Origin of the sequence: Streptomyces sp. NPDC002476, assembly GCF_042889785.1 — a bacterium.
Taxonomy (GTDB): Bacteria; Actinomycetota; Actinomycetes; order Streptomycetales; family Streptomycetaceae; genus Streptomyces.
In genome coordinates this window covers 115,344-173,014 of record NZ_JBIARH010000005.1, presented here as the reverse complement: position 1 = coordinate 173,014, position 57,671 = coordinate 115,344, and the positions used below count along the sequence as shown (strand labels likewise).

Sequence of the window (57,671 nt, the reverse complement as noted above, 5' to 3'; positions counted from 1 at the left end):
CACCCTGCAGGCATCCGCCCTGCACACCGCGCCCCGCCAGTCCGACGAAGCCCTCGCCCGCTGGGACGCGGCCATGGACACCGTCTCCGACGCCGCCCACGACGCCTACCGCAGGCTCGTCGAGGACTCCGACCTCCCCGCCTACTTCTTCGCCTCCACCCCCGTCGACCAGCTCGCCGAACTCCACCTCGGCTCACGCCCCTCCCGACGCCCCGACTCGGGCGCCGGACTCGACGGACTCCGCGCCATCCCCTGGGTCTTCGGCTGGACCCAGTCCCGCCAGATCGTCCCCGGCTGGTACGGCGTCGGCTCCGGCCTCAAGGCCCTGCGCGAAGCCGGACTCGACACCGTCCTCGACGAGATGCACGAGAACTGGCACTTCTTCCGCAACTTCATCTCCAACGTCGAGATGACCCTCGCCAAGACCGACCTGCGCATCGCCCGCCACTACGTCGACACCCTCGTCCCCGACGAGCTCAAGCACGTCTTCACCGCCATCGAGGCCGAACACGCCCTCACCGTCCAGGAGGTCCTCAAGGTCACCGGCGCCACCGAACTCCTCGGCACCAGCCCGGTCCTCCAGCAGACCTTCGCCATCCGCGACGCCTACCTCGACCCCATCTCCTACCTCCAGGTCTCCCTCCTGGCCCGCCAGCGCGAAGCGGCCGCACGCGGCGAGAACCCCGACCCGCTGCTCGCCCGCGCCCTGCTCCTCACCGTCAACGGAGTCGCCGCCGGCCTGCGCAACACCGGCTGACCCACACCCCGCACCCCGGCCCACGGGGGCGGTTCCGCCACGGCAACGTGACCGCGCGCCACGCCTTCGACATCGCGGCATGGAACTACAACGCGAAGAACACCGCCACCAGCAGAACCGCCCCCGCGACCCCCGTACCCCACGCGATCCGGGACAGCCGCATACCGCCCCCGATCACCAACGCGGCCAGCACCAGCGCACCCCCCAACGGCACCCACGCGTGCAGAAAACCCGCCATCCCCGCACGCACCACATCATCCGTACCCGGCCGCACCACCACCGGGAAACGATCACCACGCCGCGCCCCGACCGACTTCTCGACCGTCACCCGGGACCGCGCGACCGCCTGCCCCGACGGCGTGAACGGCCCCGTGCACACATCCGCACCACAGCCCGTCACCGTCATCGCCCCGTGCTCACGGCCCTTGCCCAGAACGATGTGGTGCGCCGAATCCCACGAGGACCGCACCCCCGCGACGAGCAGCAACAGAACGACACAGCCCATGGCGGCGGTACGGGCATGGACCAAGGCGCGGTGGGAGGAGCTCCGCTTCATGGGCAGCGATCCTTGGTCAGAGCGGCACGCCCGGTCAACTCGCGCCCGAAAAACACGGCTTACCTTCAGGAATGTCAGCAGTTGTGCACTGCCGCGGCCGGGACCGTCAGGAGTTGTACGCGCTCTGCGCCCGTTCCAGCCCCTCCTCCAGCAGGCACTCCACCGCGTCCGCCGCCCGGTCCACGAAATACGCCAGCTCCTTGCGCTCCGCCGACGAGAAGTCCTTCAGCACGAAGTCCGCGACCTGCATCCGCCCCGGCGGCCGTCCGATCCCGAACCGCACCCGGTGATAACCCGCGCCCATCGACTTCGTCATCGACTTCAGCCCGTTGTGCCCGTTGTCACCGCCCCCCAGCTTCAGCCGCAGCGTCCCGTAGTCGATGTCCAGCTCGTCGTGAACCGCCACGACACGGTCCACCGGCACCTTGTAGAAGTCGCACAGCGCCGAGACCGGGCCACCGGACAGATTCATGTACGACATCGGCTTCGCCAGCACCACCCGCCGGCTCGACGGCCCCGGCGGACCCATGCGACCCTCGACCACCTGCGCCTGCGCCTTCTGCGCCCGCTTGAACTTCCCGCCGATCCGCTCGGCGAGCAGGTCGACGACCATGAAACCCACGTTGTGCCGGTTCGCCGCGTATTCGGGACCGGGATTGCCCAGGCCCACGATGAGCCAGGGGGCGGTGGCGTCGGACATCTGCGCTCGGTCTCCTCGCATGGGACGGCCCCGGGCCCCGGAAGCCCCGGACGGCCCGATCGACAGGATCTCAACAGGGAAACGGGGCGGCGGGTCCCGGACACGGGAACCGCCGCCCCGTCAGTGAAGGTCGGCGAAGCTCGCGGACGAGGCTCAGGCCTGTCAGGCCTCGGCGCCCTCTTCCTCGGCGGCCGGCTCCGCGGCCTTCGCGGCGACGACCTGGAGCACGATGGCCTCCGGGTCGTCCACCAGCGCGGAGCCCTCGGGCAGCGCGATGTCCTTGGCGAACACCGACGCACCGGCGTCCAGACCCTGGACCGAGACCGTGACGGACTCGGGGATGTGGGTGGCCTCGGCCTGGATGCGCAGGGTGTTCATCACGTACTCCAGCAGGTTGCTGCCCGGAGCCAGGTCGCCCTCGACGTGCACCGCGACCTCGACGTCGACCTTCTCGCCGCGCTTGACCGTCAGCAGGTCGACGTGCTCCAGGAAGCCCTTCAGCGGGTCGCGCTGCACGGCCTTCGGGATGACCAGGGTGCTCTTGCCCTCGATGTCCAGACCGATCAGGACGTTGGCCGTCTTGAGCGCCATCATCAGGGCGTGGCCCGGCAGCGCGACGTGGACCGGCTCGGCACCGTGGCCGTAGACGACACCGGGAACCAGGCCCTCGCGGCGGGCGCGACGGGCGGCACCCTTGCCGAACTCGGAACGAACCTGGGCGGCGAGCTTGACCTCAGCCATGACTGCACTCCTCGTGAGGTGACGGAAAACGTACGGTCACCCGGCCCACGACAGGCCTGCTACGAAGAGCGCGTCGATAACGGACCGCCGTACACATGAGTACGGCCTCCCTCGCCGAGCAACTCGCTGAGTCTACCCGGCGCGGAGGCCGCACCCCAAAATGGATCTTCCGGACCGTATGCCGACCGGTGGTTACCGTATGCCGGACGGTGGTTACTGCTCCTCGAAGAGGCTGGTGACCGAACCGTCCTCGAACACCTCGCGCACCGCGCGCGCGATCGTCGGCGCGATCGACAGCACCGTGATCTTGTCCATCTCCAGCTCGCCCGGCGTCGGCAGCGTGTCCGTGAAGACGAACTCGCTGACCTTCGAGTTCTTCAGCCGGTCCGCGGCCGGACCCGACAGCACCCCGTGCGTCGCGGTCACTATCACGTCCTCGGCACCGTGCGCGAAGAGCGCGTCGGCGGCGGCGCAGATCGTGCCACCGGTGTCGATCATGTCGTCCACCAGGACACAGACCCGGCCCTTGACATTGCCGACCACCTCGTGGACCGTCACCTGGTTGGCGACGTCCTTGTCACGGCGCTTGTGCACGATGGCGAGCGGTGCGTCCAGCCGGTCGCACCAGCGGTCCGCGACCCGCACCCGGCCCGCGTCCGGCGAGACCACCGTCAGCTTCGTACGGTCCACCTTCGCCCCGACGTAGTCCGCCAGGATCGGCAGCGCGAACAGGTGGTCCACCGGACCGTCGAAGAAGCCCTGGATCTGGTCCGTGTGCAGATCCACCGTGAGGATCCGGTCCGCACCCGCCGTCTTCATCAGATCGGCCACCAGGCGCGCCGAGATCGGCTCACGACCGCGGTGCTTCTTGTCCTGCCGGGCGTAACCGTAGAACGGCACGATCACCGTGATGGACCGGGCCGACGCGCGCTTCAGCGCGTCCAGCATGATCAGCTGCTCCATGATCCACTTGTTGATCGGAGCGGTGTGGCTCTGGATCAGGAAGCAGTCGGCGCCGCGTGCGGACTCCTGGAAGCGGACGTAGATCTCGCCGTTGGCGAAATCGAATGCCTTCGTCGGCACGAGACCGACACCCAGTTGGTGCGCGACCTCCTCGGCCAGCTCGGGGTGGGCGCGGCCGGAGAAGAGCATCAGTTTCTTCTCGCCGGTCGTCTTGATCCCGGTCACAGCACAGTCTCCTCAGACATGTTCCTGGCGCCGCGCACGCGTCCCAATGTGCGACGAGCCAGCCGAAATGGGGTGAGCACCTATCACGGTACGCCGTGCACGGCGTACCTGTTTCCGGTCAGCTTTCGCTGTCGTGCTCCGAGGCGGCAGCCTGAGCCGCCTGCGCGGCGGCGCTCCCCGGACGCTTGCGGGCCACCCAACCCTCGATATTCCTTTGCTGGCCACGGGCGACGGCCAGCGAACCGGGCGGTACGTCCTTGGTGATGACCGAGCCGGCTGCGGTGTAGACGCCGTCCCCCACCGTGACGGGAGCCACAAACATATTGTCCGAACCGGTACGGCAGTGGGAGCCGATCGTGGTGTGGTGCTTGGCCACCCCGTCGTAGTTCACGAAGACGCTGGCGGCACCGATGTTGGTGTGGTCGCCGATCGTCGCGTCACCGACATAGCTCAGGTGCGGGACCTTGGTGCCCTCGCCGATCGTCGCGTTCTTCATCTCCACGTACGTGCCGGCCTTGGACCGCGTCCCGAGCCGGGTGCCCGGCCGCAGGTAGGCGTACGGGCCCACGGTCGCGCTCTCGCCGACCTCGGCGCCGTCACAGACCGTGTTGTCCACGCGCGCGCCCGTGCCCACGCGGGTGTCCTTGAGCCGGGAGTTCGGCCCGACCTCGGCGTCCTCGGCGAGGTGCGTGGTGCCGAGCAGCTGGGTGCCCGGGTGCACGATCACGTCCCGCTCGTACGTGACGGTGACGTCGATCAGCGTGGACGCGGGGTCGACGACGGTCACACCGGCCGTCATCGCCCGCTCCAGCAGCCGCTGGTTCAGCAGCCGCCGGGCCTCGGCCAGCTGCCCCCGGTTGTTGATGCCGAGGATCTCGCGGTGGTCGCCGGCGACGCAGGCGCCGACCCGGTGACCGGCCTCGCGCAGGATGGACAGCACGTCGGTGAGGTACTCCTCGCCCTGGCTGTTGTCCGTGCGGACCTTGCCGAGCGCGTCCGCGAGCAGCCGGCCGTCGAACGCGAAGACTCCGGAGTTGATTTCCCGGATCGCCCGCTGGGCCTCGCTCGCGTCCTTGTGCTCGACGATCTCGGTGACCGCGCCGGTGGCCGGGTCGCGGACGATGCGCCCGTAACCGGTGGAGTCGGGGACCTCGGCGGTCAGCACGGTGACGGCGTTGGCGTCGGCCGTGTGCGTGGCCGAGAGCGCGGCGAGCGTCTCGCCGGACAGCAGCGGCGTGTCGCCGCAGACGACGATCACGGTGCCCTCGACGGTCCCGCCGAGCTCGTCGAGCCCGACGCGCACGGCGTTGCCGGTGCCCCGCTGCTCGGCCTGGTGGGCGGTGCGCAGTCGGTCGTCGACGGCGGTGAGGTGTGCGGTGACCCGCTCGCTCTCGTGGCCGACGACCACGATGAGGTGGGCCGGGTCCAGTTCGCGGGCGGCGGCGACGACGTGTCCGACGAGCGAACGCCCGGCGATCTCGTGCAGGACCTTGGGTGTCTTCGACTTCATGCGGGTGCCCTCACCCGCTGCGAGGACGACGACGGCTGCCGGGCGTTCGGAGCTCACGGAAATGCCCTTCGGCTTCGGGTGGTGGACATCCGAAGGATACCGGGGGGCCTGTGGGGGGTCGGTGGGTGGACGGGTGGGGGGTCTGTGCGCGGACATGTGTGTGGGCCCCGACCTGATGGTCGGGGCCCACACCGTGGCTCCCGGGGAAGGAATCGAACCCTCATTCAATGGACCAAAACCATTTGTCCTGCCATTAGACGACCCGGGATAGTTCGTCAACTATGTCCGAATTTCATGATCGGACATCGAGGCAGCTCCTACTATGCCGTACCACCAACCCTCAATGCGACGGTACAGGTCGGCGCTTTTCAGAACTCGCACGACCAGGCAGCCCCGGTAGGCCGGACCCGTGTTCTTCCGGTTGGTCCTGGGGGAGTGCTTCTTGACGGATGTTTTACCGAACGCCGAGGCATCGGCGGCCGTCGGGGCCCGCCAGTACTGCTCCGCCGCCAGGGCATCGGCCGTCTCGTGGATGTGCACGTGGAACCGGAGGTCGGCCGGCCGCACGCCCAGCAGGCGAAGCCAGGCGAGGAACACTTCGATCATGTGGGGGTCACTGTTGACGAAGGTGACCCGCTCCTCCGGACGGTGTGGCTTGGACTTGGAACCCTCTGCCCAGTAGAGCCCCACGCCGAGCAGGAAGAGTTCGCGTGGGCTCAGTGCCCCGACCTCCGCCGCCGCTGCCTGTTTGGTTCGTTGCCGTTCCGCCTCGCGCCGCTTGAGGGTCGCTTCCCAACCGTGCCTGGCGATGGCCGACGCCTCTTCCCGCGTCCGCTTCCGCTCCGGCTTCGGCAGGTCCCGTACCCACAGTGAGATCGAGCTCTTCGAGCAGCCCAGCTCCACCTGGATCTGGTCGTATGTCATGCCCCGCAGCCGCAGCTCGCGGGCCTTTTCGCGCAGGTCGTCCTTGGCGTTCGGGCGCTTGGTCCACTCCGGGGCGGGCTCGCCCTCCAGGAGGCGGTTCAGGATGTCGTTGTTGTCCACGCAGAGCTGGTCGCGGATCTGGCGGCGGCTCAGACCCTGGCGGCGGAGGGCGACGGCCTGGGCGCGCAGACCTTCGAAGTCGGCGTACTTGCTCGTGTTTGCCCTCGTGATTTCCGTCATGCGCCGAGCGTCGTCCGGAATGCGGACGTCCGGCACGAAAGCCTGCTCGATTCGCTATTTCAGGCGATAAGTGACTGTTCCGTCTTCGTTCGAGGGACGCGCGGGCTGTCCAGGTCGCCCGTAAATGAGATGCGTGCGCCCGTAGTCTGGACGGCATGACCGCAACGGGGGAACACCGGGAAGCCGTGGGTGCGACTGCCCGCGGCTATGCGTGGTGGGGACGGCGGCGGAGTGTCGCACTGGACGTGGGGCTCGCGCTCCTGTCGGCGCTGGAGTGCGGGTGGGAAGGGGTGGACTTCGCCCGTGACGCCGCCCTGCCGGTGCCGGTCGGCGTGGGGTTCGGGCTGGTCGCGGGGGCCGTGCTGGTGGTGCGGCGGCGTTGGCCGATCGCCGTGGTGCTGGTGGCGATCGCGGCGACCCCCGCCGACATGGGCTTCCTGATGGGGCTGGTCGGCCTCTACACGCTGGCCGCCTCCGAGGTGCCGCGCAGGATCACGGTCGTGCTCGCGGGGATGTCCTTCGCGGGATCGTTCATCGTCACGTACGTACGGATGCGGCAGAGCGTCGCCGATCAGGCCGACTTCGGGCCGGCCGACGGATACATCCCGCTGATCTCCCTCTTCATGTCGTTGGGGCTCACCGCGCCGCCCGTGCTGTTCGGCCTGTACATAGGGGCCCGGCGGCGGCTGATGGAGAGCCTGCGGGAGCGGGCGGACTCGCTGGAGCAGGAGCTCTCGCTGCTCGCCGACCGGGCCGAGGAGCGGGCCGAGTGGGCGCGGACGGAGGAGCGTCACCGGATCGCCCGTGAGATGCACGACGTGGTGGCCCACCGGGTGAGCCTGATGGTGGTGCATGCCGCCGCGCTCCAGGCCGTGGCGCTGAAGGACCCGGCGAAGGCGGTACGGAACGCGGCGCTGGTCGGTGACATGGGGCGGCAGGCGCTCACGGAGCTGCGGGAGATGCTCGGGGTGCTGCGGGCGGGGGAGTCGGTGGTGCCCGGGTCCGCGCGGGCGCAGGTGCCGCTGGCCTCGGTCGGCCGGGCGGCGGCCGCGGCGGCCGAGGCGGCGGCGGTGGAGGACGGTCCCCGGCTGGCCGAGGTGGAGAAGCTGGTCGGGGAGTCCCGGGCGGCCGGTATGACGGTGGAGCTTTCGGTGGACGGCGAGGTCCGCCCGTACGCGCCGGAGGTCGAGCAGACCGCGTACCGGGTGGTGCAGGAGGCGCTGACGAACGTGCACAAGCACGCGGCGGGCGCGAGGACGTGGGTAAGGCTGGCGCACCGCGGCTCGGAGGTCGCGATGCAGGTGGAGAACGGTCCGTCGGACGCCGCGACGGCGGATGCCGGGCTGCCGAGCGGGGGCAACGGGCTCGTCGGCATGCGGGAGCGCGTGCTGGGGCTCGGGGGTGTGTTCGTCTCGGGCCCGACGGACGCGGGGGGTTTCCGGGTGTCGGCGGTGCTGCCGGACCAGGGGGCCGCGTCGGCCTGATCGAGCCGTTGCCGGGGCCGACGGCCCGATCGGAGCGTTTTCGGGTGCTCTGCCGCCGCGTCCGGGGAATGGGCTCGGCCGATGCGAGGTCGCCGGGCTGCGGGCGCCGGACGGCGGACCGCTGCCGCCGGAGCCGGGGTCGGGGTCAGCCCGCGGTGAGGCGTTCCGGCTGGATGCCCGTGACGAGGCTGGTCAGGGCCTGGTCGATGTCCGGGCCGAGGTACCAGTCGCCGGTGTGGTCGATGCTGTAGACGCGGCCCTCGGCGTCGATCGCGAGGATCGCCTGTCCTTCGCCCTCCTCGCCCAGGGGGCTGATCTCGGTCTCCAGGGCCCGGCCGAGGTCGCCGAGGGTGCGGGCGAGGTGCAGGCCGCTCATCGGGTCGATGCGTACCGGCGCGGGTGCGATCTGGCGGCCGGGTGCGGTGGCCTTGATGCGGAGTCCGCCGAACTCCGCCCATGCCTCCACGGCCGCCGGGAAGACGGCGTGCTGGTGGCCGGCGGGTGAGCGGTGGGCGCGCAGGGCGTCGGCCCATTCCTCGGCCCGGCGGATGTCCCAGCGGCCGGGCTGCCAGCCCGCGGAGCGCAGGGCGGTGTCGACGGGGGCGGGGAAGCGGGCCGGGGCGTGGCGGTCGGGGTGCGCGGGGGCCGTCTGGCCGGGCAGGTCGGTTCGGTCGTGCATCGGCGCGTGGTCAGCCCTTCTCGGCGGTGGTCGCCGCCCCGTCCGTCGCGAGGTCGACGGGACGTACTCCGAAGTGGGCGAGCATCGCCGTGCAGGAGCGGCACGGCGGGGCGTAGCTGCCGTGCAGGGGGTCGCCGTCCTCGCGGATGTGCCGTGCGGTGAGGCGGGAGTGCTTGAGGGCGCGGCGGGCCTCGCCGTTGGTCAGGGGCTTGCGCCGGGCGCGCTTGGAGCGGGCGGTTTCGGCCGCGGCGAGGTGCCGGGACAGCAGCATGGCCTCGGGGCAGCGGCCGGTGAACCGTTCGCGCTGGCCGCTGGTGAGGGTGTCGAGGAAGTCCTGCACGAGAGGGTGGAGCACGGGGGGCTGGTCGCCCTTGCCCGCGGTGCAGGTGAGTGTCTCGCCGCGTACGGACAGGGCCGCGGCCACTGCGGGGAGTATGCCGTCGCGGCGCTGGTGCAGCCGGGGTGCGTGAGCGGTGCGGGTACTGCTCCAGCTGAGACGTGGATCCCCGGGTGTGCCGGTGGGTGTGACTGTTCGTGCGGTGTGCATGGTGCTTTTCCCTCCCGTGCCCGCGGCGGTGGCCGCGTGATGTGCACGCCCCCGAGTTGCGGTGACAGCCTGCCAAATGTCCGGGCTGGTGGGGAAGCTGGGGCGGGGTTACGGCGGTTTGTGTCGCCCTGGGGGGTGGTGCGGCGGCTCCCGGAGGGCGGGGCGTCGTCGCTCGTCCCTCGTGCGGTCGTGACGGTTCGTGACGGTGCGGAGGGCGGTCGGGAGGGCGAGCTCGGAACAGGCCCCAGTGGCGGTTCCGGGGCTTGCGGCACCGCATAGGCTGTGCGCGGACCGTCCCCCTCGGGCAGGCCGGTCCTCACCAGCCAGACGCAGCAGGGGGCAACGCCATGACGACAGGTCGGCCCGGGCAGCAGGTCGCGCCGCCGAACGCGGCCTATGCCGGGCAGCTCGTGCACTTCCCGGATCCGGTCCGTGCGGCGCGGCATCCCGCAGGTGTGCGGATAGGCACGGACGGGAGTCCGGACTTCTCGCCGTACGCGCGTGCCGCCGCGGAGGTCGCCGAGCCCCCGCAGGGGTTCGGTGTGGACGAGCTGCGGTTGACGGACTATGTCTCGGCCAACGCGGCGCTGGCGGCGAGCGGCCACGAGCTGTGGGACACGATTCCGGCGGTCGCGACGCCGCACGGCTGGACGTGGCACCACGTTCCCGGCGGTCGGCGCATGGAGCTGATCCCGGTCGAGGTCAAGGCGCTGCTGAGGCATCACGCGGGGCTCGCGGCGACGGAGGTCGACCAGGACAAGCGGGGCACCCGGCCGTTGCAGGAGACCCGGCCCGCGCACTTCGGTCTGCCGAAGGGCGCCGTGGCGGTGACCGAGCAGCAGGTGCAGGGGGTCGAGGAGGACCTGGGCTACCGGCTGCCGGGTGCGTACCGTTCGTTCCTCAAGGCGGCGGGTGGTTCGGCGCCGGCCGGCGCGGCGCTCGACGCGCAGCTGGGGCTCCTGGTCGATCAGCCGTTCTTCACGGTGCGCGAGGAGGCCGCCGTGAACGATCTGGTGTACGTGAACAAGTGTCTGCGCGACCATCTGACCAAGGATTTCCTGGGGGTCGCCTTCGTCCAGGGCGGTCTGCTCGCGGTGAAGGTGAAAGGTTCCGGTATCGGTTCGGTGTGGTTCTGCGCGTACGACGACGCGCGGGACCGGGACGGCTGGACCGTGCAGGAGCGGGTGGACCGGCTGCTGCTGCCGTGCGGTGACGACTTCGATGCGTTCCTGGAGCGTCTGGCGGGCAATCCGCCGGAGCTGGAGACCGTGGCGAACCTGATGGTGGACGGTGGCTTCGCGCGGGCCGTCCCGGTGGAGGGATGAGCGCGATGGTGACGTTCGCGCAGGCGCAGGAGCGCGCCGACGAGTGGATCAATGGCGATGTGCCCGCGTATCAGCACCGTGAGGTGCGGGTGCGGGAGTTCGAGCTGGGTTTCGTCGTGTGGGGCGAGGACCGTGCCGAGGGTCCGGTCTCGGACGGCGGCAGACAGCGGCTGGTGATCGCCAGGGACAGCGGTGAGGCCACGTTGTGGCCGGGGCTGCCGGTGGGCGAGATCATCCGGCGGTACGAGGAGGAGTACGGGGTGGTCGCCGCCGCGCCGGCCGCTCCGGAGCCGCCGCAGCGGGTCGACCTGAATCAGACGTCCTTCCTGTTGAGCCCGCCGGAGTGGCTCCAGGAGGCGGCGGACAAGCTGGGCATTCCCGATCGCCGGAACGAGCGCGCGGACGCGGGCGGCCGGGACGGGGGCCGGGAGGTCCCGGGCGCGCCTTCGTCGACCGGAGGTACGGGCGGGGGTGCGCCCGGAGCTGCGGCCGGTGGCATGTCCGGAGCTGCGGCCGGTGGCGTGTCCGGAGCTGTGGCCGGGGGTACGGGCGGGGGCCGGGTCGCGTACGAGCCCACCGCGAACGACGGCGTTCCGGCGTCGCCGCCGAACGTGCCCGCCGGTTCCACGCCGTGGGACGGAACCGATACCAACGCGGGTTCGGACGACGGCTCGGTCCCGCTTCCCGCCACGGTGTTCGCGCCGCCGCTCTCGGGCGCCGACGACGAGGGCACCCCGACGCCGGTCGTGCCCGCCGACGCGCCGACCGCGCTGATGTCGGGTGGCAGTCAGCTGCCGCCGACGGCGATCGCCTCGGGGCTGGACTCGCCGCGCGCCGCCGGTTCCGCTCCGGGGGCGCAGGCGCCGGACGCGCCGGGGGCGCCCGTTCTCGGTACGCCCGCGCCCGGCACTCCTGTGCCGGGAACGCCCGCGCCGGGAACCCCTGTGCCCGGTACGCCCGGGGGCGGCACTCCCGTGCCCGGCGCGCCCGGGGCCGGTGACATCGCCGACGCGACCACCAGCAAGGCCGTCGTGCCGCCGCACGGTACGCGTGGGGGCGGCCCCTCGACCCCGCCGCCGCCCGGTGTGCCGGGTGTGCCGGGTGCGCCGGTGCCGCCGCCCTCGGGGCCGGGTGCGCCAGGCTCCCCGGCCGGTGGGTACCTGCCGACGCAGCTCGTCCCCGAGCAGGGACCGGCCGGTCCGCCGAGTCCTCCCGGTCCGCCCGGTCCTCCGGGTGCGCCTGGGGTTCCGGGGGTGCCTGGTGGTTCGGTGCCGCCCGTGCCTCCTGGTTCGACGCCTCCGCCGGGTGGTGGGGTGCATCACGCGGCGACGATGCTCGCCGACCCGAGCCTGGGCGGCCCCGGTCTGCCGCAGCCTTCCGGTCCTCCTGGTCCGCCCGGTCCGCCTGGTCCGCCCGGGGTTCCCGGTGGTACCGGTGCTTCCGGTGCGTCGCAGCCGCCGAGCCCGCCCGGTCCGCCGAGTCCTCCTGGTCCGCCCGGTCCTCCGGGTGCGCCTGGGGTTCCGGGGGTGTCTGGTGGTTCGACGCCTCCGCCGGGTGGTGGGGTGCATCACGCGGCGACGATGCTCGCCGACCCGAGCCTGGGCGGCCCCGGTCTGCCGCAGCCTTCCGGCCCTCCTGGTCCGCCCAGCCCTCCCGGTCCGCCCGGTCCTCCCGGTGCGCCGCAGGGACCCGGTCCCGTACCGCCGCCCGGGCACACCCCGCCGCCCGCCGCGTACGGCTATCCGCAGCGGCCCGGGCAGCCGACCGTCGGTCCCGGCTACCAGGCCGTGCTGCGCTACCGCGCGCCCGACGGCAGCGAGCAGCAGCTGATCCGCCGCTCGGCGCCCGGCACTCCGCACCCGGAGTGGCAGATGCTGCACGAGCTGCGGGCGATGAACGTGCCGCCGCAGCAGGTCATCGAGCTGCACACGGAGCTGGAGTCGTGCGAGCTGCCCGGTGGCTACTGCGCGCGGATGATCCGTGAGACCTGGCCGCAGGTGCGGATCACCAGCGTCGCCCCGTACGGCACCGACCACGCGAGCCGGCAGCAGGGCATGCGGCATCTGCTGACGCATCAGGGCGAGCTGCACCAGGTGGCGGACGGTCCCGCGCGTCCGGCGCCGGTGCGGGCGCCGCTGCCGCAGATGCCGCCCGCGCCGCCGGTTCCGCCGGAGGCCGTCGCGCAGGAGATGGTGCAGTCCTTCGGCCCGCAGGGCATCCTGCGCTTCGACCAGCGCGCGGTGTCCCGGCAGGGCGTGCCCGAGACCGTGGCGCGGACGCTGGTGTGGGCGGGGCTGCCCGCCGACTTCGGGCCGTTCTTCTGGGCGCAGCCCGGGCAGCCGGTGGTGCCGACGCTGGCCGAACTGGCCGCGCAGCGGCAGGTCCAGGCGGCGCCGGACGCGGGGGCGTACCTCGTGATGGGGACCGACTTCGGCCGGGCGATCTGTGTCCAGTACGGCACCGCGAACATCGTGGCCGTTCCGGTTGAGGCGGGTCCGGGCGGGCAGTCGGTGGCGCCGCAGTTCGTGAACACCGGGCTGCCGGAGTTCCAGCGTTCGATGGCGTTGCTCGGCCGGATGTGGCGGCTGCGCTTCGGGCTCAATCCGGAGCAGGCGGGCCGTTGGACGGTCGACTTCCAGGCGCAGTTGGCGGCGCTGGACGCGGCGGCGCTGGCGTCGCCGGAGAGCTGGTGGTCCGTCCTGCTCGAACAGATGTGGGACGGGCTGCTCTGACGGACGCGGAAGGGGCGGCGGGTTCGGCGCTCGGTTCCCGGGAGGGGGCCGGGCGCCGCGTCGTGTCGTGCTGTGAAACCTGTCGCTTCCCGCCGAAAAGCCGTTGATCGATTCCGACTTCTACGTCGAATTGCCGCATCCTTGACCTGTTGCTGCTGTTCGGCGAGTCGGAAAGAGGCTGAGGGATGAGTTCTGCACCGGGGTCCGGACTTGGCTTCGTCGGCGTGCGGGGGCGCGGCTACCGTCCGGAGCAGGTGGACCGGGCTCTGGCCGGGCTGGCGGGCGAGCGGGACGAGGCGCGCGAGCGGGTGGCCCGGCTGACGGCGCGGGTGGAGGACCTGTCGGCCGAGGCGGTCCGGCTGCGCGAGGCGGTCGCCGGGCTCGCCCCGCAGGACTACGCCTCGCTCGGCGAGCGCGCCCAGCGGATCCTGGCACTCGCGGAGGGCGAGGCCGGTTCCATGCGGAGCGCCGCGCAGGAGGAGGCGCAGGCGCTGCGGGACGCGGCGGACGAGGCGGGCCGGGCAGTGCGCGGGTCGGCGCGCGTGGATGCCGAGGCGATGCGGGCGGCGGCCGGTGAGTACGCCGAGGAGACGCTGACCACGGCCCGTACGGAGGCCGGGCGGATCGCCGCCGAGGCCCGTACGGACGCCGAGGAGACGCGGGAACAGGCGCGGTTCATGATGGAGGAGACGCGCCGTCGCACCGAGAGCGTCCTCGTGCACCAGGAGCAGGAGCATGCCGATCGGTGGAAGACGGCCGAGGGAGAAGTGGCCGAGGCCGAGGCGGCGCAGGTGGCACGCCACGACGAGCTGACCGAACGGGCGGAGGCCGGGCTGGCCGAGGCGCGGCGCGAACTGGCCCGTGCGGAGGAGGACGCGCGGCACACCGACGGGGCCGCCGAGGCGCGGGCGGCCGAGCTGGTCGCGGAGGGCCGGGTCCGCGAGGAGCGGGTGATCCGGGAGACGGAACGGATTCTGCGGGAGCACGAGGAGGCCCGCGAGGAGCTGCACGCGCACATGACGTACGTGCGCAACACGCTGGCGGCGCTCACCGGTCGGGTGGTCCCGGATCCGGCGGAGGACCGTCCGGCCCCGGCGGAGGAGTGATCTGCGCACTGTCGTGGGTGTTCGGGCAGGTGTGGAACGGGGGCTCACATACTCGGCGTCGCGGGAGCCGGGCCGCCACGGATTACGGGACGGCCCTGAGTCAACCAGTGTTGGATAACGGATAGTTGCCGGTAACCAGGGTTATCGGCTGATCCATGGCTCAAGGCTGGGCCATGTCCCTACTGTTCTGTTTTGCCGCACTGGCCAATGGAACAACGGAGTTGATCACGAACGATCATTACCCGACCAGCCGGGCGCCCCTACCGAGGCCTCTGCCCCTCGGAGCAGCCCACGGAAGGGGAGCCGTCGCTCGCCGGAATCCTGGACGACCGTCTGGCGGCGTCCAGCCTCGCTGAGGGCGCCAACCGCAGGCCATCAAGGCGGACCTCGGCGATCATGCGCCGTGTGACCCGGTGTTTCCGCCGAAGGCAATCGCACACATCACCGCGGACAGGAATGCCACCACGGCAGCCCCACAGGATCTCGCGCCGTTCGCCCGCCTCCAAAACTTCTTCATTCACGGCGGAAAAGGCCTGGTGCCGCATATCCTGCTGGGGTCCCTTCACCGGCGCGTTCGCCCAGTTCTGCCCGGCCACCTCCCGCAGCAAAGCGCTCGAAGATGTGCCCGGTGGTACGCGCACCAACCGTGCCGGAGAATTCGTTCTCCAGAACGCGAGCTGGGACAGGCCGCGCGTCCCCGCCTGACGACAGTCTCCAAGGCCCCGTGGCACACTCGGTGTGTTGATCCGTTTGCGGGACAGGCCCAGTCGGCGCACGCTGGAATTGGAGCGTAACAGCATCGCGGAGAAGGGAAATCTCGCGCGGAGTCCCCGTGCGTGGGCTCTGTGCGAAGCCTGACCAGGGCTGTGCGAAGCATGACCGGGACCGGCCTCCAAGTCGAGGAGGAGCACGGTGGTCTCACTTTCGAACGTGCGGTTCGGCAAGACCAACAACGACGTGGAGGTCTTGCAGAGCGCACTGATCGAAGCCGGTTTCAGAATCCCTTCAGGAGTCACAGGTTTGTTCGGCCCGCAAACGAAATCCGCCTACGCTGCATGGCAGCGGTCGATCGGCCTCAAGGGCTTGGATGCGGACGGATTCCCCGGCTGCTCCTCCCTGAGGAGACTCGGTGCCACAGCTGGGTTCAGTGTGGATTGCCGACATGCTGGGTCTATCGCCAAGGGTTCTGTGCTGTGCACAAAGAATTCCGGGATCAGTAAGGACAGGAGTGTCGCCCGCACGTTTGCGTTGGAGGCGTGCGAGCGAACAGACGCTCCGACGGAATGGGTCACCGGGGTCGGTAATGACGCGAATCTGCTCACTCTCATACAACGGGAGTCGGGTTTCGATGCCAACGCGGTGAATCAGGGAGACGTGAACGCCACGGGGCCGCGGCAGGTGGACGGAGCAAGGCTCAACTGCTCTCGCGGGTATGCGCAGGTGATTCCTGGCACCTTCGCCCAAAATCACCAGGCAGGTACGACGAACCGGATCTATGACCCGGTTGCGAACGTCGCAGCTGCCATCAACTACATCTGGCGGAGATACGGAGACATCTCGCGGGTCCAGCAAGCAAATCCGAACCTCCCGCCCCATCCCTATTGAACCCTATTGATATTGAACCCTATTGATGAGGAGGAGAGAGTCATGCCTGCGCAAGAGCCTTTCCCCGGAGCTGCGTTCTTCCATATAGGCCGACGCAGTCCGATCATCACTGCCATGGGGAAACGCCTCGTCGCGGAAGGGTGCGGGAAGTACACAACGGGTCCAGGCCCCGAGTGGACCGACACCGACCGCCAGTCCTACGCCGCCTGGCAGCGCAAGATCCACGTCTCGGGGAGTGACGCCGACGGCATACCCGGCCAGGAGTCCTGGGACCGGCTCCGCGTCCCGGCGACGAGTGGTGCGGATGGGCACGTCTCCTCTCCCGTGCCAGGACACACAGTGACAACCGCCTACCACAAGCGGGGACCCCACTGGAGTCTGGGCTACCACACGGGTGCGGACTACGCCGCCCCGGAGGGGACGTCCTGTGTCGCTGTCCTCGGCGGTTCCGTTCGCGTCGGGCAGGACGGCAGCTTCGGTAACTACCTGGTGCTGAGGTCAGGCGGATTCGACTACTGGTACTGCCACCTCTCCCATCGGGACGTCACCCGTGGTTCCGTTCGGGCCGGGCAACGGGTCGCTGAAGTGGGCTCGACCGGGAACGCCACCGGACCCCACCTGCACTTCGAAAAGCGCCCGGCCGGTGGTCGTTTCGGGTCCGACGTGACTCCCCGTTGGTGACGTCCGGCGTTGTCACCCGTCCTGCTGCTGGGCGGCCTTGGTCCAATCCGGGTCGACCCAGCGGTGCGGCTCGGCCGGATCGGGCAGGTCCGTACGGTACTTGCGGTACCGGGGGTCTCGCTCCAGGCGGAGCCGGACGCTTGTGTGCAGCATGGCGTGCTCGGGTACGCGGCGCGAGCGTCGGCCGGCCAGGATCCAGAACGGGCCATTGCGGTGGATGGCCGCGTCGGCGAACTCCTCGGTCACCGCACACGCCTCGGCGTATGCGCCGGGGCGGAAGACCAGATCCTGGCAGACTTCATCGGTGATCCACTTGAGGGTGATCGTCGAGAGCAGGGCATCGCCCTTCTCATGGGCGAAGGTGCCGCCGACATCGGAGTGAACACCGGCGAACCAGACCTCCTGCGCCGTGTCGTGCAGCGGCTCCGGCCGGCTTTTGACCAGGAACTCGCGGAAGGGGCGCCGCTTCTCGTCGAGGGAAACGGCGTGGCGGATGCGGGCGGCATTGGGGAGTTGGTGGGTGTAGGGCCACTCCAGATTGCCCAGGCGGAAGATGCCCGCCGCCTTCACCGTGTCCCAGACACCGAGATAGGCGACCGGCAGCGCGTAGTGGGAGACCTGCCGTGGATTGTTGCGTTTGACCGCCGCCCACAGCGGCTCGCGGTCGGTGCGCCGGCAGAAGGCGTGCGAGAACCGGGCCACCTCCCGCTCGCTCTTGTCGATGTCCTGGTTGAAGGCGTACTTGGCCACCGCGTAGGGGACGAGATTCTCCGAGCCGGCCCGCATGAGTCCGGGCTTGTTGAGCATTCCGACCAGCGCGCGGGCGGTGTAGGCGCCGCGGCTGAAGCCGAAGACATACACGAGATCGCCGGGCCCCCAGTTCCGCATCAAGCACGTGTACGCCTCTGCCAGGTTGGTCCTCAGCCCGGTGCCGAAGGCGAGACCGCACACACGGGACAGCCAGCGGTCGACCGGACCGCGGGCGGCGGCCGACGACATGGTGCCGACGCCGGGGTCGTAATACAGGAGCTGGCGCGAGGGGTCGTCGGCCTCCAGCATTTCGAACAGCCGCACCACGTTGGTGGGGTGGCAGGCGCCGACCTGATTGCTCGTCCCGTCGAGGCAGATGACGATCCTGCGTGGCATATCGGCTCCTCGTCCGGCGGGACAGCCCTTAGCGGGAGCCTCGGCCGTTCCCGCGCGCCCGGCCCGGAGCCAGGTGGCCGGCCGCGGTGCGTCGTCCGGGGTCGATCTGCCCGGCGAACGCCTGGAGCGCGGCGGAACTGTTCGGCGGCAGGACCGCCATCAGCCCCTGCTCCTGCGCCTCGGCCACTGCCTCCGCCGCCCTGCTGCCCTCAGGGACGTGCACCAGGCGGACGTGTCCGTCTCCGGAACCCCGCCGGTCCACCGGAGCGACCGCGCCATGGGTACCGTCGGGCAGGGTCACCCACAGCTGGAAGTCGTCGTACCGGACGAAGTCCGCCCCCTTGACGGGCCAGGGATAGTGGTGCTCACCGGGCACCTTGGGCAGAATCCCTTGGTGGTTGCCGTGGCTCATGGGCACGCACGCGTTGAACAACGAGTCGGTCCACGCCTCCACGCCGTCCGCGTCCTTGATCGGGGTGCGCAGCAGTGCGTCGGCCTCCTCGTATCCCAGCTCGGCGAGGGCGGGCAGAGTCAGCGGGAAGGCATCGATGAGTTCGGCCGCCTCCTGCCTGAGCCGGTCGACCTTCACCGGCTCAGCGCAGAACTGCATGCTCCACTCGATGCCCACCCGGGCCCGGTACATCCGCCAGCCGCTCGCTCCCTTGACCCAGAGGCTGCCTCCGTGGTGCATCTCCCAGTGCTCGGAGCCGGAGGGCCGGGGCCCGTACGGCAGATCCGTGTCACTCATCTCGTCGAGAATCTTGTGCGCCGTCTTCTTCGCGGCGCGGAAGAACGACGACTCGAAGCGCTCGGGGTGCTCGACCAGCCGTATCTTCCAGGGGTGGTTCTCCGACTCGATCCCGCCGGGCTTGAGCGAGTCGGGAATCGGGGACGGTGCAAGGGAACCGGATCGGGCCATGTCCGACCTCCACGTGCCGACCGCGGTCCGTGTCCGGCCCACGGTGCCGAGTGCCCCTGTCTTCATCGTCCGCCAGGGCTCGGAGGTACGCCAACCCGAGCAGCCGATGAACTGGCGGAGGGCTGTCGGTCCAAGCAGGGCAGATCGAGAGGTCTGCCGCTGCCGACCGTGTCGATCAGTTCCTGGAGTGCTGCGCGCGGAGGCATCGTCGGCCATACTCGCCAGTGGCGTTGCACGTGACCCAAGAGCGCCAGCTGGGCCACGGACGGCGCGAAGGGCCGTGCCTGGCGGGCTGGTTGAGCGTGTCGGCCCCGCTTCTCCCTGTCTCCCAACCGACCTGACGAGGCATCGGCAAGGCGGGATGCCTTCGAGCCGGACGCAACCACCCGCGCAGCACCGTCCGGACGGCATGGTGCGGGTGTCAACCCGGCCCGGACCAGCCGATCACGTCCGGAAGGCGGATGGCGTCCGAGGGCAAGCCAGGGCGTGCACGAAGCCACCACGGGCAGTGCCCGAGCTCGGTGCCACTGGCGACCTTCGATTACGGCTGATCGTGGTCTTCTTGACGTGAACACAGGCCAAAAGAGGGCCACTACGAATTCTCGTCACTTTCGAAACCCCGTTCCGGGCCGCGCATTTTTCCCAAGACCTTGTTTCCTTGAGCGTCAATCATTCGCGTGACAGATTCCTGCGCGATTCCAAAAATTACCGCCCAGGCGGCAATCTGGGCGGTGGAATCCAAATTCGAGAGGCCGGGAACGACTCGACCATTGATGAGTACTATCCCGAACAGGGCCGACAGAGCCCCGATGGGGAGCCTCAGGAGGATGAGCATGGCGGGTATCGAATACGGAGTGTTCGTGCCTTGAATTTTTCTGATTGCGAGTGAGCTCGCCAGGGCTGCCGCACCGGCACCGAAACCCTCCACAAGCAAGGCGTCGATTCTGCTTGTGTTATTACCCGTTGGGCAGACCTGCCCGGTCGGGGGGCTGAAGCAAAGGAAAGCGGATATCGTCGAGTTGCCGTTGAAATTCCAGATGATGAACAGCGTGGCTACGATGCTGGTGGCTATGACAGCAGCCAGCAGGACATTACGGAAGCTCCGGGCTTGGGCTCTCTCCACTTCTTCCGCTTCGTGTGCGGCAAGCAGGGTGACGATGGCCAGTTCTTTCAGATCCGGCCCCATTTCCTGACCGTTGTTCTTCAAGCGGTCTTCCAGCGCCACCAGCCTGGGATCGTTTGGCCCGAGGTGCTGCCTGGCCTGAGCGAGGACAACGGTCCCAGCCCATTTCAGCTCGCCTTCATCTTCAGGTACCAGCTTGAGAAGCTTCGCTTCAGCCTTGTGCACATTGGAGTATGCTCGGTCGATGTGAGAACCGGTCACCACTGAAATGGGATTGTTCCGGCCTTCGGCCGCATTTCGCGCCACCGTCAGATGGGTTTTTATCTTCTCTGCGATCTTCTGGTCGCCGGACGAGAGATCAGATACCTCCTCCCTCCTGTTAAGAAGTGCCTGGAGATGGGCTACGTGGGCGGTGATACGCTGCGCCCAGGATGACTTTCCTTCTCCAGCCACGTCATTATCGGAGTCACGTTCTCCCTTTGCCATAGCACCATTGGAGGCTTTGAGACGGATTGAGGCCACTGGAATGGGACCGTCAGAGTGGCACAACGCTGGATCCCCGGCAACGAGCGCCCGGCTGCGCCCCCCCCGAGCCAATCTGGCGGTTCAAGACGGGCGGGCAGCGGCGTCCGTCCGGGCCAGGAGTCACGTCGCGTCCGACGCCGTCATCCGCCGCGCGACACCGGTGCCGCGCCCGCCAGGATGCGTGGTTCCTCGCCCTGGTACAGGCGGCGTGCCGCGGGTGCCGTGCCGCGGGGGAGGACCGTGCCGAGCCAGCCGGCCAGGAAACCGGCCGGGACGGAGACGAGCCCGGTCGTGGTGTACGGGTACCAGTTGAAGTCGAGGTCGGGGAAGACCGACGAGGGCGAGCCCGAGACCAGGTTGGTGCCGGTGATCAGCACCAGGACGCTGACGGTCCCGACGATCAGGGTGCTGAGCAGCCCGGTGCGGGTGAAGCGCCGCCAGAACATGCTGTAGATGAGGGCCGGAGCCAGGGCGGACGCCCCGACGCAGAACGAGAGCATGGCCAGGGCCTGCACGTTCCAGTGCCGGGCCACGACGGCGAGGGTGGTGGCGAGGATCCCGACGACGGTCGCGGAGACCTGCGCCGTACGCATCTCGGAGAGGCCCGGCAGCGGCTTCCTGGCAGGGTCGCGCACCCCATGCAGTCCGTGGGCGAAGAGATCGTGCGCGAGTGAGTTGGCGCAGGCCAGGATCATTCCGGCGACGGAGGCGAGCAGGGTCAGGAAGATCGCCGTCGTCATCGTCGTGACGACCAGGGCGCCGAGCCGGCCGCCGCTCGCGACCGCGCCGGTGACCTGGAGGATCGCGCTGTTCCCGGAGGCCCCGGCGGCGGTGATGCGTTCGTGGCCGACGAACGCGGCGGTGCCGAAGCCGATCACGACGAGCAGCAGACAGATCCCGGCCACCACGGCGATGGCCCAGGACATGGTGCGGCGTACGGCCTGCGCGGACGGGGAGCTCGTCAGGCGCATGGTGACGTGGGGCAGGCAGGCGGCGCCGAGTACGACGGTCAGTTCGGAGCTGACCATGTCGAGTCCGCTCCCGCCGAACTGGAGCCCGGAGCCGAGGAACGCGGCTCCCGCGCCGCTGCCCTGCCGGGCTGCCGAGAGCAGGGCGCCGGTGTCCCAGCCGAACCGGCTCATGATCATTACGGCAATGGTGAACGAGGCGACGAGCAGCACCACGGTCTTCACGATCTGGATCAGGGCGGTGCCCTTCATGCCGCCGATCGCCGCGTAGCCGATCATCAGGGCGCCGAGGCCGATGATGGCGCCGGAGCGGAACAGGGAGCTGTCGAATCCCAGGATGAAGGCGAGCAGGTCGCCGCTGCTGGCGAGCTGGACGACCATCATCGGGATGAGCGCGGCGATGGTGGTGGCACAGGCGGTGATGCGGACCGCGCGGCCGGGCGAGCGGCGTACGAACAGGTCGCCCATGGTGAACCCGCCGACGTTGCGCAGCGGTTCGGCCAGCAGGAACATCAGCAGGACGAGCGAGAGGGTGATGCTCAGGGCGAGGATCATCCCGTCGTAACCGGTGAGGGCGATGATGCCGGTGGTGCCGAGGACGGTGGCGGCGGACAGGTAGTCGCCCGCGAGGGCGAAGCCGGCGCGGCGCGGGGAGAGGCCGCGGGAGCCGGCGTAGAACTCTTCGAGGTCGTCGCGGTCGGGGCCGGACATCACGCAGAGCAGCAGGGCGATGGTGCCGACGGCCATGAAGGCCACCAGCGACATCGACCGGGCGGCGTCGTCGAATCCGTTCACCGGCCCGCTCCTCCTCTGCGGAGCCGGGCGGCGAGCGGGTCGACCGTGCGCCGGGCGGTCCGTTCGTACCGGGCTACGGCGAGCAGCGCGACGGGCAGCTGGCAGAGCGCGAGCGCCAGGCCGAGGTTGAGGCCGCCGAACAGGGGCTGTTGCATCCGGTCCTTGGCGAAGCCGGAGAGCAGCAGGAAGACGATGAAGTAGCCGAGCGCGGTCAGCGCCGCGACGCGTCTGAGCGTCCGGTACGAGGTGCGCAGTCGGCGCAGCTCGCCGTGACGGGTGGGCGGGTGGCCGGGCGTGTGGTCGGGCGTCCGGGTGGAGGGGGACTCGGACGGGGTGGTTCCGGGCGTCGGCGCCAGGGGTGGCAAGGGGTGCGAGCGCTGCCAGGGCAGCAGGTAGTCGGCCTGCTGCGGGGGCGGGGTCTGGTTCCGGGTCGGGGGCTGGTGCTCCCGGGGCGGCTGCTGCGACCGTCCGGGCCAGGAGGAGTAGGGGGACGGGGGCGGGGGGTTTCCGTGCGGCATGGGGGTGCTGCTCCTTGCGTGGCTCGGTTCCTGGCTGGACGGCAAAGCAGGAGTGCGGGGTGGGGGAGTGCTGTCGGAAGCGTGAACATTACTCGCCGGTATGCGGACTTGGGGAGACCTTGGCTCGAACTGCCGGAGCGATTGGCGTAGTTGTGTTCGGTCGTTGGGGGGCGTGACCCGTGGAGGTTTTCTCCGGGTGCCGTCCGCGTGCCGCCCGTGTGTTGCCGGGGTGTCTCCCCGTGTGTTGCCGGGGGTGTCTGCCTGGTGATTGCGGGAGGGGGGTCCGGGATCTTTCGCCCGGGTCCTCCGTATGGGGCGCTCCGGTCTCGGACGGTCCGCAGCCGGTCGTGTACCCCTGGCCGCCTCCTCGCGCGGCCAAGGCGGCGCATTTGTCCAAAAAATACAACTAGTGCGGAATGGCTGATTGAGTGCTTTACTCCTTTCTTAGGTTTAGATGCCGATACCGTCACATGTGCGGTTGTTGCAGGGATCTGACGGCATGAATGGCTGGATGTCTCATACAGAGGGGTAGCCAGGAATGGATGGACTGACGCGGCTCCGTGCCGTGACGAGGGGACCCGGGGGAGGCCGGCCCCGGTGGCCGTCGTCCCGCCCCGGGGCGCACGGGGATGCGAGGCCCGGTACGGCGGCGGGTGCGCACGGGGACGGACGTCCCGGACCGAGACGGAAGCCGGGAGGATTCTGAATGGCCATCAAGCCCGCACGACCTGCCAGGCCCGCACGGCGGGGGCGGCACAGAAAGCGCCGCTCGCTCACCGGACTCGTGGTCATGGCGGTGCTGACAGGGTTCAGCGCCGCCGCGGCCCCGCTGCTCACCGCCCCCGCCTCGTACGCGGCGGCCGGTGACCCCTTCGACCCGGCCGATCCGACGGTCTTCGTCGGGCAGGAGGTGCCCACCCGCCTCTACAAGGCGATCACCGGGGCCTCCGGGAGCGTGACCTTCCAGCCCGAGGGGACGGCCAGAGCCGGACTCAACTACAACGCCATCAGCTACAACACAGCGGACAACTATCTGTACGGGGTGGTCTCGGGCGGGTCGACCGCCATGCCGGCCGGCTCGATCATCCGGATCGGGCAGGGGGGCGCCGTCACCCGCGTGGGCAACGAGGCCGTGGTGGGCTCGGCGAACTGGGGGTCGTTCGCCCCTGACGGCGGTTTCTACGTGGGCTCCACCGCCACCGACGTGGCTTACCGGGTGGACGTCGCCACCGGCAAGGTGACCTCGAAGATACAGCTGCCCGCGGTGCCTACTGGCTCCGACCTCACGTACGCGGACGGCTACTTCTGGGGCGTGGACCCGAGCGGACGGATGGTCCGTGTCGATCTCCTGGGCGCGACCAAGAGGGTCACATTGCTGGGCGCGGCGGTTCCGGCGACCTCCAGCGGATATGGCGCGGCCTGGACGTTCGGCAACGGCAACATCGGCGTCTCCGACAACGTGAGCGGCACCGTCTACCAGATCCGGATCACCAACCCGGGTGCGGCCAGCCCGACGTTCACCCGCGTCTCGTCCTCGCCCGGCCCGAAGAGCGGCAACAACGACGGCGCGGCCTCTCCCGGGCTGCCCACCGACCTCGCGGTCGTGAAGAAGGGCCCCGAGACCCTCAAGCCGGGGACCCCCGTCACCTACACCCTGACGGTGAAGAACAACGGGCCCGGCAACTCCAGTGGCTACACCGTCACCGACGCCGTTCCGGCACCGCTCACCAACGTCAAGACCTCGACGCCGGGCTGCACGGTGGCCGGCAACACGGTGACCTGCGTCGGCGGCCGCACCCTCGCGGGGGCGGAGAACACCATCACCATCACCGCGGACAGTCCGGCCGGGATGACCGAACCGGTGACCAACACCGCCACGGTCGTCGCCAACGAGAAGGACCCGACCCCGGAGAACAACGAATCCTCGACCGAGGGATCCCCCTTGGCCCCGGGACTGTCCGTGCGCAAGACGGCCGACCCCGACACCGTGAAGGCCGCGGGCGAGAAGATCACGTACTCGTTCGTGCTGACCAACACCGGGAACGTGGAACTGAAGGACCTGGCCGTCAAGGAGACCAAGTTCTCCGGCACCGGCACCGCGCCGGTGGCGCAGTGCCCGGACGGCCCGCTGGCCCCGGGCAAGAGTGCGACCTGCACCGCCACCTACACGGTCACGCAGGAGGACATCGACGCGGGTTCGCTGGAGAACACGGCCACCGGCACCGGCACCCCGCCGGACGGGGGGGACCCCGTGGAGTCGCCACCGTCCGAGGCGAAGGTCTCGGCGCCGCCCGAGCCCGCTCTGACGGTCGTCAAGTCGGGGAAGTCCGAGAAGCCGGGCGATCTGGTGGCCGGTGAGAAGGTCTCCTACGAGTTCGCGGTGACGAACACGGGCAATGTGACGCTGAAGGACGTCAAGGTGAACGAGGGTGAGTTCACCGGGACCGGCAAGCTGTCCGATGTTGTCTGTCCGGCCGACGCTGGTTCGCTGGCGCCTGGTGCGAGTGTGACGTGTACGGCGTCGTACGAGGTGACGCAGGCGGATGTGGACGCGGGGTCGATCAAGAACTCGGCCACGGCCACGGGGACCCCGCCCGGTGGGACCGAGCCTCCGGTGTCGCCTCCGTCGGAGGTCGAGGTTCCGGCGCCTTCGAAGCCTGACCTGAAGGTCGTCAAGACGGCCACGACGGAGAAGCCCGGCGAGTTGGTGGTGGGTGAGAAGGTCGGCTACGAGTTCGCGGTGACGAACACGGGCAATGTGACGCTGAAGGACGTCAAGGTGAACGAGGGTGAGTTCACCGGGACCGGCAAGCTGTCCGATGTTGTCTGTCCGGCCGACGCTGGTTCGCTGGCGCCTGGTGCGAGTGTGACGTGTACGGCGTCGTACGAGGTGACGCAGGCGGATGTCGATGCGGGTTCGATCAAGAACTCCGCGACGGCCACGGGCACCCCGCCCGGCGGTACCGAACCCCCGGTGTCGCCTCCGTCGGAGGTCGAGGTTCCGACGCCTTCGAAGCCCGCACTGACCGTCGTCAAGACGGCCACGACGGACAAGCCCGGCGAATTGGCCGTCGGTGAGAAGGTCGAGTACGCGTTCCTCGTGAAGAACACCGGCAACGTCACGCTGAAGGACGTGAAGGTGAACGAGGGTGACTTCACCGGTAGCGGGAAGCTGTCGGATGTGGTCTGTCCTGCCGGGGCGGGTTCGTTGGCTCCGGGTGGGAGTGTGACGTGTACGGCGTCGTACGAGGTGACGCAGGCGGACGTGGACGCGGGTTCGATCAAGAACTCCGCGACGGCCACGGGCACCCCGCCCGGCGGTACCGAACCCCCGGTGTCGCCCCCGTCGGAGGTGACGGTTCCGGCGCCCCAGGAGCCCGCATTGACCGTCGTCAAGTCGGCTTCGACCGAGAAGCCCGGCGAGCTGGTGGCCGGCGAGAAGGTCGACTACGCCTTCGTGGTGACGAACACCGGCAATGTGACGCTCAAGGACGTCACCGTGAAGGAGGGTGACTTCACCGGTACGGGCAAGTTGTCCGAGGTGGACTGCCCCGATGGGGCGGCGTCCCTGGCGCCCGGTGTGAACGTGACGTGCACGGCGACCTACGAGGTGACGCAGGCGGACGTGGACGCGGGTTCGATCAAGAACTCGGCCACAGCGACGGGTACGCCGCCCGGTGGGACCGAGCCTCCGGTGTCGCCCCCGTCGGAGGTGACGGTTCCGGCGCCTCCGAAGCCCGACCTGACGGTCGTCAAGACGGGGAAGGCCGAGAAGCCCGGCGAGCTGGTGGCCGGTGAGAAGGTCGAGTACGCGTTCCTCGTGAAGAACACCGGCAACGTCACGCTGAAGGACGTGAAGGTGAACGAGGGCGAGTTCACCGGGACGGGGAAGCTGTCCGATGTCGACTGCCCCGACGAGGCTGCGAACCTCGCGCCCGGCGCGAGTGTGACCTGTAAGGCGACCTACGAGGTGACGCAGGCGGACGTCGACGCGGGTTCGATCGAGAACACGGCGACGGCCACGGGTACCCCGCCCGGTGGCACCGAGCCTCCGGTGTCGCCCCCGTCGAAGGTGAAGGTCCCGGCCACCGGTGAGGGACGGCTCGACCTGGTCAAGACCGCCAAGCCGGTCGACGTCAACAAGAACGGCAGGACCGATGCCGGTGACCGCATCGAGTGGACGCTGAAGGTGTCCAACAAGGGCACCCGTACCGTCACCGACATCAAGGTGTCGGACCCCACCGCGGGCCAGGTGACCTGCCCGGCGACGAGCCTGGCACCGGGAGCGTCGATGGACTGCACCGCCCCGGCGCACACCGTCACCGCCAAGGACGTGACGAACGGAAAGGTCGTCAACAAGGCAACCGCCTCCGGGAAGTCGGGCGACAAGGAGGTCTTCTCCCCCGAGGCCAGCTCCACGGTGAAGATCACGTCGGGCGGCAAGCCCGCCGGACCGGGTGTCCCGAACGGACCGGGTGCCCCGAACGGGCCCGGCACCCCGTACGTCCCGGGAACCGGACCGGTCCCGCCGGCCCACAAGCCCTCCGGGTGGCTGGCATCCACGGGTGCGCAGGCACTCACCCTCCTCGGGGTCGGTGGCGCGCTGCTGGTCACCGGTGGACTCGTCCTCGGCGCCGGCAAGCGACGACGCCGCACCAACTGACCGAAATCCATGGAGGGTTGAGAAGGGGCTGATTCAGAACCGACTCGACCGCACCTACCGGCGCCCGCCGGGCTCACGGAACCGACCGTGAGCCCGGCGGGCGCCTCCACGTTTCCCGGACGGCTCCTCCCGAGGAGGGAGAGCCCTTAAGGGCCGCCCCTCACTTTTGCGCAGGGGCGGTTCGTCCCGGCGGACGACGTGGCGGTCGCAGGTCGTTTCGTAGCGTGTTTCCGCAGCGTGCCGCCACACCGCGGACGCGGCCGGCCCCGGGACGGGGTGGGGAAAACCCCACCCGAAGACGGGGCCGTGCACCAGCGCGCCGGACCTGCGTGAACAGCAGGCTGTACGCGACCACCGCGACCACCGCGACCGCGCGACATCCCGACCACCGCGACACCTCGAACACCGCGACATCCCGAGCACCGACCGAAATAGGAGAAATACCGTGACAACGGCTGTGACCATTCCCAGGCATGGGGGCACTGGAGGGCGTACGGCCGTCGCCGCACGAGCACGGCAGGTCGTCAAGGCGTACGGGGCGGGGGAGACCCGGGTCGTCGCGCTCGACCACGTCGACGTCGACATCGACCGCGGTCGGTTCACCGCCATCATGGGCCCGTCCGGGTCCGGCAAGTCGACTCTGATGCACTGCCTGGCCGGGCTGGACACCGTGACCTCCGGCCAGATCTTCCTCGACGAGACCGAGATCACCGGGCTCAAGGACAAGAAGCTCACCCAGCTCCGCCGCGACCGGATCGGTTTCATCTTCCAGGCGTTCAACCTGCTGCCCACGCTCGACGCGCTGGAGAACATCACCCTGCCCATGGACATAGCCGGGCGCAGGCCCGACCCGGCCTGGCTCCAGCAGGTCGTGGAGACGGTCGGTCTCGCCGGGCGGCTGAAGCACCGGCCGGCCGAACTGTCCGGCGGCCAGCAGCAGCGGGTCGCGGTGGCCAGGGCGCTCGCCGCCCGGCCCGAGATCATCTTCGGTGACGAGCCCACCGGGAACCTGGACTCGCGGGCCGGCGCCGAGGTGCTGGGCTTCCTGCGCAGGTCCGTCGACGAGCTGGCCCAGACCATCGTCATGGTCACCCACGACCCGGTGGCGGCTTCCTACTCGGACCGGGTGCTGTACCTCGCCGACGGGCGGATCGTCGACGAGATGCGCGCCCCGACCGCCGACCAGGTCCTGGACCGGATGAAGGACTTCGACTCGCGCGGGCGGACGTCATGACGGTCTGGAAGACATCGAGACGCAACTTCCTCGCGCACAAGGGACGTATGGCGCTCTCCGCCGTCGCGGTCCTGCTGTCGGTGGCGTTCGTGTGCGGCACGCTCGTCTTCACCGACACCATGAGCACCACGTTCGACAAGCTCTTCGCCGCGACCGCGGCCGATGTCACCGTCAGGCCCGAGAAGCCCGAGGACGACGCCCCGCCCCAGGGAAACGGCAGGCCCGCCACCGTGCCCGCCACCGCCGTCGAGCGGGCGGCCCGGGCCACCGGCGTGCGGCACGCCGAGGGCGCCGTGGTCAGCACCTCCGTCACTGTCGTCGACAGCCACGACAAGAACATCGGCTCGACCACGGGCGCCCCGACCATCGCGCGCAACTGGACGAAGAACGACCTGCGTTCGATGGAGATCACCTCCGGTCACGTGCCGCGCGGCCCGACCGAGGCGATGGTCGACGCCGACACCGCCGACAAGCACCACCTGAAGCTCGGCGACACCCTGCGCACCATCACCGCCCACGGCGACCTCGTGACGAGGATCAGCGGCATCGTCACGTTCAAGGTCACCAACCCCGGTGCGGCGGCCGTCTACTTCGACACCGCCACCGCGCAGAAGAAGCTGCTCGGCGCGCCCGGAGTCTTCAGCGTCGTCTTCGTGACCGCCGAATCCGGCGTCGCCCACACCGAGTTGAAGAAGAACGTGGCCGCCGCGCTCGGCACGACCTCCGGGTACGAGCTCCAGACCCAGAAGGAGGCCATGGACGCCAGCAAGGACTCGATGGGCTCCTTCCTGGACGTCATGAAGTACGCGATGCTCGGCTTCGCCGGGATCGCCTTCCTCGTCGGCATCTTCCTGATCGTCAACACCTTCTCGATGCTGGTCGCCCAGCGCACCCGTGAGATCGGGCTGATGCGGGCCATCGGATCGAGCCGCGAGCAGGTCAATCGCTCCGTGCTGATCGAGGCGCTGTTCCTCGGTCTCGTCGGCTCCGTCCTCGGGGTCGGCGCCGGGATCGGCCTCGCCGTCGGGCTGATGAAGGTCATGGGTGCCGTGGGCATGCAGCTGTCCACCCAGGACCTCACCGTCGTGTGGACGACCCCGGTGGCCGGGCTGGTGCTCGGTGTCCTCGTCACCGTCGTCGCCGCGTACGTCCCGGCCCGCCGTGCCGGGAAGATCTCCCCGATGGCCGCGCTGCGCGACGCCGGGACCCCCGCCGACGCGCGCACCGGACGGTTCCGGGCCGTGATCGGACTGGTCCTCACCCTCGGCGGTGGCGCCGCGCTGTACGCCGCGACGCGGGCCGACGAGTCGGGCACAGGCGCGCTGTGGCTCGGCGTCGGCGTGGTCCTCAGCCTGGTCGGCTTCGTCGTGATCGGGCCGCTGCTGGCCGGGTTCGTGGTCCGGGTGCTGAGCGCGGTCCTGCTGCGGGCCTTCGGTTCCGTCGGCCGGCTCGCGGAACGCAACGCCCTGCGCAACCCGCGCCGCACCGGAGCGACCGGTGCCGCGCTGATGATCGGCCTCGCCCTGGTGGCCTGCCTGTCGGTCGTCGGCTCCTCCATGGTCGCCTCGGCCACCGACGAACTCGACAAGTCGGTCGGTGCCGACTTCGTCGTCCAGCCGAAGGGGGGCTCGGGCTCGCTCCTGGTGGACCAGGCCGCGAAGGCCGTGGAGTCCGCGCCGGGCATCGAGCACTTCACCGAGTACAAGCTCGTCGGCGCCCGGCTCACCACCCCGGACGGCGCCGTCGAGAAGGGCGCACGCCTGTCCGCCGCCGACCCCACCTACCCGGAGGACCTCCGTCGCGAGACCGTCGCCGGGAAGATCGCCGACGCGTACGGCCCGGACGCCATGTCGGTCGGGGAGAAGTTCGCCGCCGACCACCGCATCGAGGTGGGCGACCGGATCACCGTCGCGTTCACGGGTGGTGAGACGGCGAAGCTGAAGGTCGCCGCCATCACCTCGGACGACGCGACCGTCGACCGGGACTCGATGTACGTCAACATCACGACCGCCGCCCGGTACCTCCCCGCCGACGCCATGCCGGACAACATGCTCATGTTCGCCAAGGCCGTGGACGGCAAGGAGAAGGAGGCGTACGACGGGCTGAAGAAGGCCCTCGCCCCGTACCCGCAGTACGAGGTGCGCAACCAGGCGGACTTCAAGGAGATGGTGGAGGACCAGATCGGCCAGCTGCTGAACATCGTCTACGGGCTGCTGGCGCTCGCGATCATCGTCGCGGTGCTCGGCGTGGTGAACACCCTGGCCCTGTCCGTGGTCGAGCGGACCCGTGAGATCGGCCTGCTGCGCGCCATCGGTCTCTCCCGGCGCCAGCTGCGGCGGATGATCCGGCTGGAGTCCGTGGTCATCGCGGTCTTCGGTGCCCTGCTCGGCCTCGGTCTGGGCATGGGCTGGGGCACGGCGGCCCAGAAGCTGCTGGCCCTGGAGGGGCTCGGTGTCCTGGAGATCCCGTGGCCGACGATCCTCACGGTCTTCGTCGGATCCGCCTTCGTCGGCCTGTTCGCGGCCCTGGTCCCGGCGTTCCGGGCGGGCAGGATGAACGTCCTGAACGCGATCGCCACCGACTGACGCGACGGCCGTCATCTGATGCGACGGCTGCGACCCGACACGAGGGGCTCGATCAACGCCGACGTAGGATGACTGGCCGGCCCCGGGGTGTTCCTCCAAACACCCCGGGGCCGTTGTCGTGTCAGGCCGTGTCATGAAGTGCCGTGGCGTGTCGTGCGGGGGCGGCGTGCCGTGTCCGTGCTGCCCGGATGTTCCCCATGTGCGGGGCACCGGTTGCACGAAGCTGCCGCGGGCCGTGCAGCAAGCTGACACGACCGGGCCCGCTCGCGCCCCCTCCTCGCTGGCATCGTCGTCCTGCCGGGGACCCCCGGCAGGAGGTACCAGCCGAAGGGGAAAACGTGTTCGATTCTTCGCTTTCACGGAAGCCCGCCGCCCTCGCACGCACCGCCACCGTCGGCGGACTCGCCCTCGCCGCGTTCGCGTTCACCGCGGGTACGGCCAGTGCCGGTACCGTCCCCGCCGAGCGGTCCGCCGCCCCGCAGAACGCCGCCGCACAGGCCGCCCTCCCGCGGGCCGGGGCCGGCGAGGACCTTCCCGCGCACCTCGTCCAGCGGGTCTGTGCGGAGCTGGCGGCGATCGTGGCCCAGCTGCCCGAGTCCTCCGCACCCGCGCAGGTGTGCATGCTGGTCAACGGCTGGGACTAGACCGCGGTGATGCGGTTTCAGCTACTGGGTCCGCTGACCCTCACGGACGGCCCCGACGCCGTCGTGCTCCAGCCGTCGAAGCCGACGATCCTGCTGGCGGCACTTCTGCTGCACGCCAACACCGTCGTGTCCGCCGACTACCTCCAGCAGGCCGTGTGGGGGCAGGAACAGCCGGCCACCGCCAAGGCCGCGCTCCAGACCTGCGTACTGCGGCTGCGCCGGCTGTTCACCAAGCACGGGGTGACCGAGACCTCGATCGAGGCGGTGCCGGGCGGCTACCGGATCACCGCCGGACCGCACACCCTCGACCTGCTCGGTTTCCGGGAGCAGGTGCGGCGGGCCGAGATCCTGTCGCACCACCCGGAGGCGGAGCTGTGCGAGCTCAAGGACGCGCTGTCGCTGTGGCAGGGCTCCCTGCTGGCCAACGTGCGCTCCGACGTGCTGCACCGGGACGAGGTGCCGCGCCTGGCCGAGGAGCGGCTGCGGAGCGTGGAACGGGTCTGCGACCTGCTGCTGGTGCTGGGACGGTACGGCGAGGCCCTCGTCGAACTATGGACTGCTACGCGCGTATACCCGGGTCACGAGCGGCTCCACGAGCAGTTGATCGAGGCGCTGTACCGTACGGGCCGGCAGACCCAGGCCCTCGCGGAGTACCGCAGGGTGAAGGGGTTCCTGCTCGACGAACTGGGCGTCGATCCCTCGCCCGCTCTCCAGCAGCTGGAACTCGCGATCCTGCGCGGTGAGAACCTCGGCGCCGCCGCCACCGCTGCCGTCACGGGCACGGGTGCGGGCGCGCGGATTCTCGAAGGGCCCGTGGTCACGGCGGCGGGCCCCGCGGCGCTGCCGCCGGCCGGCGCCGCGGCCGGGTCCGGAGCGACCGGCGCCGCCGTGATCGAGGCCGCTACGACCCCGAACGGAGCGGTGGCCGTCGGCACGGCCCCGCCGGGAGCGGCCACCGGCGCCGACTCGTCCGGAACGGTCACCGACGCGGGCCTGCCCGGAGCGGTTGCCGGCGCGGCCGGGCCGCCCACGGTCTCGCCGGTGCCGAACTTCACCGGACGGGAGGCCGAGACCGCCGCGACGGCCGCCCGGCTCACCGCCCCGCTCGGCGACGCCGCCGAGCACCCGCCCACCGTGCTGGTGTCGGGCGCTCCCGGCATCGGCAAGTCCGCGCTCGCCCACCACGTCGCACACCTGACGCGGGATCACTTCCCGGGCGGCCGGGTGCTGGTGCGGATGACTCGGCCGGACGGCGAGCCCCGCGACCCCGCCGCCGTCCGGGCGGAGGTGGCGGCGGCCCTGCGTGCCGCACCGGACGGGGGACGGGTCCTGTTCGTCCTCGACGACGTCGTGGACGCCGACCAGGTGCGCCCGCTGCTGCCCGCCGTCGCGCGGGCTCAGGGGGCGGTGATCGTCACCAGCCGGATGGGGCTCGCCGGGCTCGTCGCCACGCACGGCGGCTGGGTGCAGCGGCTGTCCGCGTTCACCGGGGCCGAGTCGTACGCGCTGCTGCGGTCCGTGCTGGGGTCCGAACGCGTCGAGGCGGAACCGGACGCCGCTCGTCGGCTGACCGGGCTGTGCGGCCATTTCCCGCTCGCCCTCAGGATTCTGACCGCGCGTGTGCTGACCCGGCCCGGGCTGCGGCTCGGTGACGCCGTCGACTGGCTCGGCGACGACCCGCTGGCCCGGCTCACGCTCACCGACACTCCGGGCCTGTCCGTGACCGCCGTCCTCGACGGCGCGCTGAAACGGCTCGACCCCAGGCTGTCCGAGGCGTTCCTCCGGGTGGCCGCGACCCCCGGGGACGGCTTCGGGCCCGAGGACGTCCCCGCCGTCACCGAGGCGGTCCTGGAACGGCTCGCCGACGCCGGGCTGTTGGAGGACGGCCCGCCGGGCCCCTACCGGATCCACGCACTGCTCCGCGCCCACGCACGAAGAACCGACCAGGAACGCATCCGCCGCACAGAGAAGGTGTGACCCCCATGGCCGAGACCCCCGAGAGCACCCAGAAGACCGCCGGGAGCACCCCCGGGACCACTGGCGGTGCCACCGGGACCGCTGCGACCGCCCCCGCGTCGCCCGCTCCCGTGTCCACCGCCACGTTCGACGTGCTGGCCGCCACCCGGCCGCGCATCCGCCGGGACGTGCTGTTCACCGAGACCCCCGGCGGGGTGCTCTTCCACAACGCCGACGGCGGGTTCCACCTGGCCGGTCGCACCGCCTACCGCTTCGCCTCCCTCGTCGTCCCGCACCTGACCGGCCACCACCGGCTCGCCGATCTCTGCGCGGGCTTCGGACCGGCCCAGCGGGCGATGGCCGCGGAGCTCGTCAAGACGTTGTACGAGCGGGAGTTCGCCCGCGACGTGCCCCAGCCCGGCACCGGGGCCGAGGCGGTGCCGGACGAGGTCGCGGAGCGGTTCGCCGCGCAGATCGCCTACGTCGACCACTACGCCGACGGCGCGCCCGAACGCTTCGCCCGCTTCCGGGCCACCCGGGTCGCGGTCCTCGGCGACGACGAGATCGCCCGCTGGTGCGCGCTGAGCCTGCTGCGCAACGGGTGCGTACGGATCGGTACGACCACGGAGTTCGCCGACGTGACCGCCGAGGCGGGCCGGGTCGCCGCGCGCGCGGAGCGGATCGCCGCCGGGGCGGGGGCCGGCTGGGCGGAGCTCGACGGGTACGACGTCGTGGTGGTGACCGGAGCCGGGGCCGGGCCGCGCACCCACCGGCTGCTGGCCGCAGGGGTGCCCGAGGGCCGGACCCTGGTCCCGGCCTGGCTGTTCGGCGAGCGCCTGGTGGTGGGGCCGCTCGCCACCGCGGCCTCCACCGGCTGCTGGTCCTGCGCCGTGCTGCGGCTGGGCGGCAACGTGGCGGCGGGGGAGGCCGCCGAGCTGTGGAGCCAGGCGGCGGGCGCCGCGCCGGAGTCCCGGGACACCCTGTCCGGGCCGGTCGCCGCGATGGTGGGCAACCTCCTCGGCTACGAGGTCTTCCGCCTCACCACCGGCGCCCTGCCCGCCGAGACGGACCGCCAGGTCCTGATCCAGGACCTGGCGTCGCTGGACGTGATGGCCGAGCCGGTCCACCCGCATCCGCGCTGCGGGCGCTGTGCCGCCCTGGACGACCGCGAGCCCGCCGCCGTCCTGCCCGAGGGCCTGGCGCTGCCGGTCACCCCGACCGTGGAGACCGCCCGTGACGCGGAGGCCATGGTCGACGAGCTGAACCGGTACAGCGCGGCGCTGGTGCGTCCGCACACCGGGATCCTGCGGCGCTGGGACGACGAGGCGCTGACCCAGACCCCGCTGAAGATCAGCCGGGTCGAGGTGGCGCTCGGGGCCGGGGAGCGGCGGCGGATCGCCGCCTTCGACGTGCACCACCTGGCGGGGGCGCGGATGCGGGCCCTGTACGCGGCGGCGACCGCGTACGTGGAACACGTGGTGCCCCTCGGCGCGGCCGGGGGCGCGGTGGCGGACCGGGTGCTCGGTCCGGACGCGCTGACCACCGGCGGAGGCACCGGGGCGCTCCCGGACACCTGGACCGTGGCCACCTCGCTGATCGGCAAGGAACCGGTCCGGGTGCCCGCCGCGGCCGTGCGGACGTTCGGGGCGCACAACCGGGAGCGCGTCCATCTCGCGACGACCGCCGGTGCGGGCGCGGGTGCGGACGAGCGGGAGGCGGCCGGCACCGGTCTGATGTCCGCGCTGGCGCACGACGCGCTGCTGCGGGCGCTCCGGGGCACGACAGAGGTCCGCCCGGTCGCCGCCGACGGGGACGATCCGGAGCTGGCGTTCCTGCTGAAGTCCGCGGCCAACCTGGACCTCTCGGTGGAACTGCTGGACCTGGGCGAGGGCGGGCGCACCTCCGCGCAGGTGGTGCTGGCCCGGGAGGCCGACGGCGGGAACGGCCGGGGGCGCTGGGCGGCCGGAGCGGGGCTGTCGCGGCGTGCGGCGGCCTGCGCGGCGCTGCGGGACCTGCTCGGGCAGGCCCAACTGGCCGCCGAGGACCCGGAGTCCCCGGTCGACACGGGCGACCCGCTGGTCCGTGACCTGGCGGCCGGATCCATCGCGGTGACCGGCGGCCCGGTCGCGGTCGACGGTCCAAGGACCACGTTCGACGCGATCCTCGACCGGCTCGCGGACGCGGGGCGCGACGCCCTGTACGTGCCGACCACCCCGGCCGATCTCGCCGGGGGCGGCATCAGCACCGCCCGGGTGCTGCTCACGGTCGACGGCGGCGCGGCGGCCCCCGGGGCCGCGGGCGCGACGGGCACGGCCGGTGACGGTGCGTCGGACGGCGAGGGCGGGCCCGATGTCCGTTGAGACCCCGGTCCGGCAGGACCCCCCGCCGGTCCGTTCCGCGCGCGCCCTCGCGGCGGCGCTCCGGGACGCGCTGGCCCGGCACGGGACGCCGCCCCCGCTGGACGTGGCGCCGCTCGGCGTGCGCGACGCCTTCGCGGACGGGGCGCCGGGCCGAGCGATGGACGAGCCGCCCGCCCCGGCCGCTGAGGCCGACGCGGGCACCGTGGCCGCTGCGGCCGCTCAGGGCGCCCCCGATCCCGCCGTGCCCGTCCGGTTCTACGGCCGGCACGCGGTGGTCGGCCCCTTCGCGCCCCGGGGGAGCGGCGGGCAGGGTGGCGGCCGGACGTGCGTCCACTGCCTGGAGCGGCGCTGGCAGGCGGTCCGTTCCGTCGCGCTGCGCGAGGCGCTGGAGCTGGGCTCGGGCACCAGGGCCGCCGGGGAGTCCCCGTACGTCACCCCGTTCGCCGCGCACGCCCTCGCGGGGCTGATCGCCGCCCGGCTGGCCGGCGACGGGCCGGGGACCGGCGTCCGCCCGGCCGTGCACCTGGTGGACCTGGAATCCCTGACGGTGCGGCACTACCCGCTGGTGCCCGACCCGGAGTGCCCGCGCTGCGCGGTGCCGGAGGCCGACACGGCCGAGGCGGCGGCGCTCACCCTGCGCCCCGCGCCCAAGCGCCGCCCCGGCGGCTTCCGGGTGCGGGACATCGGGACGTACGACCTGCCGATGGAGCCGTACGCCAATCCGGTGTGCGGGTCGCTCGGCCCCTCCGTGGTCCAGGACGTCTCCTCCACCTCCACGTCCGCCACCATCGGCTGCTTCTCCATGCGCTCGGGGGAGTACCTGCGCGAGACGTTCTGGGGCGGCCACGCGGACACGTTCGCCGAGAGCATGCGGATCGGTGTGCTGGAGGGACTTGAGCGGTACGCGGGCATGCGGTCCCGGGCCAAGCGGGCCGGGACGACGGACTCCCTGGACGCCCTGAGGGCCCGCGGCGAGCACGCGGTCGATCCCAGGGTGTGCGGGCTGTACTCGGACGACTTCCACCGAGCCAACCCCCGGGTGGTCCCGTTCGCCCCGGACCGCCCCATCCCCTGGGTGCAGGGCTGGTCGCTGCGCGACCGGCGCACGGTTCTGGTGCCCGAGGTCCTCACGTACTACCACGCGCCCGGTCTGGAGAACCGGTTCGTCCAGGAGAGCTCCAACGGCTGCGCCTCCGGCGGCTGCCTCGAAGAGGCCGTCTACTTCGGGCTGATGGAGGTCGTCGAGCGCGACGCGTTCCTGCTCGCCTGGTACGGCCGGGCCGCGCTGCCGGAGATCGACGCGGCCACCAGCCGCCGCCCCGCCACCCGGCAGATGATCGACCGGCTGGAGATGTACGGCTACGAGGCCCGCTTCTTCGACACCCGGATCTCCTTCCCGATCCCCGTCGTCACGGGCGTGGCCGTGCGCCGGGACGGCGGGCCGGGCCTCATGTGCTTCGGCGCCGGGGCCGGGCTCGACCCGGAGGCGGCGCTGGCGGGCGCGCTGTGCGAGATCGCCACGGACGCGGTGAACCTGCGCCGCCGTACCGAACGCGACCTGGAACGGCTGCGCGCCATGGCCGCCGACTTCGACCGGGTGGAGGCGCTGCACGACCACCCGCTGGTCTACGGACTGCCCGAGATGGGCCACCACGCACGCTTCCTGCTCGGCGGACCGGGCGAGCCCCGCCCCCCGAAACGGTCCTTCGACACGCTGTACGGGGACGGTTCGGTGCTGCCGGTCTCCGACGACCTGCGGGAGGACCTGACCCGGTGCGTGGACGCCGTCACCGCCGCCGGGTTCGACGTGATCGTCGTCGACCAGACCATGCCGGAGCAGCGTGAACTGGGGCTGACCACGGTCAGCGTCCTGGTGCCGGGGCTGCTGCCGATCGACTTCGGCTGGAGCCGTCAGCGGGCGCTCGGCATGGACCGGCTGCGCACCGCCCTGCGCGTGGCCGGGCTGCGCGAGCACGACCTGGCCGATGCCGACCTCAACCCGGCCCCGCATCCCTTCCCATGACCGCCGGTCCCGCACCCCTTCCGACGACCGCCGGTCCCGCACCCGCCCCGGCCGGGGCCGCACCCGGCCCTGTTCCGCACCCCTTCCCGTGACCGAGGAGCCCGCCATGGGGTACGCCCATGAATACGCCGCCGCGATCCTCCAGCGCGGCCGGGTCCCGATGGACCCCGCCGACTTCGTGCCCGACTGGGCGGACGGCCCGCGCAAGACCAAGTTCTATCCCGGCACCGACAGCCTGCCGCTGCCCGACTGCGACTACCCGGCCCACGCGGACCTGGACCGGGGCCTGGCCCAGGACGCCGGCCCGGACGGCGCGTTCGACCTGGCGCTGCTCTCCGGAATGCTCCGCGACTCCTACGGGCTGACCGGCCGCCGCCTCGGCGTCCAGGCCAACACCGACCTGAGCGCCCTGCCCCACTACCCGCTCGCCAACTGGTCCCGGGGCACCGCGTCCGGCGGCGGCCTCTACCCGGTCGCCGTGCACTGGGTCTCCGGGCCGAGCGGTCCCGTACCGCCCGGGGTGCACTACTACTCCACCCGGCACCACGCGATGCGGCGGCTGCTGACCGGCGACGTGACCGGCGAGGTGCGGGCGGCGCTGGGCGAGGGGGCGCCGGGTCCGGACACCGATCAGTACCTGGTCCTGACCATCAAGTACTGGCAGAACGCCTTCAAGTACAACAACTTCTCCTTCCACGCCGTGTCCATGGACCTCGGTGCGTGCGTCCAGACCTGGCGGCTGTGGGCCGGGGCGCGCGGGCTGTCCGTCGAGCCCGCGCTCTGGTTCGACGAGGAACGGCTCGGGCGGCTGCTCGGCGTGGACCCGGAGGCGGAGGGCGTCTTCGCCGTGGTCCCGCTGAGGTGGGCGGGCGCCACCGCCCCCGCACCGTCCCCCTCCCCGGTGTCCGTGCACCACCGCGACCAGGAACGCTCGCGCACCGTCCTCGCCTTCGACGCGCTCCGGCGCATGCAGAACGTCACCGCCGCCGGTGCCGCGAAGCGCCCCGCCCCCGAGGCGCTCGACCCCGCCGTCGCGCACCCCGCCGACCCGGACCGGCCCGGGACGCCGCTGCCCGCCTGCCCGCCGCTCGACACGGACGTCCGTGCCGCGCTGCGCGCCCGTCGCAGCAGCTTCGGCCGCTTCGAGGCACAACAGCCCATCACCTCCGAGCAGTTGGCGTCCTGCCTGGCGGCCTCGGTGGCCGGTTCACGGATCGGCGGGGACACCGGCGCGCAACGGCTGGCGAAGCTCTACGCGTTCGTCTGCCATGTCGAGGGCGTCGAGCCCGGCGCGTACGAGTACGACCCCGACGCGCACAGCCTGCGGCTGGTGAAGGCGGGCAACCCGGGCGCCTTCCTCCAGAAGAACTACTTCCTCTCCAACTACAACCTGGAGCAGTCGGCCGCGGTCCTGGTGCCCACCGTCCGCACCGACGCCGTCCTCGACGCCGTCGGGGACCGGGGATACCGCCTGGTCAACGCCGCGGTCGGGGCGATCGCCCAGACCGCCTACACCACCGCGTCCGCCGTCGGCATCGGCTGCGGGGTCGCGCTCGGCTTCGACAACATCTCGTACATCGAGGAACTCGGTCTCGACGGGACCGGCGAGGCGCCGCTGCTGATCATGATGATCGGCAACGAGCGGCCCGCCCCGGCCGACTTCCGGTACGAGATCGCCTAGTGGACGACGAGACGACGACCGGAACGAGAAGGGGAGAAACCGACATGACGCCGGACCACCCGGCCCCCGCCCCCGCGACCGCTCCCGCGGCGGTCACCCGTCCCCGCTTCATGCTGCGGGTCGCCGGGCTGCCGGTCGACAGCGTGCGGGGGCTGCGCTGCCCGGACAGCCGCCGCTGGGCCGACGAGATCCTGCGCGCCACCGAGCTGCTGCGCGCGGACGGCGAACGGCTCGGGGACCTGCTCCACGACCTCGTCGGAGGCAGCGACGACGAGGCCCTGCGCCGCACTCTGCTCACCCTGCGCCGCGACATCTTCAACAACCGGCTGCCGCGCCCCGACGCGGCCGACCGGGCCCTGGCCCTGGTGCGCGGGCTCGACGAGGCCGCCGGCACCGCGCTCGCGGACTGGCTGACCGGACGGCGCCGCCTGGAGGAGCACCGGGCGGCGGGCGCCGGCCTGCTCGCCGCCGAGACCGCCCGCGCCCGCGAGGCGCTGCGCCGGCTGGCGGGGGAGGAGCGGCTGCGCAAGGGCCTGCTGCTCGCCTCCCCGGCCCTGGACGCCCAGCTCGACGCGTACATACGGGCCGACTCCGCCGCGCCCCCGGACAAGAAGCAGCGCAAGATCGAGCGCTCGCTGCTCTCCTACCTCTACCGCACGGCGTGCAAGACCAGCCCGTTCTCCACGTTCACCGGGGTCGCCGCGGGCACCTTCGTCGACGGCGACCACGACAGTCCCCACGGCGACCACGGCGAGGGCGGCGAGGGCGGCGAGGGCGGGCCGGGCCAGGGACTGCGGGCCCGGGTCGACGACGCGTGGCAGGGGCGGCTGCGGCTGAACGTCGCCGCCGTCGGCAGGCTCGCCGAGGCCCTGATCGCCGACCCGGTCCGCCGCGCCGACCTGCCGGTCGCCCCCGCCTCCGGCTGGGGGCGCGAGGCCGACCGGGTCCGCTACGTGCGCCGCTGGGTCACCCAGGGGGACGAGGACACGGCCGTCACCTTCGACGCGGTGAAGGACCGGCTGTTCTTCCTGCGCCGCAGCGGCACCCTGGAACGCCTCCTCGGCCTGTTCGAGAGCCGCGACACCCTCCGCTACGGGGAACTGGCCGACTGGCTCGCCGAGGACCGGGACGCGGACCCGGAGGAATGCGCCCAGTACCTCCAGGCCCTTCTCGACGTCGGCATGGTGCAGGTGCCGTGCCTGCGGACCGAGGTCCACGACACCGACCCGCTGCGCGCCTTCCAGGACTCGCTGCGCGACCTCGGCCGCCCCTGGGCCGACCGGCTCGCCGACCGCCTGGAAGCGCCCGCCTCGCACATCGAGGGGTTCGCCGCCGCCGACCCGGCCGAACGCCGCTCCCTCATCGGTGAGGTGCGCACCTCGCTGCGCGCCCTCCAGGAGGAGGAGCTCGGCGCGGAGCGGGCGCGCGTCCCGCAGACCCTGCTCTACGAGGACGTGGCGGCCGGGCACCACACCGAACTCTCCGCCCCCGCCTGGGAGCGGCTGGCCGCCGAACCGCTCGGCGCGGTCGAACGCGTCCTGCCCGCCTTCGACCTGACGCTGCCCCAACGCGTCACGTTCAAGGGGTTCTTCCTCGCCCGCCACGGGCAGGGCGGGCGCTGCGACGACCTGCTGAAGCTGGTCCACGACTTCCACGAGGACTTCTTCGACCAGTACATGTCGTTCACCGCGAAGCGCACCACGTTCGACGCGGACGGCAACTACGTACCCGAGGAGAACTGGCTCTCCCTGCCGCAGCTCAAGGCCCTCGACACGGCCCGGCGGACCTTCGTGGAACGGATGCGCGCCCTGTGGGCGTCCTGGGAGGCCGACCCCGCCGCCCCGGAGATCCGGGTGGGCGGCGACCTTCTCGACGAGGTCGCCGCCGGACTGGACACGCTGCGCGGTGAGTTCGCCCCGCTCGCGCACCATGTACAGATCGCGGACCGGCCCGGCGACCCACTGGTCGTGCTCAACCGCTCCTACGGCGGGGTGTCCTTCCCGTTCAGCAGGTTCACCCACCTCTTCGACGGACTCGACGAACAGCTCCTCGCCGCCACCGAGGACCTGCTGCCCGACGACGCCGTCCTCGCCGAGGTCACCGGCGGACCCGTCACCAGCAACCTCAACCTGCACAGCCGGCTCACCGCGTACGAGATCGTCTGCCCCGGCGAGCGCGGCACCCTGCCCGCCACCCACCGGATCCACCTGGACGACCTCCACCTCGTCCACGACCCCGAGGCCGACCGGCTCGTCCTGCGCTCCACCCGGCTCGGCAAGGAGGTGGTACCGGTCTACCTCGGCTACCTCGTCCCCCTCGCCCTGCCCGAACTGCCCCGCACCCTGCTGCTGTTGTCCCCGACCTCGATGTCCCCGCTGAACGTGTGGGGCGGGGTCCCCGAGGGCGACCCGGTCGACGGGGTCACCACCCGGCCGCGCGTCCGGCACGGCAGTGTGGTGCTCAGCCGGCGCAGCTGGAGCGCGCCCGCCGCCGTGCTGCCACTGCGCACGACCGGGAGCGGGGGAGGAGGGGCCGGGGCCGGGGACGACGCCTGGTTCCTGGACTGGCACGCGTTCCGCCGCGCCCACGGGCTGCCCGACCGGGTCTTCGCGACCGTCGCCGACAGCGGAGCGCGCGGCGCGACCGGCGCCAAGCCCGCCTACGTCGACTTCGACAGCCCGCTCTCGCTGGCCGCGTTCGAGGCCCTGATCAAGACGTCCGGGGCGCGGGTCGTGTTCCGGGAGATGCTGCCCGACGAGGACGGACTGCACACCGTCTCCGGCCGGGGCCGCCATGTCGCCGAACTCGCGGTGGAGACCGCCGCCCCCGCCCGAAGGAGCAACGAGTCATGAGTTCAGCCCCACCCACGACGACGGCCGCCGCGCGGACCCGCGAGGCGGGAGCCTGGCAGGCCACGCACATCTTCTACGCCGCCAACCCCCGGCCCATGCTCACCCAGTGCGTCCGCCCGCTGATCGAGGAACTGGAGGCGGACGGCCTGATCGACGGCTACTTCTTCATCAACTACTGGCTGGAGGGCCCGCACGTCCGGCTGCGGATCAAGCCCGCCACCCCGGACGCCGAGGCCGAGGTCCGGCGCCGCACGGAGGCCGCCGTCGACGCGTTCCTCACCGAACGGCCCGCCCTGTACGAGGTGGACTCCGGGTTCCTCAACGACTTCTACAACACCCTCTTCGACATCGAGTTCCCCGGTGCCGAACGCGGCCACTACACCGACGAACAGGGCCGGATGCGGCTGCGCCCCAACAACTCGCGCAGCGCCGAACCGTACGAACCGGAGTACGGCAAGTACGGCGGACCCGCCGGGATCGAGCTGGCCGAATGGCACTTCCGGAGCTCCAGCGACCTGGTCATCGACGCGTTCCGGACGAAGAACCTGCATCTGCGGACCGTGCTGCTCGGCACCTCGGCCCAGCTGATGATGGTGATGTCCGCCGCGTTCCTGCCCGACCGTCAGGAACTGGCCGATTACCTGGACAGTTACTACGAGTTCTGGCACCGGGCGTTCCCCGGCACCGGCTTCATCGGCAGCGACGAGTACGACCGCAACTACGCCGCCATGGCCCCCGGTCTGGCCGCCCGTTTCGCCCGTGTCCGCGCCGCCGTGGCCGCCGTGGCGGACCGGGCCGGCGAGAGCTTCGGGGCCGGTGGCCCGGGCGGGGCCGGGAGCGGCGGGGACGATGCCGCACGGCTGCCCGGGTTCCTCGCCGGATGGGCCGAGCACTGCGCCGAACTGCGGGAGCGGGCCGTCGAACTGACGTTGAACGGTGACCTCGTGTTCCGCTCCTGGGACGGTGAGCGCGACGAACTCGTCACCGATCCGGCGGCCTCGCTGCCGCTGCTGCTCTCCCCGTACATGCATATGACCAACAACCGGCTGCACGTGACGATCCGGGACGAGGCGTACCTCTCGCACGTCCTGGGCCGGGCGCTGCGGGAGACGGGATGAGCGCCGCCCCACCGGGCGCCGTCGAGGGCCTCGCCGAGTACCGGCCCGAGCTGCGGCCCGAGGTGCTGCTGAGCGACGCCCTGCTGCACGGCGCGGCGACGGTGCACCTGATCAAGGACACCGCGAGCGGCGGCTCCTTCCGGGTGGGCCCCAAGGAGCACTTCCTCATCGCCCGGATGGACGGGCGGCGCAGCCTGGCGGAGATCGGCGAGGAGTACGCGCGGGAGTACGGGCGCAGGCTGGACGCCGCGCGCTGGCAGCAGATCCTGCGGATGCTCGGTACCCGCGGACTGCTGGCCGGGAAGCCGGGTGGGGCGGCGGGAGGATCCGCGACCGGGGCGGGGACCGGGTCCTTCGGCCGGGACGGCCGGCCGGCGCGCGGGGTGCTGCGCGGCAGCGTGCGGCTGGTCGCCGACGCGGACGCCACCACGGACCGGCTGCACCGGGCGGTCGGCTTCCTGCTGGCCCCCGGCCTGCTGGTCCCACTGCTGGCGCTCGTGCTCGCGATGGAGGTCGTCGTCGCCCTCCGGGCAGGTGAACTGCTCAGCGACACACGGGAGTTGTTCACCAACCCGGTACTGCTGACCGGGGCCGCGACACTGCTCTGGTTCAGCACCGCGCTGCATGAACTGGCCCACGGGGTCGTCGCCCGGCATTACGGCGGCACGGTGGCCGAAATCGGGCTGCGCTGGCGGCTGCCTGTGGTCATCATGTACTGCACGGTCGACAACTACCTCTATCTGGGCTCACGTTGGCAACGCATTCAGACGGCACTGGCCGGCGCGGTGATGAACCTGCTGTTCCTGCTGCCGTTCTGCGTGCTCTGGCTGTTCGCCCCGCTGGACGCCGCCACGCACCACGCGCTCGGCGCACTGCTGCTCCTGGGCAGCGTGCAGGCGCTGGCCATGCTGGTCCCGCTGCCGCCGCTCGACGGGTACCGGATCGCGAGCCAGCTGTGCGGGGCCACCGAACTGGCCGCATCGACCGGCGCCTATCTGAGACTCGCCGCCCGCCGCGATCCCGCCGCGGCTGACTATCCGCGCCACGCCCGTACCGCGTACCGCGCGTACGCGCTGAGCGCGGTGCTCGCCCTCGCGGGCATGCTCGCCGCCGCCGTGGCGGCCGCCCACCACCTGCTCACCGTCTGACCGCCGTCAGCCCACCGCCTGCCCCCGCTCGGTATCCCCTGCCGACCGTCCCGACAGTCCGACCCGCCGATCAGCGGCGGACAAGGAGAGAAGTCCCATGAGCCCCACCACCCCCACCCCCTCCCCGGGGAACCGGCCCGGTCCGGACGACGCCCGGTCCACCGCGGCCGTCGTCCTCGACGCCGTGCACAAGAGGTACGGCGAGCGGCACGCCGTCGACGGGGTGTCCCTCACCGTGCCGCGCGGCGAGTTCTTCGGTCTGCTCGGCCCCAACGGGGCGGGCAAGACGACCCTCGTCGAGATCATGGAGGGCCAGCGCAAGGCGGACTCCGGCACGGTCACCGTGCTGGGCGCCAGTCCCTGGCCCCGCAACCCGTCGCTGCTGCCCCGGCTCGGCGTACAGACCCAGACCTCGGCGTTCTTCGTCCGCCTCACCGCCCGCGAGCACCTGCGCACCATGGCCGCCCTCTACCGCACCGACCATGCGGCGGCGGAGCGGGCGCTGGAATCCGTCGGCCTCACCGAGCAGGGCGACACCCGGGTGGACGACCTGTCCGGCGGTCAGCGCCAGCGCCTCGCCATCGCCTCCGCGCTGGTCCACGAACCCGAACTGATCTTTCTGGACGAGCCGACCGCCGCCCTCGACCCGCAGGCCCGGCGCGCCCTGTGGCAGGTGCTGCGCGACCTCAAGGGCGAGGGCCGCACCATCGTCTACACCACCCACCACCTCGACGAGGCCGAGGCGCTGTGCGACCGGGTCGCCATCATGGTCGAGGGTTCCGTCGTGGCCCTGGACAGCCCGGCCCACCTCATCGCGGCCGCCGCCCCCACCACCCGGCTGGTCGTCCCCGACGACCGGCTCACCCCCGCCCAGGCGCGCGCCATCGAAGGCGTCGACAACGTCACCGAGGAACCCGGCGCCCTCGTGCTGGAGACCCTCGAATCCGGCAAGGTCCTGGCCGCGATCGATGCCCTGGCCGGACTCCGGGGCGTCCAGACGCGCACCGCCGACCTGGAGGACGTCTACCTCGCCCTCACCGGCGCCGCCGAGGCCGCCGGAGCCGACGGCGCCCCGCGCCCGTAGCCCGTTCCGCCCGCGATCCGACCGGACCGCCCCCGTCCCCGGCGCGCCCCGCGACGCGCCCGCGCACCCCGCAGCGCGACCCCGCACCCCCCCAGCAGTGATACGGAGACACCCCGATGAGCGCATACACGGCGCTGAGCCAGGCCGGATACCGGGCCTACACACGCGACAAGACCACGCTCTTCTTCACCTTCGCCTTCCCGCTCATCTTCCTCGTCGTCTTCGGGCTGATCTTCCACGGCCAGACGGTCGAGCAGAGCGGCAAGCCCTACATCAACTACATCGCCCCCGGCGTCCTCTCCTGGGGCGTCGGCAACGCCGCCGTGTTCGGCGTGGGTTTCGTCCTCATGCAGTGGCGGCGCGACGACATCCTGCGCCTCATCCGGATGACCCCGACGCCGGTCTCCGCCGTCCTCGCCTCCCGCTACGTCCTGGCGCTCGGCATCGGCGCCGTGCAGTCCGTGCTGTTCGTGTCCGTGGCGCTGCTGCCCTCGTTCGGGCTCCAGCTGGACGGCCGCTGGCCGCTCGCCCTGCCCGTCCTGGTCATCGGCATCACCGCCTTCCTCGCCCTGGGCGTCATCGTCGGCAGCTACGCGAAGACCCCCGAGGCCGTCGCCGCCGTGGCCAACTGCCTGATGATCCCGATGGCGTTCCTGTCCGGCTCGTTCTTCCCGCTGGACGCCATGCCGGACTGGATGCAGAACCTCTCCCGCGTGCTGCCGCTGCGCTACCTCAACGACGGGATCTCCGGCGCCCTCACCGGCCGCGGCACCACGGGCGACATCTGGCTGGCCTGCGCGGTGCTCGCCGGATTCGCCGTCGTCCTGTGCGCGATCGCGCTCAAGACCTTCCGCTGGAGTGACAAGTCATGACGACGGCCCTCGCCCCCGCCGTACCGCCCGTGCCCGGCGAGACCCCGCTGGAGGCCGCCCGCGCCGACCTCCACGCCGAACTGACCGGCCGTCACGCACGCTCGGCCGACCCGGCGGCCCTGCCCGCGCCGCTCGTCGTGCCGCTCGGCGCCGCCGACACGCTCGGCCACGGCAGCCCCGACCCGTACGCGGACGTCCGCCCGGCCGCCAACGTCCAGCTGACCTCCCGGGCCGTGCTGATCGGCCCCTGGGGCGGCGGACCGGACGCCACCGCCTGCGGACAGTGCCTCGCCATGCGCTGGCAGCGGCTGCGCAGCCGTTCGGAGCGCGAGGCCCTGGAACTCGGCCACCGCCCGAACGGCGCCGTCCACTGGCCGGTCCTCACCCCGTACGCGGCCGACGCCGTCTGGGCCGTCTACCGCGCGGTCCTCGTGCCCCTCCCGGCAACGCTTGCCCCGTCGCGCCGCCCGGCACTTCCCCGAACTCTCAGCTTCGTTCGAGCAGGGGAGACCCCATTGCTCGCGGCGTTGGCCGAAAGCCCACGTAGCCCTTCCCCAAGCTCTCGACTTCGTTCGAGCAGGGGAGGCCCCATCCGAGAGCTTCCGACCGCCTTGCGATCGCACGCACCGGACGACGCTCCTTCCGGGCAAACCTTGCCGGTCACGGCACTAGGCGCCGCCCACGACCTGACCGACGCCACCGCCGCCGACCGCGCGCTGCCCCGCGTCACCCGGATCGATCTGGTGACCCTCGCCACCGCGACGTTCCCGATCCTGCCCGAACCCCTCTGCCCCTCCTGCGTCCAGGAGGTTCCCGACACCGCCGACGCGGCCCGGATGGACCTCGGCCCGGCCCCGAAGCCGGACCCCGACGGCTACCGGCTGCGGCCCCTGTCCTCGTACCCGCTGCCGACCGCCGCGCTCGTCAACCCGGTGTGCGGCACCCTCGGCTCCGACCTCTGGATCAACCCGACGTCCACCACCACGGCACCGGCCGCCGGCACCCACTTCGTCCGCGGCTACGCCGGCCTCAACGACGTCACCTGGAGCGGCCAGGCCAACGGCTACGACACCAGCCGCCTCCTCGCCCAGCTGGAGGGCCTGGAACGGTACGCGGGCACCAGGCGCCGACGCGGCACCTCGCCCGTGACCGGCAGCTACCACGAACTGGCCGACCGCGCCCTGGACCCGGCCGCCTGCGGCCTCTACGCCCCCGAGACCTACGCGACCGACCCCATGGTCTCCCCGTTCGACCCCGACCGGCCCATCCCCTGGGTGTGGGGCCACTCCCTGCGCGACGACCGCCCCGTCCTGGTGCCCGCCCGGCTCGCCCACTACAGCGCCGGGGTCGAGGCCGACAACTTCGTCTTCGAATGCTCCAACGGCTGCGCCACCGGCGGCAGCCTGGAGGAGGCGATCCTCTACGGGCTGCTGGAGATCGTCGAACGCGACGCCTTCCTGCTGGCCTGGCACGGCCGTACCCCGCTCACCGCGATCGACCTCGGCACCTGCCGCTCCCCGGCCGTCCGCAGCATGATCGACCGGGCCGCGCTGCACGGCTACGACGTCCACGCCTTCGACACCCGGATGGACCTGGCCGTCCCCGTCGTCACCGCCCTCGCGGTACGCCGGGACGGCGGACCCGGGACGCTGTCGTTCGCCGCCGCCGCCGGGTTCGACCCCGAGGCCACCGTCGAGTCGGCGCTGTCCGAAGTCCTCACGTACATCCCGCACCTGCCCTACCAGGTCGCCGAGCGGCACACCGAACTCACCGCTATGGCGGCCGACTTCACCCGCGTGCGGCAGCTCAAGGACCACGCCCAGCTCTACGGGCTGCCGGAGATGGCCGTGCACGCCAAGGAGTACCTGGAACCGGTCGCCGTGCTTCCGACGGCGGACGCCTTCGCCGACTGGGAGCCCCGGCGCCCCCGCACCGGAGACCTCCTCGACGACCTGAACCTGCTGCGCGACCAGCTCGTCGCCGCCGGGCACGACGTCATCGCCGTCGACCAGACCACCCCCGAACAACGGCGGATGGGCCTGCACACCATCGCCGCCGTCGTCCCCGGCCTGCTGCCGCTCGACTTCGGCTGGACCCGGCAGCGGGCCCTGCTGATGCCCCGGCTGCGGACCGCGCTGCGGGCGGCCGGGCGACGGGCCGACGACCTGCCGGAGTCCGGGATCAAGCGCGTCCCGCACCCCTTCCCGTGACGCCACGACACCACGCAAGCCCCCTTCGCGCTCCGGGCGCGAAGAGGGCTTGCGGACGTGCGGGGCGTGCGCGATCGGTGAGTCGATCAGGCGCAGCAGGAGGTGGTGCTGGTGGTGCTGGAGCAGGTCGACGTCGAGGAGCAGGACGTCGAACCGGCCAGCACGACCTCCGCGGCGTCCGAGTAGTCCGAGATCTCGAAGGTCTCCGACTCCAGCTCCAGGATCTCGTCGGCGAGGGTGGCGAGCTCGGTCTTGGGGGCCATGGTCTTCTCCCTTGGTCCACGGGGACGGGCCGGCGGCTCCGGCACCGTTCCCCCGCTCTGATGCCATTGCAGCGGGGACCGCTGTCAGATCGGCCGCGGTTTCGCTGTCAGATCGCTGGCACCCCATGACAGCGGAACGCGGGATTCCTGAAGACGGGGCGGCGCAGGCTGTCGACGCCGGCCCCACACGTGCCCGGCGGGCCCGGATCATGACCGGCCCGCCCAGCGGAACGAGGTGAGTTGACATGCGGGAGCACCTCCCGTCCCCTCCTGGCGCCCCACCCCCACCCGGTCCTCCCGGCGCCCCATGCCCACCCGGCACCCGGCCCGCCCCGGCGGACGCGAGGCAGGCACCGCCCCGCCCGCCGGCCCCGGCGGTGCCGCGCGAGGTCCTGCGCCCGGCGCTGGAGCTGTACCTCGACGCGCACGCCCACCCCGAACCGTCCGGGGCCGAGCGGCGCACCGCGGACCTGTTCGCCGCCCGGCTGGCGGCGGGCGGCTGCGAGGTGACCCGGAAGGTCGGCGGCGGCCACGGGCTCGTGGGCGTGCTGCGCAACGGCACCGGCCCGACCGTCATGCTCCGTACCGAGCTCGACGCCCTTCCGGTCACCGAACGCACCGGCCTCGCCTACGCGAGCACCGTGCCGGGCGTGATGCACGCCTGCGGCCACGACCTCCATCTCGCCGCGGTCGCCGGGGCGGTGGCCGAACTCGCCCGGACCCGTTCCGCGTGGCGCGGCACGGTCCTGGTCGCGGGCCAGCCGTCCGAGGAGAGCCTGACCGGTGCGCGGGAGATGCTGGCGGACGGCCTGTACGAGCGGTTCGGCACCCCGGACGCGGTCCTCGCCCAGCACACCTCGCCCGCGCCCGCGGGCACCCTCGCGCACGCCGCGGAGTTCCGTACGCCGCTGATGGCGGCGGGTGCGATGGTGGACATCACCCTGTACGGGCGCGGCGGCCACGCCGGCACCCCGCACCTCACCGTCGACCCGGTCCTCACGGCGGCGGCCACGGTGCTGCGGCTCCAGTCCGTCGTCTCGCGGGAGACCGCCCCGGCCGAGCAGGCGGTGCTGACCGTCGGCGCGCTGCGCGCCGGAGGGCCCGGCAACGTGATCCCGGAGACGGCACAACTCTCCCTGTGCGTACGGGCGTCGAGCGAGCACGCGGTCGACCGGATGACGGCCGCCGCACGGCGGATCGTGCGAGCCGAGTGCGCGGCGTCCGGCTGCCCGAGGGACCCGGACTTCACCGTCACCGCCCGCTCGCCCGCCCTGCTGACCGACGCGACGGCCACGGCCGCCGTGCGCCGGGCGCACGAGGAGTCGTTCGGCCCTCACCGGGTCGGCGACTGCGGCACGCTCACCGCCACCGAGGACTTCGCGTGGTTCGGCGCCGGGGGCGTGGCGACGGTGTACTGGCTGCTCGGCGTCACGGGGGCACGGCAGTGGCGCGCGGCCCGGGACGGCGGACCGCCGGTCCCGTCCAACCACGCGCCGGAGTTCGCCCCGGACGTCCGTACCGCCCTGCCGGCCGGGATCGCGGCCATGGCGTCGGCCGCCCGGCGGTTACTGGAGCCGGAAGGGGGCACCCCGTGACCCGTCCCACCGGGGAGGCGGCATACGGGACGGGCCGCGACCGCGGCCACATCGACCTGGTGACCGTCCGCCGCGACAGCACCGCCCCGACCGGTGAGACCACCGTCGTACGGCTGCTGAGCCTGCTCCCCGCCCACTGGGCCTGTGCCCCCCGGTCCGTGGGGCCCGACCGGATCGCCCTGCGCATCGCCCTGAGCCGTACCGTCGACGACGGCACGGTCCGGCGGGCCGTCGCCCGTGCCCTCACCGACCGGGCACTGGACGGCTGGACGCAGGAACCGTGAGACGGGGGGGCATGCGTCAGATCCAGCCGCGCTCCCGGGCCAGCAGGGCGGCGTGGGCGCGGCTGGCGGCGCCCAGGGTCTGGAGGAGATCGGCGACGTACCGCCGGTACGTCCGCACCGAGACCCCCAGCTCGCGGGCGCCCGCCTCGTCCTTGCCCACGGTGCACATGGACACCAGGACCCGCCGCTCGATCTCCGACAGGCCGTCGTCCGGAGTCCCGCCGTCCGCACCGCTCGCCCGCGAGAGGTCCTCGGCCTGGTCCCAGATCTTCTCGAACAGCGCGATGATGTTGCGCACCAGGCCGCCGCGGTGGGCGAGCAGCGCCCCGCGCGAGGTGTCGTGCGGGTCCAGCGGGACGAGGGCGGCCTTGCGGTCGTAGATCAGCAGCCGCTCGGCGCTGTGCTCCGTCACCCGGATCATGGCCCCGTTCTCGGCCAGCTCCCGCAGATACGCGGCGGTCGCCGGATCGTGCAGCGCCGCCCGGATCACGACGTTCCGGATCTTCACACCGCGCCGCAGGCACCGCAGGTCCAGCGGGCGCGAGCGGGCGATGTTCTCGGCCGACAGCTTCGTGTACGGCTCCACGGAGAGGATCTCGTCCCTGGCGAAGAACGCCAGGTCGTCGATCCGGTCGCGGATCTGGTCGAGGCCCTCCAACTGCTCGATGCCCGGCGGAGGGGGCCTGCGCGCCCCCTGCTCCGCGCGTAGACCGTCGATCACATGGCGTGACCGGGTGACGCGCTGCAGTTCCTGGTGGAGGGCGTGCAGGCGTAAGTCGATGAGCCTGGCCACCGCGACCTCCGGGTCGATCGGGAAGACGCGCAGGTCGGGGCCCTCGGGGTGGAGGAGCCCGAGTTCCTGGAGCCGGTCGACGCATGTGCGCGCCGCCCGCGGGTCCGTGGGCAGCAGGAGGTGCAGATCGTCGGTGGCGGTGCCGGGGTTGCGGAGGAAGTGCCGGTAGACCTCTTCCTCGGCCCCCGAGATCCCGAATACGGACATCTCGTTCTCGCCCATGCGCGCCCCCGCTGCCTGGTCCCTGTCGGCCGTGCGCTCCCGGCGGTCGCCCGTGAGCGCTGGTCCACGGCTGCCTGACTGACTGCCCGTGCAACTTTTGCGAAATCTTTCGGCCAAAGAGTAGACGCTGAGATCATTTCTGTGAGGGGGCGGGGCACAACTGTGTGCGATACGGAGATGAACGGTGTGCGTCCCGCGACGTGCGGCCCGGCATACGCGATGGATGGTCCGGACCGGGGATATGAGGTCCTGCCGCGCCCGGCCGGGCCGGGATACGGGGGCTCGCCGTCCAGCCGGACCGGGATACGGGGTCCTGCTGCCCGACCGCCGAAATCGCGCCACCCGCTTCTGCCGCGTCCGTCGCTTCCGTCGCGACGGTCCCGCCCCGCCGCCGACGCGATCAGGCCGCGCACCGGCCCCCGGGCGGTCGCGGACCCGGGCGGAGGCGACCGCGCTCACGACCGACCGCGCTCACGACCGACCGCGGTCCCGGGCGAGCGACGATGCCGGCCGAGCGACGATGCCGGGCGCGGTCCCGGGCGATTGCGGGCGCGGCTGTCACGGGGGAGTCGTAGGCTGGGATCCCCGGCCCGCCGGGGGTGGCTCCCGGATCATGCCGGGCCGGAGGCCACCCTCCGTACGTGTCGGGTCCTTCGCGTTGCTCCTGACCCGGCAGCAGCCGGTTGCCGGGTCCCCGGCCTCGTTTGACCTCGTTACCTCGTTACCCGGACGGAAGCCTTCATGAGTCTGCACGGTCTGCTGGATGTCGTCGTACGTGACCCGGCACTCTCCGAAGCGGTGAAGGCCGCCGGCGACGGCCACCGGATGCACGTCGACCTGGTCGGGCCGCCCGCCGCCCGCCCCTTCGCCGTGGCCGCCCTGGCCCGTGAGTCGGGCCGGACCGTGCTCGCCGTCACCGCGACCGGCCGCGAGGCGGAGGACCTGGCGGCGGCGCTGCGCGGCCTGCTGCCGCCGGACACCGTCGCCGAGTTCCCGTCCTGGGAGACCCTGCCGCACGAGCGGCTCTCGCCCCGCTCCGACACCGTGGGCCGCCGCCTGGCGGTGCTGCGGCGCCTCGCGCACCCCAGCGCGGACGACCCGGAGACCGGCCCGGTCAAGGTCGTCGTCGCGCCCATTCGCTCGGTACTCCAGCCGCAGGTCAAGGGCCTGGGGGACCTGGAACCGGTCTCGCTGCGCACCGGGGGGAGCGCCGATCTCGGCAGCATCGTCGACGCGCTCGCGGCAGCCGCGTACTCCCGGGTCGAACTGGTCGAGAAGCGCGGCGAGTTCGCCGTGCGCGGCGGCATCCTGGACGTCTTCCCGCCGACCGAGGAGCACCCCTTGCGGGTGGAGTTCTGGGGCGACGACGTCGAGGAGATCCGCTACTTCAAGGTCGCCGACCAGCGTTCGCTGGAGGTCGCCGAGCACGGCCTGTGGGCCCCGCCCTGCCGGGAGCTGCTGCTGACCGACGAGGTGCGCGAGCGGGCCGCCGCCCTCGCCGAGAGCCACCCGGAGCTGGGCGAACTGCTCGGCAAGATCGCGGAGGGCATCGCGGTGGAGGGCATGGAGTCCCTCGCACCGGTCCTCGTCGACGACATGGAGCTGCTGCTCGACGTGCTGCCCGCCGGGGCGATGGCGCTGGTCTGCGACCCGGAGCGGGTACGGACCCGGGCCGCCGACCTCGTCGCCACCAGCCAGGAATTCCTCCAGGCGTCGTGGGCGGCGACCGCGGGCGGGGGAGAGGCACCGATCGACGTCGGCGCGGCCTCGCTGTGGGGCATCGCGGACGTCCGGGGCCGGGCCCGCGAGCTGGGCATGATGTGGTGGTCGGTCTCCCCGTTCGCCGCCGGCGAAGCCGTTGAGGAAGCCGACACGCTGGGGCTCGGCATGCACGCCCCCGAGGCGTACCGGGGCGACACCGCCCGCGCGCTCGCCGACACCAAGGGCTGGCTCGCCGACGGCTGGCGCACGGTCTACGTCACCGAGGGGCAGGGACTCGCCTCCCGCACCGTCGAGGTGCTGGGCGGGGAGGGCGTCCCGGCCCGGCTGGACCCGGACCTGACCGAGGTCTCGCCGTCCGTCGTGCACGTCTCCTGCGGCGCCCTCGACCACGGCTTCGTCGACCCGGAGCTGCGGCTCGCCGTCCTGACCGAGACCGACCTCACCGGCCAGCGCACCGCCACCAAGGACCTGGGCCGGATGCCGGTCCGCCGCCGCAAGACGATCGACCCGCTGACGCTGGAGACCGGCGACTACATCGTCCACGAACAGCACGGCGTGGGCCGGTACATCGAGATGGTGCAGCGCACGGTGCAGGGCGCCACCCGCGAGTACCTCCTCGTCGAGTACGCCCCCGCCAAGCGCGGCCAGCCCGGCGACCGCCTCTACATCCCCACCGACCAGCTGGAGCAGGTCACCAAGTACGTCGGCGGCGAGGCCCCCACCCTGCACCGGCTCGGCGGCGCCGACTGGACGAAGACCAAGGCACGTGCCAAGAAGGCCGTCAAGGAGATCGCCGCCGATCTGATCAAGCTGTACTCGGCCCGGATGGCGGCCCCCGGCCACATCTTCGGCCCGGACACCCCCTGGCAGCGCGAACTGGAGGACGCCTTCCCGTACGCGGAGACGCCCGACCAGCTCTCCACCATCGCCGAGGTCAAGGCGGACATGGAGAAGTCCGTCCCGATGGACCGGCTGATCTGCGGCGACGTCGGCTACGGCAAGACGGAGATCGCGGTCCGGGCGGCGTTCAAGGCGGTCCAGGACGGCAAGCAGGTCGCCGTCCTCGTACCCACGACCCTTCTGGTCCAGCAGCACCACGGCACGTTCACCGAGCGCTACTCCCAATTCCCGGTCACCGTAAGGGCACTGAGCCGTTTCCAGTCCGATTCCGAGTCCAAGTCGACCCTGGAAGGGCTGCGCGAGGGCTCCGTCGACCTGGTCATCGGCACCCACCGCCTCTTCTCCTCCGAGACGAAGTTCAAGGACCTGGGCCTGGTCATCGTCGACGAGGAACAGCGCTTCGGTGTCGAGCACAAGGAGCAGCTGAAGAAGCTCCGCGCCAACGTGGACGTCCTCACCATGTCCGCGACGCCCATCCCCCGTACGCTCGAAATGGCCGTGACGGGCATCCGCGAGATGTCGACGATCACCACGCCCCCGGAGGAGCGCCACCCGGTCCTCACCTTCGTCGGCCCGTACGAGGAGAAGCAGATCGGCGCCGCCATCCGCCGTGAACTGCTCCGCGAGGGCCAGGCGTTCTACATCCACAACCGCGTCGAGTCGATCGACCGCGCCGCCGCCCGGCTGCGCGAGATCGTCCCCGAGGCGCGGATCGCCACGGCACACGGCCAGATGTCCGAACAGGCCCTGGAACAGGTGGTGGTGGACTTCTGGGAGAAGAAGTTCGACGTGCTGGTCTCCACGACGATCGTCGAGTCCGGTATCGACATCTCCAACGCCAACACCCTGATCGTGGAGCGCGGCGACAACTTCGGCCTCTCCCAGCTCCACCAGCTGCGCGGCCGGGTCGGCCGGGGCCGCGAGCGCGGCTACGCGTACTTCCTCTACCCGCCGGAGAAGCCGCTCACCGAGACCGCCCACGAACGCCTCGCCACCATCGCCCAGCACACCGAGATGGGCGCGGGCATGTACGTCGCCATGAAGGACCTGGAGATCCGCGGCGCCGGAAACCTCCTGGGCGGCGAACAGTCCGGCCACATCGCGGGCGTCGGCTTCGACCTGTACGTCCGCATGGTCGGCGAGGCGGTCGCCGACTACCGGGCCTCCCTCGAAGGCGGCGTCGAGGAGGAACCGCCCCTGGAGGTCAAGATCGAGCTCCCGGTCGACGCCCACGTCCCCCACGACTACGCGCCCGGCGAGCGGCTGCGCCTCCAGGCGTACCGGGCCATCGCCTCCGCCTCCACGGAGGACGACATCAGGGCGGTCCGCGAGGAGCTCACCGACCGCTACGGCAAGCTCCCCGAACCCGTCGAGAACCTCCTCCTGGTCGCCGGCCTGCGCATGCTGGCCCGCGCCTGCGGCGTCGGCGAGATCGTGCTCCAGGGCCCGAACATCCGCTTCGCCCCGGTCGAACTGCGCGAGTCCCAGGAGCTGCGCCTGGGGCGCCTCTACCCCAAGACGGTCATCAAGCCGGCCGTCCACCAGATCCTGGTCCCCCGCCCCACCACCGGAAGGATCGGCGGCAAGCCGGTCGTCGGCCGCGAACTGCTGGCGTGGACGGGGGAGTTCCTGACGACGATCCTGGGGTCGTAGCGGAGGATGCCCTTGCCGCCCCGGCCCCGCCGCACGTACTCGGCGCGGCCGGGTTCTTCACGGCATGAGGGTGGCGACGGGCGTTTTGAAAACGAGCCACACGGTCTTGCCGACGGCGTGATCATCGACTCCGAAGTCGTCGGCAAGCTCGTTCACGATGTGTAACCCGCGCCCGGAGCAGGCGTCGGCATCGGGATGCTGGCCCGTCGGTCGACCGGCTGTGCTGCTATTCGCGAGAGGCGGCAAGGTCTGCTCTGTGGGGGCGGGCACGGCTCGCCTACGGTGCGACGAGACGGTCCGGTACAGGGGGCGAGCGTGAAGGGAAAGGCCATGGGCGGCGGTGAGTGGGTCGGCACCTCGGTGCCGTACCTCGCGGGGTCTGCCGGTACCGGCGGCGACGCGTGGGCCGCGGAAGCCGCGGCGGAGGGCCGCCGGGGGAGCCAGCGGATCGTTTGGGCGGGCGAGACGGAGCCGCCGGAAGCGGTCGCGGAACTGCTGAGGACGCCCGCCGGGCAGGGGGTCGTCGCTCGCCGCAGAATCATGTACCTCGACGACGAACCCTGCGAGTTGACGGACACGTACTACCCGCTGGACATCGCGGCCGGAACCGGCCTCGCAGGGACCGCCAAGATCCGTGGCGGGGCGATCCGGCTGCTGGCGGACCTGGGACACGTCGGCGTCCTCGTGCGCGAGGAGGTGACCGCGCGGCCGGCGACCGATCACGAACGCGAGCAACTGCGGCTGGCGGCGGGAGAACCCGTGCTGCAACTGACCCGTCTCACCCTCGACGGGGTCGACCGGCCCCTTCAGGTCGATGTGATGGCGATGCCGCCACGGCGTCAGAAGTTGCGCTACGAGATCAGGATCGGATGACCGTGCCCAGACCCGAAACGGATGCCGTCGACCGCCGTTCGCTGTACGAACCGGGCGCCTCGCCCGCGCCGCTCAGGCGCTCCACGCCGCCAGCAGGTCTTTCGGGGTGAGCGAGAGGTCCACGACCACGCCGTCGGCCGTTCCGGCGGGGCAGACCGCCAGCAGTG

At 71.7% G+C, this 57,671-nt stretch carries 41 protein-coding genes, 1 tRNA gene and 1 pseudogene (2 of these 43 cut by a window edge); 26 read left to right on the top strand and 17 right to left on the bottom strand.

Annotation, left to right across the window (positions count from 1 at the left end; all coding sequences use genetic code 11):
- Positions 1-757 carry the 3' end of a phosphoenolpyruvate carboxylase gene (ppc, locus tag ACFYXM_RS08070; protein ID WP_389287942.1) on the top strand. It extends 1,973 nt beyond the left edge of the window, so 757 of the gene's 2,730 nt are visible here — the last part of the coding sequence; its start codon lies beyond the left edge, outside the window; its stop codon occupies positions 755-757.
- 85 nt (positions 758-842) lie between these two features.
- Here the strand turns inward: ppc and ACFYXM_RS08065 are convergent, their stop codons facing one another.
- From ACFYXM_RS08065 to ACFYXM_RS08035, 7 genes are all read right to left on the bottom strand, one after another.
- A complete protein-coding gene (locus ACFYXM_RS08065; RefSeq protein ID WP_389287940.1) occupies positions 843-1,313 on the bottom strand; it encodes a hypothetical protein in 471 nt (156 codons plus the stop codon).
- Between the two features lie 106 nt (positions 1,314-1,419).
- Positions 1,420-2,013 (bottom strand): aminoacyl-tRNA hydrolase, encoded by a 594-nt coding sequence (gene pth / locus ACFYXM_RS08060; protein WP_389287939.1) that lies wholly within the window; start codon positions 2,011-2,013, stop codon positions 1,420-1,422.
- A 162-nt stretch (positions 2,014-2,175) separates the two neighbouring features.
- Positions 2,176-2,754 carry a 50S ribosomal protein L25/general stress protein Ctc gene (locus ACFYXM_RS08055; protein WP_389287937.1) on the bottom strand — a complete coding sequence of 193 codons (579 nt, stop codon included), beginning with the start codon at positions 2,752-2,754 and terminating at the stop codon, positions 2,176-2,178.
- A gap of 213 nt (positions 2,755-2,967) precedes the next feature.
- Positions 2,968-3,942: a ribose-phosphate diphosphokinase gene (locus tag ACFYXM_RS08050; protein WP_389287935.1), complete on the bottom strand. Its 975-nt coding sequence runs from the start codon at positions 3,940-3,942 to the stop codon at positions 2,968-2,970.
- A 118-nt stretch (positions 3,943-4,060) separates the two neighbouring features.
- The gene (gene glmU, locus ACFYXM_RS08045) at positions 4,061-5,509 is read right to left on the bottom strand and encodes a bifunctional UDP-N-acetylglucosamine diphosphorylase/glucosamine-1-phosphate N-acetyltransferase GlmU (RefSeq protein WP_389287933.1); all 1,449 of its coding nucleotides are present in this window, start codon (positions 5,507-5,509) and stop codon (positions 4,061-4,063) included.
- 137 nt (positions 5,510-5,646) lie between these two features.
- Positions 5,647-5,720, bottom strand: a tRNA-Gln gene (locus ACFYXM_RS08040).
- Between the two features lie 11 nt (positions 5,721-5,731).
- Positions 5,732-6,616 carry a hypothetical protein gene (locus ACFYXM_RS08035; protein ID WP_389287932.1) on the bottom strand — a complete coding sequence of 295 codons (885 nt, stop codon included), beginning with the start codon at positions 6,614-6,616 and terminating at the stop codon, positions 5,732-5,734.
- A gap of 155 nt (positions 6,617-6,771) precedes the next feature.
- On the opposite strand from ACFYXM_RS08035, the gene ACFYXM_RS08030 reads away from it, so the two are divergent.
- Positions 6,772-8,100: a histidine kinase gene (locus tag ACFYXM_RS08030; protein ID WP_389287930.1), complete on the top strand. Its 1,329-nt coding sequence runs from the start codon at positions 6,772-6,774 to the stop codon at positions 8,098-8,100.
- A 145-nt stretch (positions 8,101-8,245) separates the two neighbouring features.
- Here the strand turns inward: ACFYXM_RS08030 and ACFYXM_RS08025 are convergent, their stop codons facing one another.
- Both ACFYXM_RS08025 and ACFYXM_RS08020 read right to left on the bottom strand, forming a co-directional pair.
- The gene (locus ACFYXM_RS08025; protein ID WP_389287928.1) at positions 8,246-8,779 is read right to left on the bottom strand and encodes an SUKH-3 domain-containing protein; all 534 of its coding nucleotides are present in this window, start codon (positions 8,777-8,779) and stop codon (positions 8,246-8,248) included.
- A 10-nt stretch (positions 8,780-8,789) separates the two neighbouring features.
- The gene (locus ACFYXM_RS08020; protein ID WP_073790042.1) at positions 8,790-9,326 is read right to left on the bottom strand and encodes a YwqJ-related putative deaminase; all 537 of its coding nucleotides are present in this window, start codon (positions 9,324-9,326) and stop codon (positions 8,790-8,792) included.
- 347 nt (positions 9,327-9,673) lie between these two features.
- Between ACFYXM_RS08020 and ACFYXM_RS08015 the strand changes: the two genes are divergently transcribed.
- The 6 genes and pseudogenes from ACFYXM_RS08015 to ACFYXM_RS07990 all read left to right on the top strand — a co-directional run bounded on the left by ACFYXM_RS08015 (position 9,674) and on the right by ACFYXM_RS07990 (position 16,775).
- Positions 9,674-10,651: an SMI1/KNR4 family protein gene (locus ACFYXM_RS08015; RefSeq protein ID WP_389287926.1), complete on the top strand. Its 978-nt coding sequence runs from the start codon at positions 9,674-9,676 to the stop codon at positions 10,649-10,651.
- Between the two features lie 5 nt (positions 10,652-10,656).
- The gene (locus ACFYXM_RS08010) at positions 10,657-13,383 is read left to right on the top strand and encodes an SUKH-4 family immunity protein (protein WP_389288289.1); all 2,727 of its coding nucleotides are present in this window, start codon (positions 10,657-10,659) and stop codon (positions 13,381-13,383) included.
- A gap of 185 nt (positions 13,384-13,568) precedes the next feature.
- Positions 13,569-14,489, top strand: a complete 921-nt coding sequence (locus ACFYXM_RS08005; protein ID WP_389287925.1) for a cellulose-binding protein — start codon at positions 13,569-13,571, stop codon at positions 14,487-14,489.
- Between the two features lie 912 nt (positions 14,490-15,401).
- Positions 15,402-16,094 (top strand): transglycosylase SLT domain-containing protein, encoded by a 693-nt coding sequence (locus ACFYXM_RS08000; protein WP_389287923.1) that lies wholly within the window; start codon positions 15,402-15,404, stop codon positions 16,092-16,094.
- Between the two features lie 45 nt (positions 16,095-16,139).
- Positions 16,140-16,382 (top strand): annotated as a pseudogene (locus ACFYXM_RS07995) (peptidoglycan-binding protein); the annotation flags it as partial.
- A gap of 36 nt (positions 16,383-16,418) precedes the next feature.
- The gene (locus ACFYXM_RS07990) at positions 16,419-16,775 is read left to right on the top strand and encodes a M23 family metallopeptidase (protein WP_389288287.1); all 357 of its coding nucleotides are present in this window, start codon (positions 16,419-16,421) and stop codon (positions 16,773-16,775) included.
- A gap of 12 nt (positions 16,776-16,787) precedes the next feature.
- Here ACFYXM_RS07990 and ACFYXM_RS07985 read toward each other — a convergent pair whose 3' ends face one another.
- The 5 genes from ACFYXM_RS07985 to ACFYXM_RS07965 all read right to left on the bottom strand — a co-directional run bounded on the left by ACFYXM_RS07985 (position 16,788) and on the right by ACFYXM_RS07965 (position 22,769).
- Entirely contained in the window at positions 16,788-17,921 is a 1,134-nt protein-coding gene (locus ACFYXM_RS07985; protein ID WP_389287922.1) for a DUF2235 domain-containing protein, read from the bottom strand.
- Positions 17,922-17,949: 28 nt separating this feature from the next.
- A complete protein-coding gene (locus ACFYXM_RS07980) occupies positions 17,950-18,840 on the bottom strand; it encodes a DUF6424 family protein (RefSeq protein WP_389287920.1) in 891 nt (296 codons plus the stop codon).
- Positions 18,841-19,432: 592 nt separating this feature from the next.
- On the bottom strand, positions 19,433-20,449 hold the full coding sequence (locus ACFYXM_RS07975; RefSeq protein ID WP_389287919.1) for a hypothetical protein: 1,017 nt from the start codon (positions 20,447-20,449) through the stop codon (positions 19,433-19,435).
- Between the two features lie 179 nt (positions 20,450-20,628).
- Positions 20,629-22,221 carry a cation acetate symporter gene (locus ACFYXM_RS07970; protein WP_389288285.1) on the bottom strand — a complete coding sequence of 531 codons (1,593 nt, stop codon included), beginning with the start codon at positions 22,219-22,221 and terminating at the stop codon, positions 20,629-20,631.
- Positions 22,222-22,247: 26 nt separating this feature from the next.
- Positions 22,248-22,769 (bottom strand): DUF485 domain-containing protein, encoded by a 522-nt coding sequence (locus tag ACFYXM_RS07965; protein WP_389287917.1) that lies wholly within the window; start codon positions 22,767-22,769, stop codon positions 22,248-22,250.
- Positions 22,770-23,475: 706 nt separating this feature from the next.
- Between ACFYXM_RS07965 and ACFYXM_RS07960 the strand changes: the two genes are divergently transcribed.
- The 14 genes from ACFYXM_RS07960 to ACFYXM_RS07895 all read left to right on the top strand — a co-directional run bounded on the left by ACFYXM_RS07960 (position 23,476) and on the right by ACFYXM_RS07895 (position 49,199).
- Entirely contained in the window at positions 23,476-27,432 is a 3,957-nt protein-coding gene (locus ACFYXM_RS07960) for a DUF6923 family protein (protein WP_389287916.1), read from the top strand.
- 445 nt (positions 27,433-27,877) lie between these two features.
- A complete protein-coding gene (locus ACFYXM_RS07955; protein ID WP_389287914.1) occupies positions 27,878-28,666 on the top strand; it encodes an ABC transporter ATP-binding protein in 789 nt (262 codons plus the stop codon).
- Entirely contained in the window at positions 28,663-31,251 is a 2,589-nt protein-coding gene (locus ACFYXM_RS07950) for an ABC transporter permease (protein WP_389287912.1), read from the top strand. Before ACFYXM_RS07955 ends, ACFYXM_RS07950 begins: the two co-directional genes overlap by 4 nt.
- A 338-nt stretch (positions 31,252-31,589) precedes the next feature.
- Positions 31,590-31,895, top strand: coding sequence for a hypothetical protein (locus ACFYXM_RS07945; RefSeq protein WP_389287910.1), 306 nt, complete (start codon positions 31,590-31,592; stop codon positions 31,893-31,895).
- Positions 31,896-31,904: 9 nt separating this feature from the next.
- Complete coding sequence (locus tag ACFYXM_RS07940; protein WP_389287908.1) at positions 31,905-33,872, top strand: BTAD domain-containing putative transcriptional regulator; 1,968 nt, start codon at positions 31,905-31,907, stop codon at positions 33,870-33,872.
- Between the two features lie 5 nt (positions 33,873-33,877).
- Positions 33,878-36,211 (top strand): TOMM precursor leader peptide-binding protein, encoded by a 2,334-nt coding sequence (locus ACFYXM_RS07935; RefSeq protein WP_389287906.1) that lies wholly within the window; start codon positions 33,878-33,880, stop codon positions 36,209-36,211.
- Positions 36,201-38,234, top strand: a complete 2,034-nt coding sequence (locus tag ACFYXM_RS07930; protein WP_389287904.1) for a TOMM precursor leader peptide-binding protein — start codon at positions 36,201-36,203, stop codon at positions 38,232-38,234. Before ACFYXM_RS07935 ends, ACFYXM_RS07930 begins: the two co-directional genes overlap by 11 nt.
- Positions 38,235-38,340: 106 nt before the next feature.
- Complete coding sequence (locus ACFYXM_RS07925) at positions 38,341-39,915, top strand: nitroreductase family protein (RefSeq protein WP_389287903.1); 1,575 nt, start codon at positions 38,341-38,343, stop codon at positions 39,913-39,915.
- Between the two features lie 44 nt (positions 39,916-39,959).
- On the top strand, positions 39,960-42,767 hold the full coding sequence (locus ACFYXM_RS07920; RefSeq protein ID WP_389287901.1) for a lantibiotic dehydratase: 2,808 nt from the start codon (positions 39,960-39,962) through the stop codon (positions 42,765-42,767).
- Positions 42,764-43,885, top strand: coding sequence for a lantibiotic dehydratase C-terminal domain-containing protein (locus ACFYXM_RS07915; RefSeq protein WP_389287899.1), 1,122 nt, complete (start codon positions 42,764-42,766; stop codon positions 43,883-43,885). The genes ACFYXM_RS07920 and ACFYXM_RS07915 overlap by 4 nt, the downstream gene beginning before the upstream one ends.
- Entirely contained in the window at positions 43,882-45,033 is a 1,152-nt protein-coding gene (locus tag ACFYXM_RS07910; RefSeq protein WP_389287897.1) for a M50 family metallopeptidase, read from the top strand. Before ACFYXM_RS07915 ends, ACFYXM_RS07910 begins: the two co-directional genes overlap by 4 nt.
- A 97-nt stretch (positions 45,034-45,130) precedes the next feature.
- Positions 45,131-46,117 (top strand): ABC transporter ATP-binding protein, encoded by a 987-nt coding sequence (locus ACFYXM_RS07905; RefSeq protein WP_389287895.1) that lies wholly within the window; start codon positions 45,131-45,133, stop codon positions 46,115-46,117.
- 116 nt (positions 46,118-46,233) lie between these two features.
- Complete coding sequence (locus tag ACFYXM_RS07900; RefSeq protein WP_389287894.1) at positions 46,234-46,989, top strand: ABC transporter permease; 756 nt, start codon at positions 46,234-46,236, stop codon at positions 46,987-46,989.
- Positions 46,986-49,199, top strand: coding sequence for a TOMM precursor leader peptide-binding protein (locus tag ACFYXM_RS07895; protein ID WP_389287893.1), 2,214 nt, complete (start codon positions 46,986-46,988; stop codon positions 49,197-49,199). Before ACFYXM_RS07900 ends, ACFYXM_RS07895 begins: the two co-directional genes overlap by 4 nt.
- Before the next feature lie 86 nt (positions 49,200-49,285).
- On the opposite strand, the gene ACFYXM_RS07890 is transcribed toward ACFYXM_RS07895, so the two are convergent.
- Entirely contained in the window at positions 49,286-49,462 is a 177-nt protein-coding gene (locus tag ACFYXM_RS07890) for a thiazolylpeptide-type bacteriocin (RefSeq protein ID WP_073790073.1), read from the bottom strand.
- A 245-nt stretch (positions 49,463-49,707) separates the two neighbouring features.
- On the opposite strand from ACFYXM_RS07890, the gene ACFYXM_RS07885 reads away from it, so the two are divergent.
- Positions 49,708-51,057: an amidohydrolase gene (locus tag ACFYXM_RS07885; RefSeq protein WP_389287891.1), complete on the top strand. Its 1,350-nt coding sequence runs from the start codon at positions 49,708-49,710 to the stop codon at positions 51,055-51,057.
- Positions 51,054-51,341, top strand: coding sequence for a hypothetical protein (locus tag ACFYXM_RS07880; RefSeq protein ID WP_389287889.1), 288 nt, complete (start codon positions 51,054-51,056; stop codon positions 51,339-51,341). The genes ACFYXM_RS07885 and ACFYXM_RS07880 overlap by 4 nt, the downstream gene beginning before the upstream one ends.
- Positions 51,342-51,357: 16 nt before the next feature.
- Here the strand turns inward: ACFYXM_RS07880 and ACFYXM_RS07875 are convergent, their stop codons facing one another.
- Positions 51,358-52,356, bottom strand: coding sequence for a helix-turn-helix transcriptional regulator (locus ACFYXM_RS07875; RefSeq protein ID WP_389287887.1), 999 nt, complete (start codon positions 52,354-52,356; stop codon positions 51,358-51,360).
- Between the two features lie 741 nt (positions 52,357-53,097).
- Between ACFYXM_RS07875 and mfd the strand changes: the two genes are divergently transcribed.
- On the top strand, positions 53,098-56,631 hold the full coding sequence (mfd, locus tag ACFYXM_RS07870) for a transcription-repair coupling factor (RefSeq protein WP_389287885.1): 3,534 nt from the start codon (positions 53,098-53,100) through the stop codon (positions 56,629-56,631).
- 330 nt (positions 56,632-56,961) lie between these two features.
- Entirely contained in the window at positions 56,962-57,504 is a 543-nt protein-coding gene (locus ACFYXM_RS07865; RefSeq protein WP_389288283.1) for a UTRA domain-containing protein, read from the top strand.
- A 72-nt stretch (positions 57,505-57,576) separates the two neighbouring features.
- Here the strand turns inward: ACFYXM_RS07865 and ACFYXM_RS07860 are convergent, their stop codons facing one another.
- On the bottom strand, positions 57,577-57,671 hold the final stretch of the coding sequence (locus ACFYXM_RS07860) for an ATP-binding protein (RefSeq protein WP_389287883.1). The gene runs 1,354 nt beyond the window's last position; 95 of the gene's 1,449 nt are visible here — the last part of the coding sequence; the start codon falls outside the window, past its right edge — the gene reads right to left on this strand; the stop codon is at positions 57,577-57,579.

What these genes read in the sequence shown, in the direction of transcription:
- ACFYXM_RS08065 (WP_389287940.1), bottom strand. Translation starts at nt 1,313, where the DNA reads ATGAAGCGGAGCTCCTCCCACCGCGCCTTGGTCCATGCCCGTACCGCC.
- pth (WP_389287939.1), bottom strand. Translation starts at nt 2,013, where the DNA reads ATGTCCGACGCCACCGCCCCCTGGCTCATCGTGGGCCTGGGCAATCCC.
- ACFYXM_RS08055 (WP_389287937.1), bottom strand. Translation starts at nt 2,754, where the DNA reads ATGGCTGAGGTCAAGCTCGCCGCCCAGGTTCGTTCCGAGTTCGGCAAG.
- ACFYXM_RS08035 (WP_389287932.1), bottom strand. Translation starts at nt 6,616, where the DNA reads ATGACGGAAATCACGAGGGCAAACACGAGCAAGTACGCCGACTTCGAA.
- ACFYXM_RS08030 (WP_389287930.1), top strand. Translation starts at nt 6,772, where the DNA reads ATGACCGCAACGGGGGAACACCGGGAAGCCGTGGGTGCGACTGCCCGC.
- ACFYXM_RS08025 (WP_389287928.1), bottom strand. Translation starts at nt 8,779, where the DNA reads ATGCACGACCGAACCGACCTGCCCGGCCAGACGGCCCCCGCGCACCCC.
- ACFYXM_RS08020 (WP_073790042.1), bottom strand. Translation starts at nt 9,326, where the DNA reads ATGCACACCGCACGAACAGTCACACCCACCGGCACACCCGGGGATCCA.
- ACFYXM_RS08015 (WP_389287926.1), top strand. Translation starts at nt 9,674, where the DNA reads ATGACGACAGGTCGGCCCGGGCAGCAGGTCGCGCCGCCGAACGCGGCC.
- ACFYXM_RS08010 (WP_389288289.1), top strand. Translation starts at nt 10,657, where the DNA reads ATGGTGACGTTCGCGCAGGCGCAGGAGCGCGCCGACGAGTGGATCAAT.
- ACFYXM_RS08005 (WP_389287925.1), top strand. Translation starts at nt 13,569, where the DNA reads ATGAGTTCTGCACCGGGGTCCGGACTTGGCTTCGTCGGCGTGCGGGGG.
- ACFYXM_RS07985 (WP_389287922.1), bottom strand. Translation starts at nt 17,921, where the DNA reads ATGCCACGCAGGATCGTCATCTGCCTCGACGGGACGAGCAATCAGGTC.
- ACFYXM_RS07980 (WP_389287920.1), bottom strand. Translation starts at nt 18,840, where the DNA reads ATGGCCCGATCCGGTTCCCTTGCACCGTCCCCGATTCCCGACTCGCTC.
- ACFYXM_RS07975 (WP_389287919.1), bottom strand. Translation starts at nt 20,449, where the DNA reads ATGGCAAAGGGAGAACGTGACTCCGATAATGACGTGGCTGGAGAAGGA.
- ACFYXM_RS07970 (WP_389288285.1), bottom strand. Translation starts at nt 22,221, where the DNA reads ATGTCGCTGGTGGCCTTCATGGCCGTCGGCACCATCGCCCTGCTGCTC.
- ACFYXM_RS07965 (WP_389287917.1), bottom strand. Translation starts at nt 22,769, where the DNA reads ATGCCGCACGGAAACCCCCCGCCCCCGTCCCCCTACTCCTCCTGGCCC.
- ACFYXM_RS07960 (WP_389287916.1), top strand. Translation starts at nt 23,476, where the DNA reads ATGGCCATCAAGCCCGCACGACCTGCCAGGCCCGCACGGCGGGGGCGG.
- ACFYXM_RS07950 (WP_389287912.1), top strand. Translation starts at nt 28,663, where the DNA reads ATGACGGTCTGGAAGACATCGAGACGCAACTTCCTCGCGCACAAGGGA.
- ACFYXM_RS07940 (WP_389287908.1), top strand. Translation starts at nt 31,905, where the DNA reads ATGCGGTTTCAGCTACTGGGTCCGCTGACCCTCACGGACGGCCCCGAC.
- ACFYXM_RS07935 (WP_389287906.1), top strand. Translation starts at nt 33,878, where the DNA reads ATGGCCGAGACCCCCGAGAGCACCCAGAAGACCGCCGGGAGCACCCCC.
- ACFYXM_RS07930 (WP_389287904.1), top strand. Translation starts at nt 36,201, where the DNA reads ATGTCCGTTGAGACCCCGGTCCGGCAGGACCCCCCGCCGGTCCGTTCC.
- ACFYXM_RS07925 (WP_389287903.1), top strand. Translation starts at nt 38,341, where the DNA reads ATGGGGTACGCCCATGAATACGCCGCCGCGATCCTCCAGCGCGGCCGG.
- ACFYXM_RS07920 (WP_389287901.1), top strand. Translation starts at nt 39,960, where the DNA reads ATGACGCCGGACCACCCGGCCCCCGCCCCCGCGACCGCTCCCGCGGCG.
- ACFYXM_RS07915 (WP_389287899.1), top strand. Translation starts at nt 42,764, where the DNA reads ATGAGTTCAGCCCCACCCACGACGACGGCCGCCGCGCGGACCCGCGAG.
- ACFYXM_RS07910 (WP_389287897.1), top strand. Translation starts at nt 43,882, where the DNA reads ATGAGCGCCGCCCCACCGGGCGCCGTCGAGGGCCTCGCCGAGTACCGG.
- ACFYXM_RS07905 (WP_389287895.1), top strand. Translation starts at nt 45,131, where the DNA reads ATGAGCCCCACCACCCCCACCCCCTCCCCGGGGAACCGGCCCGGTCCG.
- ACFYXM_RS07900 (WP_389287894.1), top strand. Translation starts at nt 46,234, where the DNA reads ATGAGCGCATACACGGCGCTGAGCCAGGCCGGATACCGGGCCTACACA.
- ACFYXM_RS07895 (WP_389287893.1), top strand. Translation starts at nt 46,986, where the DNA reads ATGACGACGGCCCTCGCCCCCGCCGTACCGCCCGTGCCCGGCGAGACC.
- ACFYXM_RS07890 (WP_073790073.1), bottom strand. Translation starts at nt 49,462, where the DNA reads ATGGCCCCCAAGACCGAGCTCGCCACCCTCGCCGACGAGATCCTGGAG.
- ACFYXM_RS07885 (WP_389287891.1), top strand. Translation starts at nt 49,708, where the DNA reads ATGCGGGAGCACCTCCCGTCCCCTCCTGGCGCCCCACCCCCACCCGGT.
- ACFYXM_RS07875 (WP_389287887.1), bottom strand. Translation starts at nt 52,356, where the DNA reads ATGGGCGAGAACGAGATGTCCGTATTCGGGATCTCGGGGGCCGAGGAA.
- mfd (WP_389287885.1), top strand. Translation starts at nt 53,098, where the DNA reads ATGAGTCTGCACGGTCTGCTGGATGTCGTCGTACGTGACCCGGCACTC.
- ACFYXM_RS07865 (WP_389288283.1), top strand. Translation starts at nt 56,962, where the DNA reads ATGGGCGGCGGTGAGTGGGTCGGCACCTCGGTGCCGTACCTCGCGGGG.